General features: G+C 43.9%; 42 protein-coding genes and 1 pseudogene. 18 read left to right on the top strand and 25 right to left on the bottom strand.

Annotated elements, in window-relative coordinates:
• Window positions 1-137: 137 nt before the first annotated feature.
• From CQ839_RS22000 to CQ839_RS21970, 6 genes are all read left to right on the top strand, one after another.
• Window positions 138-1,334 (top strand): leucine-rich repeat domain-containing protein, encoded by a 1,197-nt coding sequence (locus CQ839_RS22000; protein WP_219817836.1) that lies wholly within the window; start codon window positions 138-140, stop codon window positions 1,332-1,334.
• Window positions 1,335-1,600: 266 nt separating this feature from the next.
• Complete coding sequence (locus CQ839_RS21990; RefSeq protein WP_181016293.1) at window positions 1,601-1,873, top strand: hypothetical protein; 273 nt, start codon at window positions 1,601-1,603, stop codon at window positions 1,871-1,873.
• Between the two features lie 77 nt (window positions 1,874-1,950).
• Window positions 1,951-2,097 (top strand): DUF1993 domain-containing protein, encoded by a 147-nt coding sequence (locus CQ839_RS21985; protein WP_258040836.1) that lies wholly within the window; start codon window positions 1,951-1,953, stop codon window positions 2,095-2,097.
• Window positions 2,090-2,467: a nuclear transport factor 2 family protein gene (locus CQ839_RS21980; RefSeq protein ID WP_103670442.1), complete on the top strand. Its 378-nt coding sequence runs from the start codon at window positions 2,090-2,092 to the stop codon at window positions 2,465-2,467. The genes CQ839_RS21985 and CQ839_RS21980 overlap by 8 nt, the downstream gene beginning before the upstream one ends.
• 216 nt (window positions 2,468-2,683) lie before the next feature.
• Complete coding sequence (locus CQ839_RS21975; protein ID WP_103670441.1) at window positions 2,684-3,733, top strand: hypothetical protein; 1,050 nt, start codon at window positions 2,684-2,686, stop codon at window positions 3,731-3,733.
• An 89-nt stretch (window positions 3,734-3,822) separates the two neighbouring features.
• Complete coding sequence (locus CQ839_RS21970) at window positions 3,823-4,311, top strand: hypothetical protein (protein ID WP_103670440.1); 489 nt, start codon at window positions 3,823-3,825, stop codon at window positions 4,309-4,311.
• 71 nt (window positions 4,312-4,382) lie between these two features.
• Here CQ839_RS21970 and topA read toward each other — a convergent pair whose 3' ends face one another.
• The gene (gene topA, locus CQ839_RS21965; protein ID WP_103670439.1) at window positions 4,383-6,650 is read right to left on the bottom strand and encodes a type I DNA topoisomerase; all 2,268 of its coding nucleotides are present in this window, start codon (window positions 6,648-6,650) and stop codon (window positions 4,383-4,385) included.
• A 107-nt stretch (window positions 6,651-6,757) separates the two neighbouring features.
• On the opposite strand from topA, the gene CQ839_RS21960 reads away from it, so the two are divergent.
• Window positions 6,758-7,321 (top strand): Uma2 family endonuclease, encoded by a 564-nt coding sequence (locus CQ839_RS21960; RefSeq protein ID WP_103670438.1) that lies wholly within the window; start codon window positions 6,758-6,760, stop codon window positions 7,319-7,321.
• Between the two features lie 55 nt (window positions 7,322-7,376).
• Here the strand turns inward: CQ839_RS21960 and CQ839_RS21955 are convergent, their stop codons facing one another.
• The 13 genes from CQ839_RS21955 to CQ839_RS21895 all read right to left on the bottom strand — a co-directional run bounded on the left by CQ839_RS21955 (window position 7,377) and on the right by CQ839_RS21895 (window position 21,637).
• Window positions 7,377-8,084 carry a hypothetical protein gene (locus tag CQ839_RS21955; RefSeq protein ID WP_103670437.1) on the bottom strand — a complete coding sequence of 236 codons (708 nt, stop codon included), beginning with the start codon at window positions 8,082-8,084 and terminating at the stop codon, window positions 7,377-7,379.
• Between the two features lie 9 nt (window positions 8,085-8,093).
• A complete protein-coding gene (locus CQ839_RS25285) occupies window positions 8,094-9,305 on the bottom strand; it encodes a hypothetical protein (protein WP_181016292.1) in 1,212 nt (403 codons plus the stop codon).
• A 9-nt stretch (window positions 9,306-9,314) separates the two neighbouring features.
• Window positions 9,315-11,258, bottom strand: a complete 1,944-nt coding sequence (locus CQ839_RS21945; RefSeq protein WP_103670436.1) for a type IV secretory system conjugative DNA transfer family protein — start codon at window positions 11,256-11,258, stop codon at window positions 9,315-9,317.
• A 6-nt stretch (window positions 11,259-11,264) separates the two neighbouring features.
• Complete coding sequence (locus tag CQ839_RS21940; protein WP_103670435.1) at window positions 11,265-12,539, bottom strand: hypothetical protein; 1,275 nt, start codon at window positions 12,537-12,539, stop codon at window positions 11,265-11,267.
• 2 nt (window positions 12,540-12,541) lie between these two features.
• Window positions 12,542-13,117, bottom strand: coding sequence for a hypothetical protein (locus CQ839_RS21935; protein ID WP_146048787.1), 576 nt, complete (start codon window positions 13,115-13,117; stop codon window positions 12,542-12,544).
• Between the two features lie 39 nt (window positions 13,118-13,156).
• Entirely contained in the window at window positions 13,157-14,656 is a 1,500-nt protein-coding gene (locus tag CQ839_RS21930) for a TrbI/VirB10 family protein (protein WP_103670433.1), read from the bottom strand.
• 35 nt (window positions 14,657-14,691) lie between these two features.
• Window positions 14,692-15,525: a hypothetical protein gene (locus CQ839_RS21925; protein WP_103670432.1), complete on the bottom strand. Its 834-nt coding sequence runs from the start codon at window positions 15,523-15,525 to the stop codon at window positions 14,692-14,694.
• Window positions 15,526-15,530: 5 nt separating this feature from the next.
• Entirely contained in the window at window positions 15,531-16,568 is a 1,038-nt protein-coding gene (locus tag CQ839_RS21920; protein ID WP_103670431.1) for a hypothetical protein, read from the bottom strand.
• 11 nt (window positions 16,569-16,579) lie between these two features.
• Entirely contained in the window at window positions 16,580-17,545 is a 966-nt protein-coding gene (locus tag CQ839_RS21915; protein WP_103670430.1) for a hypothetical protein, read from the bottom strand.
• A 34-nt stretch (window positions 17,546-17,579) separates the two neighbouring features.
• A complete protein-coding gene (locus CQ839_RS21910) occupies window positions 17,580-20,327 on the bottom strand; it encodes a hypothetical protein (RefSeq protein ID WP_103670429.1) in 2,748 nt (915 codons plus the stop codon).
• Window positions 20,314-20,634: a hypothetical protein gene (locus CQ839_RS21905; protein ID WP_103670428.1), complete on the bottom strand. Its 321-nt coding sequence runs from the start codon at window positions 20,632-20,634 to the stop codon at window positions 20,314-20,316. The genes CQ839_RS21910 and CQ839_RS21905 overlap by 14 nt, the downstream gene beginning before the upstream one ends.
• Window positions 20,635-20,638: 4 nt before the next feature.
• The gene (locus CQ839_RS21900) at window positions 20,639-21,220 is read right to left on the bottom strand and encodes a hypothetical protein (RefSeq protein ID WP_103670427.1); all 582 of its coding nucleotides are present in this window, start codon (window positions 21,218-21,220) and stop codon (window positions 20,639-20,641) included.
• Between the two features lie 168 nt (window positions 21,221-21,388).
• Window positions 21,389-21,637 (bottom strand): helix-turn-helix domain-containing protein, encoded by a 249-nt coding sequence (locus CQ839_RS21895; protein ID WP_103670426.1) that lies wholly within the window; start codon window positions 21,635-21,637, stop codon window positions 21,389-21,391.
• Window positions 21,638-21,997: 360 nt separating this feature from the next.
• Between CQ839_RS21895 and CQ839_RS21890 the strand changes: the two genes are divergently transcribed.
• Together CQ839_RS21890 and CQ839_RS21885 are read left to right on the top strand one after the other, a co-directional pair.
• Window positions 21,998-22,480: an SDR family NAD(P)-dependent oxidoreductase gene (locus CQ839_RS21890; RefSeq protein WP_258040835.1), complete on the top strand. Its 483-nt coding sequence runs from the start codon at window positions 21,998-22,000 to the stop codon at window positions 22,478-22,480.
• A gap of 534 nt (window positions 22,481-23,014) precedes the next feature.
• Complete coding sequence (locus CQ839_RS21885) at window positions 23,015-24,481, top strand: asparagine synthetase B (protein WP_219817833.1); 1,467 nt, start codon at window positions 23,015-23,017, stop codon at window positions 24,479-24,481.
• On the opposite strand, the gene CQ839_RS21880 is transcribed toward CQ839_RS21885, so the two are convergent.
• The 4 genes from CQ839_RS21880 to CQ839_RS21865 are packed head-to-tail and all read right to left on the bottom strand — an operon-like array spanning window position 24,482 to window position 29,271.
• A complete protein-coding gene (locus CQ839_RS21880) occupies window positions 24,482-25,822 on the bottom strand; it encodes a hypothetical protein (RefSeq protein WP_103670424.1) in 1,341 nt (446 codons plus the stop codon).
• A 4-nt stretch (window positions 25,823-25,826) separates the two neighbouring features.
• Complete coding sequence (locus CQ839_RS21875; protein ID WP_103670423.1) at window positions 25,827-26,993, bottom strand: decarboxylase; 1,167 nt, start codon at window positions 26,991-26,993, stop codon at window positions 25,827-25,829.
• Complete coding sequence (locus CQ839_RS21870) at window positions 26,990-28,654, bottom strand: asparagine synthetase B (protein WP_103670422.1); 1,665 nt, start codon at window positions 28,652-28,654, stop codon at window positions 26,990-26,992. The genes CQ839_RS21875 and CQ839_RS21870 overlap by 4 nt, the downstream gene beginning before the upstream one ends.
• Window positions 28,654-29,271 carry a DUF3859 domain-containing protein gene (locus CQ839_RS21865; protein WP_103670421.1) on the bottom strand — a complete coding sequence of 206 codons (618 nt, stop codon included), beginning with the start codon at window positions 29,269-29,271 and terminating at the stop codon, window positions 28,654-28,656. Before CQ839_RS21865 ends, CQ839_RS21870 begins: the two co-directional genes overlap by 1 nt.
• A gap of 184 nt (window positions 29,272-29,455) precedes the next feature.
• On the opposite strand from CQ839_RS21865, the gene CQ839_RS21860 reads away from it, so the two are divergent.
• On the top strand, window positions 29,456-31,006 hold the full coding sequence (locus tag CQ839_RS21860; protein WP_103670420.1) for an NAD(P)/FAD-dependent oxidoreductase: 1,551 nt from the start codon (window positions 29,456-29,458) through the stop codon (window positions 31,004-31,006).
• 159 nt (window positions 31,007-31,165) lie between these two features.
• Here CQ839_RS21860 and CQ839_RS21855 read toward each other — a convergent pair whose 3' ends face one another.
• The 3 genes from CQ839_RS21855 to CQ839_RS21845 all read right to left on the bottom strand — a co-directional run bounded on the left by CQ839_RS21855 (window position 31,166) and on the right by CQ839_RS21845 (window position 32,209).
• Window positions 31,166-31,555 carry a nuclease A inhibitor family protein gene (locus CQ839_RS21855; RefSeq protein WP_103670419.1) on the bottom strand — a complete coding sequence of 130 codons (390 nt, stop codon included), beginning with the start codon at window positions 31,553-31,555 and terminating at the stop codon, window positions 31,166-31,168.
• A gap of 138 nt (window positions 31,556-31,693) precedes the next feature.
• On the bottom strand, window positions 31,694-31,978 hold the full coding sequence (locus CQ839_RS21850; protein ID WP_146048786.1) for a hypothetical protein: 285 nt from the start codon (window positions 31,976-31,978) through the stop codon (window positions 31,694-31,696).
• A 6-nt stretch (window positions 31,979-31,984) separates the two neighbouring features.
• Entirely contained in the window at window positions 31,985-32,209 is a 225-nt protein-coding gene (locus CQ839_RS21845; RefSeq protein ID WP_103670417.1) for a hypothetical protein, read from the bottom strand.
• Window positions 32,210-32,460: 251 nt separating this feature from the next.
• Between CQ839_RS21845 and CQ839_RS21840 the strand changes: the two genes are divergently transcribed.
• On the top strand, window positions 32,461-34,077 hold the full coding sequence (locus CQ839_RS21840) for a hypothetical protein (RefSeq protein WP_103670416.1): 1,617 nt from the start codon (window positions 32,461-32,463) through the stop codon (window positions 34,075-34,077).
• On the opposite strand, the gene CQ839_RS21835 is transcribed toward CQ839_RS21840, so the two are convergent.
• Both CQ839_RS21835 and CQ839_RS21830 read right to left on the bottom strand, forming a co-directional pair.
• Window positions 34,078-34,296, bottom strand: a complete 219-nt coding sequence (locus tag CQ839_RS21835; RefSeq protein WP_103670415.1) for a hypothetical protein — start codon at window positions 34,294-34,296, stop codon at window positions 34,078-34,080.
• Between the two features lie 162 nt (window positions 34,297-34,458).
• Window positions 34,459-34,674, bottom strand: coding sequence for a Nif11-like leader peptide family natural product precursor (locus tag CQ839_RS21830; protein ID WP_103670414.1), 216 nt, complete (start codon window positions 34,672-34,674; stop codon window positions 34,459-34,461).
• A gap of 121 nt (window positions 34,675-34,795) precedes the next feature.
• Here CQ839_RS21830 and CQ839_RS21825 point away from each other — a divergent pair, with 121 nt between their 5' ends.
• Window positions 34,796-35,245, top strand: a complete 450-nt coding sequence (locus tag CQ839_RS21825; RefSeq protein WP_103670413.1) for a hypothetical protein — start codon at window positions 34,796-34,798, stop codon at window positions 35,243-35,245.
• A 275-nt stretch (window positions 35,246-35,520) separates the two neighbouring features.
• Here the strand turns inward: CQ839_RS21825 and CQ839_RS21820 are convergent, their stop codons facing one another.
• The gene (locus CQ839_RS21820; RefSeq protein WP_103670444.1) at window positions 35,521-36,024 is read right to left on the bottom strand and encodes a MarR family winged helix-turn-helix transcriptional regulator; all 504 of its coding nucleotides are present in this window, start codon (window positions 36,022-36,024) and stop codon (window positions 35,521-35,523) included.
• Window positions 36,025-36,227: 203 nt separating this feature from the next.
• Between CQ839_RS21820 and CQ839_RS21815 the strand changes: the two genes are divergently transcribed.
• The 3 genes and pseudogenes from CQ839_RS21815 to CQ839_RS21805 form a co-directional block, all read left to right on the top strand.
• Window positions 36,228-36,719, top strand: a complete 492-nt coding sequence (locus CQ839_RS21815) for a DMT family transporter (RefSeq protein WP_103670412.1) — start codon at window positions 36,228-36,230, stop codon at window positions 36,717-36,719.
• Between the two features lie 67 nt (window positions 36,720-36,786).
• The gene (locus tag CQ839_RS21810) at window positions 36,787-37,257 is read left to right on the top strand and encodes a DMT family transporter (protein ID WP_103670411.1); all 471 of its coding nucleotides are present in this window, start codon (window positions 36,787-36,789) and stop codon (window positions 37,255-37,257) included.
• Window positions 37,254-37,526, top strand: a pseudogene (locus CQ839_RS21805) (MFS transporter); the annotation flags it as partial. The gene CQ839_RS21810 and the pseudogene CQ839_RS21805, both read left to right, overlap by 4 nt.
• Before the next feature lie 606 nt (window positions 37,527-38,132).
• On the opposite strand, the gene CQ839_RS21800 reads toward CQ839_RS21805, so the two are convergent.
• Window positions 38,133-39,089, bottom strand: a complete 957-nt coding sequence (locus CQ839_RS21800) for an AraC family transcriptional regulator (RefSeq protein WP_103670410.1) — start codon at window positions 39,087-39,089, stop codon at window positions 38,133-38,135.
• A 166-nt stretch (window positions 39,090-39,255) separates the two neighbouring features.
• On the opposite strand from CQ839_RS21800, the gene CQ839_RS21795 reads away from it, so the two are divergent.
• The 3 genes from CQ839_RS21795 (at window position 39,256) to CQ839_RS21785 (ending at window position 42,094) form a co-directional block, all read left to right on the top strand.
• Window positions 39,256-40,023, top strand: a complete 768-nt coding sequence (locus tag CQ839_RS21795; RefSeq protein WP_103670409.1) for an SDR family NAD(P)-dependent oxidoreductase — start codon at window positions 39,256-39,258, stop codon at window positions 40,021-40,023.
• A gap of 196 nt (window positions 40,024-40,219) precedes the next feature.
• The gene (locus tag CQ839_RS21790) at window positions 40,220-40,957 is read left to right on the top strand and encodes an SDR family oxidoreductase (RefSeq protein WP_103670408.1); all 738 of its coding nucleotides are present in this window, start codon (window positions 40,220-40,222) and stop codon (window positions 40,955-40,957) included.
• 87 nt (window positions 40,958-41,044) lie between these two features.
• Entirely contained in the window at window positions 41,045-42,094 is a 1,050-nt protein-coding gene (locus tag CQ839_RS21785; protein ID WP_103670407.1) for an aldo/keto reductase, read from the top strand.
• The last annotated feature ends 287 nt before the right edge of the window (window positions 42,095-42,381 follow it).

Below are 42,381 nucleotides of genomic sequence, written 5' to 3'. Positions count from 1 at the left end.
GAAATTTTGGGCAAGGTTAAAACATCATGTCAGTAAGATTATAGGAAAATGTGAAAGTTTATGGGATGCCGTACAGCAAGCCTTCTGCCAATTGTCCTAACTATCCCTTTCTTTGCTATATTAAACCACTTGGGAGTTTGACCAAGTTGACTTGGCTCTATCTTGGAAGCAATCAAATCTCTGATATCAAGGTTCTGGTAAGTTTGACTAATTTAGCTACTCTCAGTATTAATGACAATCAAATTATTGATCTCAAACCACTTACGGGGCTGACTAAATTAACTAAGCTCAGTCTCAATCGCAATCAAATCGCTGATATCAAGCCACTTGTCAATCTGACTAATTTGACTTCACTCGCGCTTAACAGAAATCAAATTATTGACATCAAGCCACTTACGAATTTGACTATGCTTCCTGAAGTCGATCTCGGCGAGAATAAAATCTTTGATATCAAGCCACTTGTCAATCTGACTAATTTGACTTCACTCGCGCTTAACGGAAATCAAATTATTGATCTCAAACCACTTGCGGGGTTGACTAAATTGACTAAGCTCAGTCTCCATCGCAATCAAATCGCTGATATTAAGCCACTTGCAAACCTGACTAATTTAACTTCCCTCAGTCTTCAAAACAATCAAATAAAAGACATTGTTCCTCTCATGGGTTTGACTAATTTGACCAGCTTAGACCTAAGTAGCACTCAGTTCACATTCAAGGCTCTAGATGACTTAACCGACTGGCCCGACTACAACCAAATAAGCGATGTTGCACCTCTTGCAGGTTTAATTAAGTTGACCAGCCTCCATCTTAGTAGCAATAAAATCAGTAACATTACACCTCTGGCGAACTTGACTAATTTGACTTCTCTCGATCTTGGAGGTAATAAAATCGTTGACATTAAACCCCTAGCGAGTTTAACTAATTTGACTCGGCTCTCTCTCATGAATAATAAAATTAGTGATATCAATCCATTTGCTAAACTAACTAATCTGACCGCACTATATCTTGCTTTTAATAAAATAAGTTATGTCAAGTCACTTGCAAATCTAACTAATTTGACTGAACTCAGTCTCAGCTTCAACAAAATAAGTGATATCAAGTCACTTGCGAGTCTAACTAATTTGACTGAACTCCAGCTCAACCACAACCAAATTATTGATGTTAAGCCAATTATGGGTTTGACTAACTTGATTAATCTCACTCTCGAAAGCAATCAAATTATTGACATCAAGTCACTGGAAGGCTTGATTAAGTTGAAAGTTCTATATCTTGGTGAAAATCAAATCAGTGAAAAGTCTTGTCCAGTCAAGCCAGCATCTATCTGTCGGTTCTAGATATTCCGTAGCGCGATCGCAAGTTTATTGGTGATGATGATCACGGATGAATATGCGATCTACATAGACCGAACAGATTGGCAATTTGGCAAGACTGTATTCAATATTCTGATTAGGACTTAAGCAAGCGCCATAGGAATAGAAGGATGCTTAAGCTGAGTCCGCAAATAATCAGACAAAAGCCCAAATTTAAGTTGCTAGATAGTGTTACCAGCTTGAAAAGCTAAACGTTTAAGATGATGCCAAACTAACATGGCACAGGCGATATGATGACGCTGAATTCTAGACTTGCGGCACTAGCAAGATTGAATACCGAGAATATCCAGCTCTCGGCTATACGAAAGAGCAATTCAAAACGACCTGTACTTGGTTATGTTCAGTTTCTCCAGCACCATAAACGCAAAATAGTCGAAACCACGGGTAGTTTGATATCCCAACTTTTACCTAAATCTATTCATTCTGTTACGGCAAAAGGTTTTGAGCTTAAAGTCATGCTCTTTGTCCTTGCTCTTAGCGTTAATCTATGGGTAGCAACTTAGGTTAATTAATATTGGAATGAATTGTATGTTTGGGAAACTTGTATTGTTGGGTAGTGTGGTAGCAGACTCATTTTGGGTTGCGAGCTTACGTAAATGATCTTCTGATGCCAAACTTTTATTTTCATATCACGACGGCATACAACATCATGCGTATGTCAGGAGCACCAATAGGCAAGCAGGATTTTATGACGCACTTAGTACCTTTCGTGAAACACCATGATTGAAACAGTTGAAACTCAGATTATCAACCTCGAAGAACGGCTCAGGCAAGCAATGCTTGCTTCTGATGTCAGCATTTTAGATGAACTCCTAGCTCCTGAAATTATCATTACCAATCATCTTGGGCAATTATTGAAAAAACAAGACGATCTAGCTGCTCACGCCTCTGGTTTGATCAAGATAAGCGATTTAAAACCTTCTGAACAGCATATTCAAATCCATAGAGAGATAGCAATTGTCTCAGTCCGAATGCAAATATTAGGTAGCTATGATGGTAACCCTGCAAATGGGGACTTTCGTTTCACGCGCATTTGGACTGTCTCTTCTAGGGAAACTTGGCATATCATTGCCGCCCATATTGGTATGGTGATTTAACCAAGAGGAATGTTAAATTCACTGTGAATTAGCCGATGACTGTTAAATCAGGTAAGTAATATCAAATCACGAAAGTGTGGTAACACTTTTGTGATTTAAAAACTAAACCCAGTAAGGATTTTGGAATTAAAAAATGGCGTAGCCATTTTTAGTTTGGTATAAATTTATTTCTATTGCTTCACATGAGAGTCTAATTTACAAAAACTGAGGAATAAAATGAAGATAAATTCAAGATCTATTGCTATACAAGGTTTACTTCTTGCAGCTCTTTTAACGCTGAGTGCTTGTTTTAAAGGCGATCAGGCTAAAGATCAAGCAACGGCCCAAGCAACGGCGATCGCCAATTCCACTTTTCAGCCAAATCAAGCCCCAAAGCCATTAGACACCAGCTCAGCAGTGACTGAAAATCTTGAAGCAGCCAAGCTCAAAAATCTGAAACTACAATCAGTCTTTCCCGAAGATATTGCTCAACCTAATCAACTAGATTTAGCTTACTTTCAAGGTATGGGGCCACTAGAACATGCGGTGCGATTAACAGGTATTCCCACTACCCCAGCGTGGCGCATCAGGTTGCGACTCTATCCTGAAAACACGGGTAGACGCGATGGCTTTAGCTATCGCGTCAAGGTGGATCACTACAATTTGTCTCCAGCTTTATATCGTGATGTTGTTAGCGCCTATGGAAAAGAAAATGCTGATCCGAGTCTGAATAATACAACTCCTCACCAACATATCCAGATGATTTTTCGTCCAGTCATGAATGTAGTCGCTGATTTTGATCCGACATCTCTAAAGCGATCGCAATCTAATGCTACCCAAAATCCCCGTGATTGTAGATTAGTATCTGGTTGTGCAGACCTATTCACGGATTTAGCAGACTCCCAATGGGGCAGTGAGCAAGAACGCAACTTGGTACGCGCTCCTTGGGAGCAGAAACCGAATAGTGTCTTTGCCATGGTACGTGGGCTTTCAATGCAGGCTGGTAAACTTAAACTGAATGGGAATGAGATGGTTTGGAGAGATGGCGAAATTCCCGAAGGGGTCAGTCAAGATCGCCCTTGGATCGAAGTCCTAATCGATAATTATTCAGGTAATGCTGGTGGCTATCAAGCCTATTTTGTTATGCGAGCTGCTGATGACAGTATTATGGCTTCAGTATTCCGTATGTATACCGATGGTGGAATGGTAGGAAATGCGATCGCCTCTCGCGCCTACATTTGTGCACGCGGTAATGAGGCTGGAAAACTTCGCGCTATCTGTTCATGAACTATCCTACAGCTATTGTCGCTTTCAAAAAATCTTTAATAGGTTTGAAGTTAGTGTGAAGGGCTATAACATGCAGCGAAAATAAGAACATGGATAACAAAGCCAAAGTTTACGCCTTATATTTTGCAATTGATGATGTAATAACTTCGATTTGCAGAATCGTCAATGATCGAGAAAGTCCAAAAAAGGTTAACAGTAATGAACTTTTTAATAGATTTTGGACTAAGGCTAAAAACAAATATTCTGTTCTAAACTATGACCTTGTAGCCGAAATGGGAATGACTAATACCAAAGCAGAAGAAGAGTTCGCCAGCATTGCATCAGCAATAAAAATTTATTTAGGAGCATTAGAAACCAATAGTTATTGCTATTTGATTTATAGCTTGTGGTTTGCCTTGAATGCCGTCATAGTTGAGCATTCTCTGGCTGACCCATCCGTAAACCAACATGATTTTTATTATGAGATTCGAGATAGGTTAAATTTGGGTTCACAAAGATATCTATCATTGTCTCAAGCAAATATTGAAGAATGGCAGCATATTGATTCAATCATCAAGTCAAAATTGGGAGATTTTTAAATGAAGTGTCAGAAGATCATCTTTTCGCTAGTGAATGCTTGCAATTGAAAATTGGCAAATCAGATTGCTTATTAAGACAACTTTTTAGGACTAGGCTTAGCCACTTTACCTGCCTGTTTAGGCTTTCCCTGAGCAGCTTTCTTCTCTTTACCCGTTGAACTCTTACCCAAATTCGGCTTAGCCGCCTCATCCAGATCACCAAACTTCTTCGACCACCACCTTTCCTGAGAAGACCAGAAAAAGACCACATCCGCATGATCCTTGCGTTGACGCGCCTGAACATCCGCACACTTCAACATCACCTTATCCACACCATCCTTAGTATAGGGAAACTTAGCCAAAGGCTTACCACAGACAGGACAAGCAAAACTAGTCACCTCTGCCGTCACTGCATTCTCACCCTTCGGTTGAGGAATCTCCCACTGATTGCGGCGATCGCTCCAAAACATCACTAGATTCTCACAGCCATGCTCACACTTGAGAAAATGCCCACCACTGACTTTCTTAGAAGGAATCTTACTAAGCGGATGGTTACAAGCAGGACAACCCACATCCGAAAGCTCATTTTTGCGATCGCTTGGCTGTAAATCCGCACCGAGATTCGTATAAGCCCGCGCTAACATTGGCTGAAAATAAGACTGATGCCAACCAATCAAATAGCTTTGCCACTCTAACTTACCCACCGAGATCTCATCCAAAGTCGTCTCCATCCCTGCGGTAAAATCGGCTCTGAGCAAATCAGGGAAAGTTTTGTGCAACACATCATCCGTAGACATTCCCAAAGCCGAAGGTTCGAGAACCTTACCCTTGAGTAACACATAGTTCCGATCCTTCAGCGTCTTAACGATCGCCGCAAACGTACTCGGTCTACCCACACCCTGACGTTCCAGTACCTGCACTAACTTCGCCTCGCTATACCTAGCAGGAGGTTGAGTTTGTTTCTGCGTAAAACCTGCATTTACCAAAGCCAAAGTCTGACCGCTTGTTAAAGCAGGAATATGTTTATCCTTACTCAAATCATTCCAATAGCGCGTATAACCCGCAAAGGTGAGAATACTGCCCCTAGTCTGCCAAAGCGTGGAACCTGCCTGAATAATCACCCGACTTTTCTGAATCAAAGCATTCGCACATTGAGAGGCAACGGCTCTGCGCCAGATTAACTCATAGAGTTGATGCTGTTTGGTACTGAGATGGTCTCTCACCGTTTTCGGAGTAATACTCAAATAGGTAGGACGAATCGCTTCATGGGCGGATTGAGCAGTTGCCTGTTCGCGATAACGAGTAGTTTTTTTAGGAACATTATCAGGATCGTGCTTTGACAGCCATTCCTTCACCTCAGCGCAAAACTCAGGAGCGAGACTAGTGCTATCAGTGCGGTGATAGGTAATCAAACCCTTACGACCTTGAGGTAAATCGACACCCTCAAACAACTCTTGAGCCACCTTCATCGTCTCTTCAGGCGATAGCCCTAACCTCACTGAGGCAGCTTGCTGGAGCGAACTGGTAATAAAAGGCGGTAGAGGTGATTTTTGAGCCGTGACACCCGTAGCTTCGCGAACGACATGGGGATGATTACGCGCCACTTGAATAATTCGGGTAGCTTCCGCTTCCGACAATACCCGTTTTGACTCCACCGTAGATTCCGTATTCACTTCCGCCGCATCATCGGTGACATCCTGATCGTCAAGCACAGGCTCAATCTCACTACTACCCGCATAAAAAGCCGTGAATCCTTCAGCATATTCCGTCCATACCGACCAGTAAGTAATCGGCACAAAGGTATTAATCTCGCGTTCACGCTGGCAGACAATATGCAAAGCTACCGACTGCACCCGACCCGCCGAGCTACCGCCACTTGTAAGACGCACAAGGGGAGAAACCTTGAACCCAATCAACCTGTCCAAGCATTGTCTAGCGCGTTGTGCGGAAATCAGGTTCAAATCTAACTGATGAGCATTGGCGATCGCCACCTTAACCGCCGTAGGCGTAATCTGGTTATAGACAGCGCGTTTGGGATTACGCAGATGCAGTTGCTGTTGTAAATGCCAAGCAATCCCCTCACCCTCGCGATCGCCATCGGTAGCAAGCACCACTTCTGATGCATTCTTCACAGCAGCGCGAAGTTTAGCGACTACCTGTTGACCTTTACCTTCAGTCAATTGGTAACGACATTCAATTTTGTTGGTATCTTTGTGCATCGTAAAGCCCAAGCTATCTTCACCATCTTTGGCAAGTTCTGTAAAGTGACCAAAGGAAGCTTCCACTTGCCATTCACTACCAAGGATGGCTTGGATGGTTTTGCACTTAGATGGAGATTCAACGAGTAACAGCTTTTTCATATTTTTATACCTATATGGACTTTATCTTGAATCTGGTCTAAAAATCTATGGAGACGATAAACGACAGTGCTTGTAGTCTATAATCATCATTAAAAGTGGCGATCGCAATGGTTCAAACTCCTGTTAAACCTTTAACCCTTGAAGAGTTTCTGAAATTACCAGAGACAAAACCCGCTTGTGAATTTATTGATGGGGAGATAGTCCAAAAGCCAATGCCGCAGGGAAAACATAGTACAGTTCAGCTTGACCTTGGCTCGGCAATTAACCTAGCTCTCAAACCGAAAAAGATTGCCCGTGCTTATTCAGAGTTGCGGTGTAATTTTGGCGATCGCTCGGTTATTCCAGACATCGCCGTTTTTACTTGGGAACGAATTCCTAGGGATAACGATGGCAAAGTATCGAATCTATTTGAGACTGCGCCTAATTGGGTAATCGAGATCCTTTCGCCAGACCAAAACCAAACAAAAGTAATTCGGAATATTCTCTACTGTTTAGATCATGGGACAGAGATGGGATGGTTACTCGATCCCGATGAGGAATTGGTATTTGTATATTTTAGCGATCGCACGATTGCTGTGTTTGAAAATAAAAGCGATCGCTTGCCATTGCCATCCTTTGCAGAATCGTTTCAGCTTACGGTGGGTGAATTGTTTAGTTGGTTAGAAGATTAACTCGTATCGTTGATAGAGATAGACTCAATAAATACCTGAAAAGTGTAAAACATAGTTATTTCTGATTTTCAAGAGGTGTGGACTGCTGTGCATTTAACATCTCCACAGCCCTAGCAATATTTGCCGCATCAAGATCGGTAACATGGGACTCTAAGACCTTCCCCTGCGACTCCACAAGGATCGCATTAACAGGACGATCTTTTGCCTTTAAAGTTATTGTATCTGAGGCTTTTTCGAGATTGAACTTGTAATTCCCCTTGCCATCAGGACGCTCAAAGATAAGATTATTACCATCATCTTTGCCTTTTACTTGCAACAGTTCGCGACAATCCTGCGCCAGTTTCAGATCTCGCTCTGCATCGGTAACTTGATTAGGAGAACTGGGAATAGCAGCAGTTTCAACATCTTCAGATTTACTCTCGGAACTATCCTTACGCAGATTACTCAAACCATCAAACATTGACAGAGCCAAATTCTGAATCTGCGTTGCATAATTGATTTGGTTCTGTTCTGGAGTAACAGCATTCACCTGTTGAGTATCATTAGCACCCGAATTAGGATCGCTACCTTTGCTCAGCATCTGAGATGGTTGCCACGCTTCATCAAATACATCATCTTTATCTATCATCGTCAAATCCATCAAATTACTAGAAGACATTTCTCGTTCAGCGATCGCTAAAATTTGGACGCTATGCAGTTCAACAACTTGGTTAAACACAGTCATGAACTGAGCCATGTCAAGTTCTGGATTCGCAGTAATCATCGCCTTTACCTAACGCTCCAGATCTGGACTAGATTGTTCTAGCATCGACTGAGGCGAATTCATCCGTTGAAACGCTTGCTGAAAGTTGTTTAAATCAGTCGGAGTCATTGCAAGATGAGAGATTTGACCTTCAGTAGTTCGTAAAATATCTTTGCCAGTATGGTTATTGACAATGGCAATATCACCATCCTCATTCCTTTGAAAATTGTAATACCCACCCTTAAAAGACTCCTGCCCAATTTCCGTAAGGACACTTTCGACCACTACCACACCTCTAGCCCCAGCAGGAGCTAGATCTCCCAGCTTATCGATCGCTGCGAGATAGCCCTGATTCTGAGTCAAACTGGCAATATCCACAGTCGTTGTCCTAAAAGCAGTTTTGGTAAAGTCAATTTGCTGGTCAACAGTAGTCCTATCCCCCATAAACACAGCCCGATCGCTTTGCAGTTCAAACTTAGCGATCGCCTCACCATCAAGGTTAAAAATCTCATAGAAATTATCCTGAGATTGAATGCGATAGTTTTCTGCTTCATACTTGCCATCGATACCCAATTTTGCAACTAGGGCAACCGACACCGCCGCCATTACCTGTTGTCTGAAGTCATCAAACGTCAGAGGATTAGAACGTCCCAACTCATCGCGATCGGTGATACCATCGCCATCAGTATCAATGCTGCGAGGATTGAGTCCTATCCGCAGTTCATCGACATCAGTAATCCCATCCCCATCCAAATCGCGACGCAGTAGCTCAGACAACTCTATTTTCGGGAGTTCTCGCCAATCCACATCGATATAGTTCTGCTCAACAGGAACAGGCAATGGCGGTAGATTACTGCCAGATAGCGGTGATGGCTGAATCGGTGTATTGGGAAGCATCGCAAAATCTGGATCGCCTTTATCACGAGGACTACTCAAAGTGACAGTCAAAGCCTGTGAAGTCTCAGGAGCAGTAGAGCGATCTGGTGCAGCCTGATATCTGCGCCACCAATCATCCATGATGTCCTGATCCCATTGCTGGGATACCCGATCCCACTCCGCATCACTGAATCCCAATGATGGAACATCAGGCTGTTGCGTGTTTTCATCTTTCTCTTGCAATAGCTCGTCTTGCTTGCTTAACAATCGCTTCAGCAGTTCCGCCAGAGCTTCAATCGTAGTTTGCGCGATCGCCAATTGCTGAGTATTCGCCTGAGATGCTTCCGATGTCTGTATAAAAACCATAATTTACCTCTATAAACCTTCAGCCCAAGCAGGAACAGTGGACTTAGGAGCATTGGGAGCATCTTTCGCAGGTAAAGGAAAATGCTCTTGAAAGTAATCCTTACGCGAAGCGATCGCCGCATCCGTAATCGGTACTTGATGTCCTTGCTGCACTAATTTAAGCTTCAGTGCCTCCCATTTGGACTTGCTCCTATCAGCCCTCTCCGCATCAACTTTTGGAATTTTGATATGGCAACGCCGAGGCACATTCGCTTCTTTCTTAGAGCTATAGCCAGGAGATATGAGAATACAATTACCTTGCGGTAACTTGAGAAAATCCTCTGGGGCAAATAGTTTGCGCGTACGCTCCTGCTCCGATGTACTGGTGCTAGTCCGACCACCACCCGAACTACGGGACTTGGACTTGTACTTCAAATGCTCATCGTCAAGGTAGTCAGAGAAAATCTTCGCTGATTCAGGCTCAAGGGGATTGAAGATTGCCTTAGTCGCACAGCCACCAAAGATTGCTCTTGATACTTCCTTGCCATAGGTTTCTTCGAGTTGTACGAGATTTTGGAAACCCAACATACAGGACAAGCCATCCTCACGATGAACGTTCAGCCATTGGACAAGGCTTGGTAAATAAAGCGTTGGTAATTCGTCGATCGCTACTAGCAGGGGATCTTCTCGTTTAGTAGACACGACATTACGGGTAACAATCATGTGCAACACCGTCGCCAATAATGGTGCAACCACATCCTGCTTTTCTCGCTTCATGCCGATAATCAGCAATTGCTTGCCTTTCAACTGCAAAGGAATCGTCGTCTTGCCACAGAACACGCTGAGGATATCAGGGGACATGAAACGGCTAAAGAGAATACTCGCAGTCGAGATTACCGAAGCAACGGTTTTCTCAGAATCCGCCATCGAAATCAACTGCCCGAAGCTGGTTTCCACCCAAGTTGGTAAGTTCGCATTTTGGACTCTAGCGGGCAGATTATTCGCACCCAATGCCTTGGCACAGAAAATAATATCGGGATAGGGAGTGGTCTTTGCCAGTAACAGCACTGCTTGAATTAGTTGGTCGCCACTATTGGTAAAGAAAGGGTCTTCACTACCTTTGCCGCCAGACTTGAAGTTGCGATTAAGGACGATCGCTACCTGTCGCGCCATATCCACATCCGCAGCATCACGAATAAAATCAAGGGGATTGCAGATACCACTTTCAGGAAAACTTGGAGCAAAGATACTAACCTGATAGCCTGCCGCCGCCGCCACGCCTGCAATGCATGACGATTGTTCGGCATATTTGTAATCGTAGAGAATAATTGGAAATCCCTGATCGATCGCACTCCGAATCGCAGGGTCAATCACGCCATAGGTTTTACCCGAACCCGTACCGCCAAGTACCGCAATGCCACGATTAGCATCGGGGAGCCAGATCGTCCGATCCGCTTGCGATACCTGAATGACTTTAGGCTTTTGACCCGCAACAGGAATTTCATGGTTAGGTGTAGCCACCCCTGGGCGAGAAATCAATTCGGGCGGAAAAATTAATTTAGGCTTAACGATAAATAGAGACAGCTTATTACGTTCGCGCCGATTAATCTGTTCCTTAGCCTTTTTCCTCGCCGCCGCAATCTCCGCACCATTTGCCCAGTGAGCATTAGCTAACTTATTTTTACTATTGCCACCACCATTCATGCCCAAGAAGACCATACCGATCGCACAAGCCGCAATAATTCCACCTGTGGGTGTGAGTAGCTGATTAGCAATGGAAGCAAGTTCAGGAGGCAAACCATTGGCTGAAGACTTCTTCTCTGCTGACGGGGGAGAACTGTCCATTTCCTGAGAATACGCCATCTCTACAGGAACGAGACAAGCGATCGAAACCGCGATCGCCAGCAAAAATATTTTCTTGGGGATTTTCTTGGAGAGATTCTTTTGGCTAAACCAAAACATCAAAAAATTCATGGCAATCTATTTGCTGAAAGGTTTGCTAGTGGAAATCGGCGTGTTGACCGCCGCATTACTGGGAACGGCATAGGGAATCGCGCTTTTTTCTTGGAGAACAACCAAGGGCAAGGGAGGCGTAATGTAGGGAGTACAACCTAAATCCACAAACCATGACCGCTGACACCAACGAAACCGCAGACCGAGGGTAATTGTGCCTGAAGCCTCATCTAAAGATTCAATGGTGACGCGAAAAGCATCGCCAAAGGGATGATTGCCTGCGGGACCGCGATTGCCAAATAGACCACCTAAAAACCCGTAACCATCGGGTACTTGTTGTGATGCGGTCATCCATTGCTTGCCAGTATAGTAACCACCTGCAAAGTCCGTAACCTCTATATGCGGGCAATCATTATTACCATCGCAACCCACCGCTTGAAATCCAGACTCGGTAACGCCACCGCTAATCGGATTGATGCGATTCTTCTCCCTATTGCCAAGGGCAATATCCACCATGCCAAACCTGACATTGGGCAGTAATGCAGGTGCATTGGGAAATTGGGAAAGACTCAGTTTACCTAAACCCGTAGCATTCAAATCCGATAAAACCACGCCCGATGCACCTTGAATATTGTCTAATGGCAACTGAGCAAATCCCGCAATCGATTCAAGACTATAGATATTTAACCCATCGCCCAGACTGCCCAAGGATAAATTGCCAAGATCTGGGAAAGTATTGACTAATTGTCCCACGGTCATATCAGAGATTTCACCACGCAGACGGTTGAGATTGGCAGATCCAGATTTCTGAGTAACCAGATCGAGGATGGGTTGAACTTGGCTCAAAGGCTGATTACGCAGATCTGGCAGCGACTGCAACAAACTATTAATCGTTTGCTGTGAAGTGAGTTCGCCCAATTGACCGAGACTGACATTGACAAGGGAAACACCAGCACGACTAGAGATCGCCTGTAAGCTCATTTGCTCTAAACCCAGAGACTGAAGCGAACCCACCGTCAGATAGCGATCTGGACTGACATAACTACCGATCGCCAGATTAGTTAATGCCGATGGAGAAAGTAATTGCGATAGTTGTTGCTGCAATTGGGCGGTAACTTGGATTTTCGGTAAATTCTCGAAACTGATTTGCGTAAAATCAGGAATCATCACCGATTGAGCGTTCCCAATCGGTTGCGTGGACATGGGCAAAGACTGAGCCGTAGCAAAATCAGCATTGAAAATAGCGATCGCCCCAGAGGAGATCGCTAACGCCGTTATTTGGATGATACTTTTATACAACATGATTAGAAATCCAACGAGGTTTTATTCATTTGAGATGGAGCAGTCGGTGTAAGCGGAGCAAGGCGAGGGATTTGAGCATCGGGAACGACTTCCAAAATGCTGTAGGCAGGAGTGGGGACATTCAGGACTAATTGAAACTGATAGAGATTTCTCAGCCCCCCTGCGCCTGTAGTGATCACAGTTAGGGATGTGAGATCGCCTCTTGCCGAGGCAGGTAAATTCATATCCAAATCAATCGGTTGAGCGAGTTGCCGCAGATTAATTACCGTTGCCCCGCAATTGCTGTCTTTTACGCTGTCCTTACAGAGGGGACTGTCATAGTCCATGACCACCTTAGAAGGATTGCCCAACCGCACCTTTTTGATAATCTCGCCTGTTTTGATGAAGCTGATATTGAGAGATTGCATCGGCGATAGGCTAACTACTGAGGTTACGCCGCTTACACCCATCGCCTGACTGACACCAATCTGCCGTTTGGCAGGAAAGATCGTCTCGGCATGAGCGATCGCGGGCAGAGACAAGACTAGAATAGCGACTATCCCTGAGATGGCATATTTTCGACATGGCAAAAAGTTCATAACCATAGAACTGGATCGTTGATAGAAGGTTGGTATTAGCTAGAAAGTCACAGTTTGATTGACAAACACTTGCAGTTCCTTCCCTGCGGGGATAAAGAAGACATTAGGACGGGTTTTGATATCCTCGATCGCCTGTTGACTGCGACGATTCAGAGTTTCCGAGAGAATGCCAAACCCACCACTGATCGCCGCACCAAGATAATTGGGTGGTGGTGCAGTACTGATCGTGGCACTACCGCCAATCGATGAGATGCTGCTAGTAGTTGTGGGACTGTTGGTAAGTTTGCCAACTTCAGCTAACGCCGAAGTAATGAAGCTCGCCACATCCATCCCACTAATTTCCGAACCGCGATCGAAGTACTTGTCCGAGACTAAAGGCGAACCCTTTGCACCACGAATGGAGATGGCATTGGGTGGTGGAATCAACTCGCGCCCAGAGATCGCTATACCCACCACATCCAATTCAGCTAGCCCCGACTTGGCATCGAGGGGACGAGCAGTGACAATTAAAACCGCATCCGCAGGAATTACAGGCTTACCATCCGCTGTCGTGATTGGCTCTTGCAGAGTGACAATAAATTTGGGAACAACTCCAGGAGCGCTACCCATAATCCGACTGCCATCGGTGGAGAACACGACCGATGTTTTCAAAGCGGCTTTAGCCGTCGTCCCGACCAGCAAAGTATTCGCAGGTGTAGCGCTTGGCAAGGATTTTTCCGCTTGAGCGAGATAGCTGGTGAGTGAATTTAAGGGTGGTTTCTCAATCGGAGGACTTGCAGAATTGGGATTGTTTGCATTATTTGTAGCAACTGGACTGACCGCGATCGCTTTCGGTATTTCCGCAGGTGCAGCCAGATTGCCATAACTGCCAATACTTGCCAAGCGCTGCCATTCATCGGCGGGATTTTTAGCTTCAGGTGGACTCGCCGCAAAGTTACGAGGCGGAAGCATCACAGGAGTGGGCTGTGACATCACCTGTCGCATCGGTATTGGCTCAAGGGGTGGAGCCGATAGATTTCTCACGGGTGAGACGGTTGGGAGATCGGCAGACTGTGCGGGATTGGCTTCTAACTTGTCTTTGGAATCAGCTTTAGAAGCCAATGCATCTGACTTTGGTAGATTGCTTGGACGCAGTGTTTTTGATTTACCCGCAGAAAGCTGACTACCTAAAGCTAAATCCGTTTTGAACTTGGCAATTTCCGCATCCTTAGGATCGGTGGTCGAGGTTAGGGCAAGCTTTTCATCATTGGATTTAGCCGTTAATTGCTTGGCATTAGATGGCGACATAATGCTATTCATGAATAGCCCCATCAGCAAAAATCCTAGAGAACCAACCCCACCAACTAAAGCAATCTTAGAAAAAGGACTACTAACAATACCCCTAATTGTCCGATGTTGCTCTGGATCTGGGTCATCACTAAAATCATCGATCGCCAAGCCCGCACCATTTAGGGTATCGGGTTGAAATCCAGTTAACCGAGCAAAGTCAATTTCATCGGTTACGCTTACTGATTGTGGTTCTTGAACTTCGGTAATCATTACAACTCCTTGAAGTATCGACAAAATAAGAAAGGTTATTTCAAATCATTTCTGGTGAGATCCCGCATGGCATAGATTTCTAGCCCAGAGGATCTCACTTTGAAAATGGCTTGCTCCAGAGGTGAAGCATCGGCTTTCAGATTCGGTACATCGATCGCCTGAATAAAGATTTCCTTGTTAAAGGGAACCGATTCGCCAACTTGATTGAGGGGACTGAAAGTAACCAGATTTGCCACAAGATTGACTTTCCATTTCCCTTTCTCAATCTCTTCAGGAGCGGTAATCGTCTGCGGCACGAGGATTACCTTGCTGCTCCCTGAGAACACTTCTATCGGCGTGAGTTCCGAGATCGACGAGAGCAATCCTTTACGGAAATCTTCAGAAAAAGCAAAGCTAGCTTGCCATGCTGTAGTGGTGATTTTCTTTTTTAAACCCTTGTCCGCCTTAACTTCCACACCAGTATCCAAAAGCGGCTTGCCATTTTGACTAGCATCAGAGGGCAGTTCTCCTGTCCATGTCATTAGCGCCATCACCTGTTGCGTGACAAACTGCTTCACCACTTCAGGAGATCTGGTTTTATTCTCGCTAGCGATCGCCGTAATCGCTTTCCCGCCTGACAATTGCACGAGCGTAGGTGGTTTCTGGGAAGCAAGGGAGGCATATGCACCAATCAGAGCGATCAGCCCTAGGCTATTCAGTGCCGATAAGCCAAGTATGCCGAACAAAATCGATACCACCAGTACGTCTTTAGGAGTTTTGGCTTTACCACGGTGGGATAGACCAGCAGGAATAAAGCGATGGAAAGCATTAGTTTCATCTGTTTCTGGTTTTGGTTCAGTATTCACTTCAGTATTTGGATATGAGTTCATGGGAATTACCTAGAGATGCGTAGACCGATATTTAAACCTGCGGAAGCGGCAGCACTTGCCGCCGAGAGAATGGCGCTAAATATTGCCATGCCACCACCCGCCGATAGGGATAGCGCCAGAATTGGTGCAAGTAGTCCGAGAACAATTGCGATCGAGAGCGTATCCATCTGTGCTGAAGCCGCGATCGCAGTGGCGGCAAGTCCTGTGACGATGTTCAAGCTCAGCTTTGCCATGCCCAATGACCAGAATCCTGTCATCCATGCATAGAGAGGCTTTGCGCCAATCGGTAGTAAGGAAGCCCCAACCGCAAGAGGACCGAGTAAACCTGTCAGTAGAAACCCGACTTCAATCAAAGCCTGAAATGCCGACTGCATCGCTACCATAAAAGTCTCGATCGCCGCCAGCATGATTGACCTTGAAATCACCGTGCCAGGAAAGAGATTGGTAACGGCTTCGAGAGGGTTTTCACTTGCCTTCTGGATTTGTTTTTGCAACTTGCCCACCAGAGCCGCAGCAACTGCACCATAGTTAGATTGATAGTTACCGAGCAAAGCTTGAGCTTTGGTATTCACCTCTTGTAAGCAGACCTGCATCTCCTCATTTTTGGTGAGTCCATTGCATTGCTGACGGTAGGCAATGATTTGTTCTTGGGTAACGGAGAAATCAGCTAGAGCTGATAAGGTTTTCTCCAATTGGGCGGTGGAGGTAATTGCGCCTAAGACCGAGTTATTGGCATTGTTAATCACCGTCCGCATCCCATTGGTGAGTCCGATCAGGTTTTGACCACCATTGGTGAGCAGCACAATCACAATTACCGGCCAGATTAACTCGCCAAATTGACGATAGCTCTGGTCATCAATCAGGTTTTTAGTGAATTGGATGATCCATAGCAACAGCGAAGCCACGGCAATGATTAATCCCAGATTGGTGAGCGCTTGATAAAGAGTGCCATTAAAGGCAAGTTCCCAAGTGTTCTGCCATGAGCCTTGTACCGCTAGCGATACCTCTTCGGAATTATTGACAATCGCTTGAGCAATCAGCATCGGTTATCTCACTATCTTAGAAAGGTATAGGGCATCCGTTGTTGAACCGTAGAATTACGCTCGATCAGCCGATCTTGGCGATCGCCCTTGAGTGAAGCGTTAATCTGGTCGAGATTAAGCAAAGATGTTGCACCCTGTTGGGTTTGCTGCACTTGCAGAGCTAACTGTTGAGCATCAATCTGAGCGCGTTGGCTATTCTGTTCGGCAACCTGTGAGTTCTGGTTTGATAGTAGTTCCAGTTGATTAGCTACATTACTAACCTGATTGGCATTGTTACCAAACTGGGAAGCAATATTGGCAAGGATTGCCGAATTACCCGCATTCTGTTGTGCCACGATCTTGAGGACATCCTGTGTCGATAAGGCGGCTTGCGCCTGTTGTGACAAGCCATCTACCTGTTGGGAACGGGATAATGAGTTCTGAGCAAAGGTAACAGAGTTCGCGGCCATCTGCTGGGAGACATCAGCGATCGCCGTGCTATTTTCCGCACCTGTCGCTGTATTCAAAGATAGCTGTCCAACGTTTTGAGCATTAACGAGCATATCTTCAAGGGTTTTCTTCAGCCTTGCTTGTCCTTCTTCTCCCAATACATTTTGGATCGAGGTATTCGTAATCGCCGAGGTGACCACACCTTGATTGATCGATGTGCCATTTAGTCCTGCACTGTTAAAGGCTCCCTCGATCTGAGCAAGGACTGTGGCTTCGGCTTTGCTGGGATCTGGTAATCCCAGTTGCCCGATTGACTGAGTAATGGCAGCCTGTACCTGTGGTAAGTACTGCCCAAGTAGCTTGTCCATCTGCGCTTTTAAGAAATCGCCAGAATCGATCGAGGTAATCAGTTGATTGACCTGTTGGATTAATCCTGAGAGTTCGGGTGGTAATGGCACTTGAGCTTCCGCAGGGCGGGGACTAAATAGCAAAAGCGAACAGGTTGCGAGGCTGATGACTGCAATCTGATGAGTTTTTGGCTTGTTCATGGCAGTGGGGGAAGTAGTTTCTAGTGATTTGAAATTAAGCAGCCAATTCGGGCAGTTTCAGCTTGCGCCCATCCCTCAAGGCACTTGCCATCTCGCGTGAAAAAGCAGCCAGTCCTTTGTATGGATCTGCCATCGCCAGCATGTAAGCGGTACGTGCCTCTTGCTCATCGGGATTGTTTGCCACTACGCCCAGTTGGATATAACTAGGGAAAAAGCGCACGAACGTATAAATGCCCGCATCATCTAGCAACCATTGCGAATAAATCGCCTCACGTTTCGGGAAGAACCGCTCCTCTGCATTCTGGGCAATCACCTCTCTGGGATATTTGAGGATGCTGACAAAACTATCTACTGCCGATGGTTGGATGCGACCAATCAATCTGGTGGATAGGTTTTGCAGGATTTTTGGCGCAGAGGGCGATCTCGCGATCGTGTCGGGGTCTTGGGCGGAAATAATTACTTTGATGTCTGCCTTGGCTCCATTGGCACAGAGCCTTGCTACCATTTCCGAGATGGTGGGATATTCAAATAAAATTGGTGCTTCATCGATGAACAGGATGCTGGCAGGTGACGATAAAGCGCGTCTTAGGGCGGCGGAATATGCCGATAAAGCTAAAATTGCCGCATCCTCCGCTTCCGATAGGTTTCGCAGGGCAAACACCAACAGTCTCGCATCACTGCGAAAAGTGGATGGACGGGAAATAGCGCGACCAATTCTAGAATTAAGCCAGAACCGCAGTTGAATCACAATTTGATTGGTGGCTTGATCGATCTGTTCGCTATCGGCAACATCGGATGTAATAGCTGATTTCCCTTCATTCAAAAAGTAATCGAGAAAGTCCGACAGAGTGGGCATATTACTCCATGCCTCTGTACCGAATCCCTCTGCGATCGCCCGATCGTATCTGGCTTTGATTTGCTGATCGTCAAAGAAGCTATTGACCACAGGTACTAAAAAAGCCCTAATCAATTGCCGCAGTTGTCTTTCCGATGAGGACAGGTCATGCTGACTTGCCCCAAATACCATTGTCATGAGCGCCGATTCCACAAAGGATTTGAAATCCCGTAGCCTTTCTTCTGCTTGTTCGGGGTCAAAGGTGCGTAAATCTGGCAATTCCAGTAAATTCGATGACTCTTTACTGATATCAAAATAGGCTCCCAGTTCGCCTATGAAATGGGTATAGTCCGTAAACGTACTCGTGCCATCGGGTTTTGGGAAATCGAGAGCCACAATTTGCTGTTCTTGGCACAGGGCTTGAGACAAAACTGCCGATACCAATACCGACTTACCCGCACGGGTAGTCGCGAAAATACCGATATTGCGATGCTTTCGCACGTCGATATAAATAGGCATTCCACCTTCTTCCGTAATCAATTCAAAGCCAGTCTCATCGACCGATCTAGGCATCACACAACCCGTAAAAGCAACTGCTTCATCGGATAAATAAACATGGCGACGGGGAAAGGGTTGAGCCAGCAGATTACCCACGGTCACGGGTAGGGTTTGTTTCCACATTAGCCATGCATATTCAGTTTCGCGCTCTACCCACGCAGGACGCTGGAAGCAACTGCAAAAATAGCGGCAAGCATCATCAAGGGCGATCAGGTTAGGACGACGGATTAAGACAGCTACAGCCACGTTAATGGGCATGGCTCCCTCATAAAGCGCTTCTTGAGCCTTGACTGCTTTTTGCTGTTTCAGTGATGCATTGACGTTGATGTTATTCAAGGAAGCGGACTGTTCTTGCGAGACAATGCTTTGCTTCGTCACCCGTTGCATATTTGCTTTGACAATGGTTTCATTTGCCCTTGTGAACTGGCAGAATACTTCCGTATTTGCTACAGAGTCGCGGGCGATCGCCTCCCAGAGATAGCGCATCTGCTTACCCTTGGATACCCAGCCCCCTGGTTTATCCATGAAGGTGAGTACGCCAATATATTCACCATTGAGATGCACAAAGCCATTGTCAGCAAAAGGAATTGAATCGGGACGCTCTAGTAATAGTGTTTTTAGATGCACCTGCGTATTGATGCGCTCTTCTACACCACGCTCGGACATCACCAGTAATTGGGGAATTGCAGGTGGGTTGCTGCTATTAAATTGCCGCCAGAGGTGTTCCCATAGTTCATTCTCAGTCAAGGGTCGCAGGTCTAAACCCATACGATTCACCAGAATCTGTTCCCAGTTCAAGAACCCATCGGTAAAGGCTTTGGCAAAAGCAATCTCATGACGCTCCTGCTCAATTTGCTTTTCCTGACCCATTAGTTGCTGTGATAGTTTCTGTATCCAAGCCAGTGCTTTTTCAAGCACATCATTGCCACCAGCCGTCGCACCACGCAGGGTATAAGTGGCATAAAGTCTCAGGAATTTAGGTTTGCGTAGTCCTGACTTCGCTAATTCCTGCACCCTCTGCTTTTCACCCATTACCAGAAACTTGAGTTGCGGAGTATCCGCTTGTTCGTATAGTTCTTGGAGTTGCTGTTGGCGATCGCTGTCGGAGCTAACTGAACCAAAATGCACCGTCAGCTTTTCACCATCAGGAATATCTTTTAAACCTGATTGAATCGCCTCAAAGAGCGATTCTTCCTGCTCTGTTGAGAGGGTGGTGTGAATCCCCTTTGACTCCCAGCCAAATACAAACTGCAATGACTCCAGCGATGATTGACCTTGCTTGAGTACAAAGCAACTAACAGTGCGACCGCGTAGCTCAAACTTGAGCAGACATTCCACGGCAAGCTCTTTTTCAAAGTGGCGATATCGCTTCTGACTAACGCTCTGCATATTTCTTTACCTCCTGCTTACGCATTCCTCTGTACTGATAAACGCCTCGCGTCCATCGTGGCACAGGGATAAATTTTGATAAAAATCGATAGGGCTTTGAACCAGTTAAAATCCACCATGTCGCATTGCCCCAAGCCACGATCAGCAATACCCATAACCAAGGCAGATTTAGAACCACGTAGCAAATCATGAACAGGGTAAAGCTGATAATTGCCCAAGGAATGATTAGCTCGGTGGGAAAAGGTCCAATCTTGGGACTTGCACCCAGAATGGCATTGACCTTACGAAATTTGTAATCTTCTGCCATAGCTTTAGGTTGCACCCGTGATAATGCCTGCCAAAATGTCACCCATCGTCACCGTCACTACCAGAATCAATGGTGTCCTTGCCATTTGCTGCCAGTCATCATCATTTCTGGCTGATTGAATCACCTTTACAAGTCCAATCCCCAGATAGATTACAAACAAGGCTCGCAACACATTGAAAATCAAAGCAACAAGTCCTGTATCGATGCCAGGAATTGCACCCGTCATCCATGTCTGGGTTTTGTTAAAAAACTGGGCTTGGGCTGGCTCAACAGTAAAAATCAACAGCAAGCCGATCAGGAAGCCAATTACTATGCCCAGTAATAAAACGGGACTGTACTTGTAATGCCGAATCATTTGCTCGAATTTGCCATACAGCATCAGCAATACTTTCGGGAATGCTAAGAGTAAACCAATTAAGGCAAGTAGCGCCGTTAGATACATCCCTTTAGAGTAGGTAAAGGTGATAACGATTCCCACAATCGCAGCAGTCAATGCGGCTAACTGAGGATCTTGGATCTTGTCGAGGAATTTACGGCGATGAGGACTATAGGTTACTCTCATCGGATTAATTGAATCGGTTTTCATTGTTGCTATCTAGCTAAAATTGGAGATGTGATAACCAAAAGGCATAGGTCGCAATGCGATCTCATCACCTTTGAGCTTCAGTTCTTGGAAAGCATTTTTATCGATAGTTCAGTTCTAGTCAATAGCCAAACTCTATACGCACAGTCAATTTAGACTGTATTTGAAACATTATGATCGCCTCCGCCGATCTGCTAAAGCATCATTTAAGCCACCTTGCAGATATTGCTTCCGCAATCGCCAGAGACGGGTTCTTTTAACCCTCAAAACCTTCATTACTTCTGAGATATCCACACCGTCATGCAGGGCTAGTAATACCTGTGCGCGGTTGATCGTTGACGCATGACTATGACCTTTTAGGCATAGGGTTACACATTGACGATAATCGGCTGTGGTGAGCGTGATTTTTAGTCTTTCCATGTTTCAAATAACGTTTTGTAAAGTGACACTTTTTCCAGTTAGTCCCAAGGTGTGCAGGTCGATCTTTTAATGCTTTGTACTGCTAATCATTGATTTGTCCGACAATTATTTGTTAATTTCTTTGACTGAAATGTTTCATGTAATTATATCTTTCGAGAATGGATAAATTATTCTCAAGAATGTTTAAGAGCATTCTGTCAATCTCTAACTTCGATTACTTGACCTCTTTAGTAACTTCTATCAGCATAATCTTCTCAATTAAGTTCTGGGAATATTTCAAAGGGAAGATTCAGGATATCTTCTAGCTTTTGTTGAAGAATAAACTGATTAGCCATCGATCGGTAAGCGCTACATAGACAATTGGATCTATTGGTCAATAATGCTTATGGTGGTGTGCGATCGCTAATCTCGTCTAGTGGTAAACCCTTCTGGGAAGCAGATATAAATCTTTGGGATGCTTGCAATCAAGTCGGTTTGCGAAATCACCATGTGGCAAGTCATTTTGCAGCGAAGATGACGACCAAACGCAAGCAAGGTTTGATCGTGACGATTTCTTCTTGGGGTGGTTTAGCTCCTATCTTTGGTGTTGCCTATGGTACTAGTAAATCAGCTTGCGATCGCCTTGCGGCGGATATGGCTGTCGAACTCAAGCCATTTAATATTGCTTCGATTTCACTTTGGCCGGGGATTGTTGGCACTGAACAGTTTCATCAGTTGGCGGATGAAAACCATGAGGGTAATCTTGGTGTAGCCGCGATCTCTGACAAGTTTAATTGGGAGACTCCTTTATTTGTCGGTAGGGTAATTGCGTCACTTTGTAACGATCCAGACCTGATGATGTGAACTGGCAAGGTTCAGATTGTGGCGGAATTAGCAGCGCGTTATGGAATAGTTGATTAATATGAGTATCGTCCTGTTTCTTTACGCTCTCTTAGGTTTTTATTGGCGCAAGCTTTCTCGACTCTTAAAAGTATAGCTACGTTCGTTCCCGATCTGCGAGCGCCTTGGTGGATTCTCTTGTTAACTGTTCTCAAATCTCCCAAAATTTGATGATGGTTGTAGTTGCTACTTGATTCTTTAATCCATGATGATTTTGCTATAAATCTGCTATAAATAGAAAGATTTCTCAAAACATTTAGATAATGTTCAAGGTTTCTTTCTGTCTAATTTTTAGGCGGAAAGCAATTTTTAATAGTCAACAGAAAAAATAAATTCTATAAACTAACAATGGCTCATTTTTCCCTCACAAAAACATATTGGCTGGTTGGATTCGGTAAAATACCCACAAAAAATGCTATTTGGCACGATCAAGACTTATTTGCTACATTCGGTTCTCCATCTTCTATGGCCTTTAGTGCATCTAAAAGATTCGTAATTGTGGGAGAGATAACAAAAGGACTTAATCTCAATGATATTGTCCAAATGTGGGAGAAAGATGGTCGTGAATGTTTAAGAAACATTTACAGCTTTTTTGCTTTTGTTATTTGGGACTGTGAGAAACATCAGCTACATTTGTGCAGAGATGGAGTGGGTGGCAAGACTCTGTATTACACAACCGACCATTCATCATGGTGGATAGCCCCTTGCTTGCAGTCTTTACGCCCCTATCATCAAGCAGAAATAGACCCCATTGCTCTCAGAGATTATCTATGTTGTGCTTTTGTTCCAGGAGAACGCACAATGTGGAAAGGAGTAAAAGAATTGTCTTCTGGAAATGTTTTAACTCTGCCTCAAGAAGAAACAAACGTCTTTTGGAGAATAGAAGATAAGAGTGAGTCAGAAATAGAAGATATGGGTTACTATGCCGATCGCTTACGCAACCTATTGTTACAAGTTGTTCGAGAAAACTTGCCTGAACATGAAAAAGTAGGGGTATTTTTGTCGGGCGGGCTAGACTCCAGTGCCGTAGCCGCGTTGAGTGCCAAGATTCATCAACAGGAAGTTATTGCCTATTCTATTCACTTTGGGAAGGACTTGCCCAACGAGTTAGAGTTTTCTAGTTTGGTAGCCCAACATTGCGGTTTAGAACATCAACTTTTAGAAATTTCCTTTAGGGATATGTGGAAGTTTTTACCAGAAGCAATGGCGCTTTTAGACGATCCGATCGGCGATCCTTTAACAGTTCCTAATTTACTATTGGCAAAATTAGCAAAGCAATCAGTTTCGATCATTCTCAATGGCGAAGGCGGTGATCCTTGTTTTGGTGGTCCCAAGAATCAACCGATGCTACTTAATCAAGTGTATGGAGGAAATTTAAACACAAGTTATTTGCGTTCATTTCAAAAATGTGCAGATGATTTACCCCAACTGCTCAAACCAGAGATTTGGGAATTAGTTAAAGATCAGCCATTCTTTTTTGAATCCGATCTAAATTCAGACATGGATTTTTTGCAGAAATTATTTATGATCAATATTAAATTTAAGGGCGCAGATCATATTCTGACTAAGGTTAATAATTTATTAGGAGCAGTTGAAATAGAAGGGCGATCGCCTCTATTTGACCCGCGAATCGTAGATTTAAGTTTGAGTATGCCCATCAACTGTAAGGTGTCTGGGGCGATCGAAAAATCGGTCTTAAAACAAGCGATGATTGATTTTTTACCGACAGAAATTATTCATCGCCCCAAGAGTGGCATGATGGTTCCTGTGCAGTTAGGGTTTCAAAAGTATTGGAACAAGCAAGCTAAGGATTTATTACTATCAAAAAATGCGGCGATCGCACCCTATTTACAGACAGAAACCATTCGATCTTGGTTAAACTATCAAGGCGATCCTTGGAAGCGCTATGGGGTTAAATTATGGCTGTTAGTAAGTCTGGAACTATGGATACAACAACACCGATAGTTAGCCAAAGTTTTCAACACCATAGAAACTATCACCACCCAAAATAATTAAATCACTATCATTACCTTCGATCGCCCCTGATTGTTCTCCTAGATATAAGCAACGGCTGAGAGTTTGGAGAATGCGTTGGGGAGAGAAAAATTCTAAAAGCACATAATTTCCAGCATCAAACCATTTTAATTCTTCAGTGGTTAAATTGTCGCGAATTTCTGATTCTAACCCCAAAGACACCCTAATTGATTGCTCACTACTTTGAGTAACAACCGATCGCTTGGCAGATAAAATCTGTCGAGGGGAAATCCCCACATCCATTATTGCAGTTGTTTGTCCGCCAAACCATTGGGAGTTGTATTTGACCATATTAAGAGTCCGAATGCCATCTGGACTGCAATCATGTAACACAAAAACTTTCAAATCAGGATTACGCCTTGCCATGATCATTATTGTTTCAAAAATACTAGAAGGATAATGATTTATACTTACAATTCCACTGTTATATTCAAAGTGAAAATTATTAGACAGTAACATCTGGGCAATATTGTCGCTCTGACAGATAATCAACCGATCAAAGCTGTAATTGGTAACATCGACTCCTGGTAAATTAGGAACAGAAAAATTATTCTCATTGGTATCCAATAGTAATTTTGGAGGCGCTCCGTGGGCAGATATCCATTTTTCTAGTAATGAGTCAAACATTTGAGGTGTTATTGGTGGAGTGGCTTCCATTGTGTTAGGAATCCTGCGAGCTTGCCAAACGCCTAAACCGACTGCGCTAGCTCCTAAGATGAAGAAAATTCCAACCCCTAGCAACTGTTGCAAAAAAAGACTTACAGTGGCAGCATTAAGTAAGATAACTCCCAAAGCTTGGAGTGACCTAGCCCTTGTCAGTCGTTCGCGGCGAAAATATTTAAGATCTTGACTAATAAGCCACAATCGCACAAACCACCAGATAGAGTTCACAGTAGAAATAATTAATGCTGATTTGATAAAAGCTTCATTAAACGACAATGTAAGTCGTGAATCTGATACAAGAGCTGGAGTTATAATCACTACTAGGAAAGCCGAAAAGCCAACAGATGTAAAATAAGCACGAAGCCAGTCACGGACAGAACTGTTTTTTCGTCGTGGCAGAGCATGGAATAACTGCCCTTTTGTGAAAAACAAAGTATCGTTAGCAGATATATTATTTAAAATCTTTTGGAAACTAGGATCAGTAAATCGACAATCGCTTGGCATTGATGTTGGTTCAAAAGCAAAGCGAGTGCCACACTTTTGACATTTACCTTGATTGTTTGTCCTGTCTCTTAAATTGCTGTCTGTACCGCAGTTAATGCATTTCATAGATTTATTTCATTGATATTTGCTTTGATAGTAAAACGCTGTAGTCTTCTCTTTCTCGAATTAAGTAATGATCGCTTCCTTTAATTAATACTTCGGCGGGCTTAGGACGATGGAGAAAATGGGAAGACATGGCATATCCATAAGCACCAACATCAAGAATGGCTAAGGTATCTCCCCTTTGTAAAGGCGGTAAGTTTATATTTCTGCCTAAATAGTCGCCAGAATAAGTGGTATTGCCGCAAACATCTGTGATTACTTGTTTGTCATTTTCTTGGAGGGCAATGATTTGGCGGTAGTCACCATAAACATTGGGGGCTGTGAGATTAGCGATCGTGGTATCAACGCCGACAATTTGTTTTTCTCCTTGATATTTGACAGCTACAACCGTGGTCATCAGAATTCCACATTCGGCAATCACATTTCGACCTGGTTCTAAAATTAGGTGAATGCTAGTACCTTCAAGTTTTTGAGATATTGCCTGCCCAAACTCCGTCCATTCAAAAGCCGCCTTACCATGACGATAGGGATAACCAAAGCCACCGCCAAAATCTAAATATTGCCAATGGGGAAGAGTCTTTCCTAAAGTTAAAAGCCGATCAATCGTGACGGTAAAAGCCTTGGTAACATTAGTGCCTGTGCCGCGATAGAAATGGAGTCCCTGAATTTGGCGACCGAATCGTTCGGCGATCGCTACTGCGATCGCAAATTCCTGTGGTTGAACGCCAATGCGACTTTCTGCGGTTAAACTTGGGTCATTCAGGCGCAGTCCTAAACGCAGATCAGGAATGGTTAAACTCATTTCACAAAGCTGCTCTAGTTGACAGAGGCTGTCGAGGTTGAAGGTACTTACGCCCCAATCTAAGACTTGGGCAATGTCTTGCCGACTAAGGTTACTGCCACTATAGATAATTTGATCAGGCGAAAATCCCGCGTTTAGTCCCAAATAAATATCGCCAGGAGTGTTGGCATGTATCCCCCATCCACTCTTTTGGGCGATCTGAAGTAATGAAATATTGCCGTTGGTAACACTAGCAAAGCAGTAGGTGGTAAGGGGATAACCTACCTGCTGGGGAATCGCTTGAAGATTTTGCCAAAAGCGATCACCGTCATATACATACAATGGTGAGCCATAGGTTGCCAGCAGTTTCAGCAAAAGAGCATTTTCTATCATAGATTTTCCCGATATAAATTCATTCGTTCCCAAAACCAATAGGGCAGATGGAATGGATGCCCCCAGCTATAGTCCTTAATCGGGACACCCATTTGGCTTTGCCAGAACTGCCATTGCAGCAAAAGCCAGAGAATTTCCCCTATCCTTCGTTTCCGAAGGCTCCCGCTAAGTTGCCCAAAAACAATGCTACTAGCCAAATCAGACCGCCATATTCCCTCGGTTTCCAGTAAGCCTGGATTAAGCCACTTACCTAAGTCATGCCATAGCGGTTCTAAACACCACTGGGTTAAGGGAACTCCCATGCCCCGTTTCGGTCGCCAAACTATTTCAGCAGGGAGCCAAGGTTCGACCGCCCGTTTCATAATGTATTTCTCGCAAGCCCCTTGCAAAAAGAGGCTACTATCTACCCCAAATGTCCATTGGGCTAAATCTTCGTCACAAAACGGCGATCGCAGTCGCAATCCCAAAGCCAAAGCCATATTAGTAGCGCGGGGATGGATATTCTGCGCTCCCTTAAGCATCAGTGTTGCCCTGCGTAATCGGGAGAGGAGAGAACCTGAACCATCTAGGGCGGACTCAAGGCTATCGACTGGTTGCCAATCTTTCACCATCTGCCAAAATATAGAACTAAAAACCCGTTCTTCGTAGCCCCATAATCGATGGAATGTTTGAAGATATTGTTCAGCAAAAGTAATCGGGCTTGTTTGATAGAGACTTGCCGCAATTAGGGGTTTGTTCGTCCAGCCACCAAATAACTGATCTCCTCCTTCGCCATTGAATAATAGGTCACAGTCTTGAAGAGCAGTTTGATAAAGCAGCCAAAAAGGTACACTCACGCCATCACCAAAGGGTAAGTCTAAGGCTTTGGCAACTTCTAAAAGCGATCGTTTTACTTTTTGAGGCGAACAATCGACTTTAATCAGGGGAATTTGCAGATAATTTGCCACTTGCTCGGCGTAGGGTACTTCGGAGATGCCATATCCACCAAAATCTAGGGTGTAGGCTCTTACTTTTAAACCCGATCGGCTTAGTAATGCTGCCACGATCGCAGAGTCTAACCCTCCCGAAAGTAAAACCCCCACAGTCTCGTTAGTTAAATCAGATACTTGGTTAAATACCGCCAGTTCTAATAAAGTTCGTAACTCTTTTACTGCCGTCGCCTCATCATTTAATAGAGTTTCTTTCTCTTGCCAATGGCTGAGTGTAAGGCAAGGTCTTTTTGTAGGGACTATTTGTCCTTGTTCCCAAGTTTGTATCCCACCTGAGGCGATCGCGTGAATGGATTTGATAGGCGTTAGAGGTGTGGTTACATAGGAAAAGCAAGCGTAACTGTAAACCGCTATAGGATCAATTTCCCGCTTAACCAAGGGCAGTAACCATCTAAATCGGGTAGCAAACCATAATCCCTGCTCGGTCTGACACCAGTAAAGTGAGACTCTGCCAAAAGCCTGCCTCCCCAGAGTGATAGTTGTTGGCTCTGCATTTGCCCAAGCATCTCCGATATCAGTTCCACTATCAGTCAGAATCCCTTTACCAGCATCAATAGCAATGCGGTCTACTGTAACTTTTTGCCAAGATTCGTCAGGATTAGCATTGATCAGTATGTCTAAGTCTGCACCCCATGAGCCAACAAAGCCCAAGCCTGCAATCCCCACCTCCATTACTTCACCTCAAACGTAGCCGTAGATAAAGGACGATCATTGATCAGCATTGTGACCTGCCACTTCCCAAGCACAGCACCAGAATCAAGTTTATATTTGCATTGCGTATTCCAGATGGCGGTAGTAATTTGCTTGGTTTGGTAACGATTTTGATGCGCCGTAAGACCTTGGGGATTGATCCAATTACAGCCCATAGATAGAGTCTGCCCAATTGGAGCATTTTCTAAAATTACACTATAGGCAATTTCATTCGGAGGAGAAACCACTTGAATGCTCTTATCTTTACTTACAGCGAGGGTAATTTTTCCGCTTTGACTTTTTACTTGCTCTAAGACTTGACTTTGCTGTTGTTGCCAAAAGAAAGTTCCTATAACCGCTACAGTTAAGATTAATATGGCTCCACCGACAACTATAAAATTAAGGCGATTTTGTTCTGCTTGGACTTGTTTTCGTTTAACTTGCAGCAGAGCTTCTTCTAGTAATTCAGAGGGCAGATTCATTTCCTGCAAAATCTCTCTAGCTTGGTCAATGGTCACAGAACCACCACCCTGATCAGAAATCTTTTGTATTTCTGCAATTACCTGATTAAACTGTTCTTGAGTTATATTTTCAGGCATGATATAAACCCAAATTTTGTCTCAATCTTATCATGCAAAGTTATTCATTCATCTATGTAAATAGGTGAAGTCGGCTAACTCAAAAAACTGAGATCCTTATAGCTAGCAGGGGAAATTTCTGGGTGAAATCAAGTTTTACCTGATTCCCCACATTAGTAAAAGCGTTAATTACCCAATCGAAACCATGAATCAAGTAGCAGACATAGTAGTAATAGGCAGTGGTATTGGTGGGCTATGCTGTGCAGGGCTGCTGGCAAAATATGGACTCAAAGTCATTGTTTGTGAAAGCCATAGCATTGCAGGGGGAGCCGCCCATAGCTTTACTCGTCAAGGCTATACATTTGATTCAGGTCCATCGCTATTTTCAGGAATGTCTGCACTACCTTCCACCAATCCTTTAGCCCATGTGCTTGATGCTTTAGAAGAGAAAATTGATTGGCTAACCTACGACGGATGGGGATGTGCCATGCCCGAAGGTCAATTCTTTGCCGCCGTTGGGAACGACTCATTTAGCGAAATCTTAACCAACCTGAGAACCAAGCAGGCAGTTCAAGAATGGCAAAAATTACAAACAGTGATGTTGCCGCTAGGGAGAGCCGCTACCGCCTTACCACCGATCGCTCTACGGAATGACTGGCAGGTAGCTCTATCCGCAGGTAAGTACTTCTGGAAGATGCTGAGAGAACTACCGCAACTTCCAATGCTGACCCAGCCCTTTTCCAAGATCCTAGAAGCAGAAGTTAGCGACCCATTTGTCTTGAACTGGATGAACTTGCTCTGCTTCATGCTGTCAGGACTACCCGCCAATGGTACACTCACCGCCGAAATTGCCTTTATGTTTGCCGATTGGTATCGCCCTGATGTCCAACTTGACTATCCCAAAGGTGGAGTCGGAGTCGTTGTCGATGCGTTAGTAATGGGAATGCAAAAGCATGGAGGAGAATTACGGCTCAATACCCATGTGCAAGAAATTATCCTCAATGGGGAAAATGCTACAGGCGTGAGGTTAGCTAACGGCGAGACAATTCATGCGAAGCGAGCCGTAGTTTCAGGAACATCGATTTGGGATACCTTGAAATTATTACCGCTATCAGAGCGATCGCCTAAAAAACTGCACCAATTACATAAAGAGCGGCAAGACATCCCCGCTTGTCCTAGCTTTATGCATTTACATCTAGGCATAGAAGCATCGGATTTACCCAAAGATTTGCCCTGTCACTGGTTAGTTGTAAACGATTGGGAAGTCGGAGTGGCAGCCCCACAAAATGTTGTTGCCGTATCCATGCCTTCGGTCTTAGACCCATCCCTCTCGCCCATAGGCAAGCATACAATTCATGCTTATACGCCTGCAACGGAACCCTTTGAGTTATGGTCAGGCTTAGATCGTAAATCTGAGGCTTATGAACAATTAAAACAAGAACGGGCTGAAATTCTATGGCAAGGGATAGAGCGTTATATTCCCGATATAAGAACTCGCTGCGAAGTTACTTTGATTGGAACACCCCTAACCCATGCAAGATTCCTGAGAAGAGATCGCGGCAGTTATGGGCCAGCGATCGCGGCAGGACAGGGGATATTTCCAAATGCTAATACTCCCTTATCAAATTTGTATTGTTGTGGTGATTCCACTTTCCCTGGTATCGGCTTGCCTGCGGTTGCCGCCAGTGGCGAGATTCTGGCTAATTCTCTGGCTTCGCTGAAGCAGCAGCAAAATATGTTGAACGAAATCTTTTAAGCTCAATTCCCTCTAAGCAGTGGCTCAAAGAGAATTGAGCTTAAAAGATTTAAAAGCCACAGCTTAACTTTGCATACAGCGCTAAGCGTTGACGGGCTATGATTTCTTTTCCAACGTGCCGCCCGACATCCAAAAGCAGATTGAATCAAAGAAAGGTTGTTAGGTTTCAATTACCGTTGTTTTTAAGCCGATTAGATCTGGTCCGATCGCACCAACGATATAAACATCAATTTCGACTGCGCCAACTTTAAAAACTTGGACATTTTCTAATGTAGCGATCGCAGCTTGGAGATCGCGAAACCTTTGGGCGATCGCTCGATCTTCATCTTCAAACCAATCTTCATCGGTGACAACGGGCGCAAAGAAATCATCTAGGGCGATCGCTTCGATTGGCGTGTCTGAAGGTTTTTGCGATCGCGTGAGGATGGTTTCAGGTTTAAGGGTTGCAGATTTCCAAGTGAACGGTTCTAGGGGATATTCGGATTCGCTTGGGAATAGCAAATCTTTGGATAGGGTCGAGAGGCGATCGGTGGTTTCTTTGGTGGTCATGGGTAAAGCCTAAATTTGTTTGATATGACCATACTGCGATACAGAGAATGTAGTTCAACGCTGAAGAAAAGCCCTGATGATACAAAATACCCGAATCGTTGTTATACCCATACAAGCTTCTAGTGCTTTGCGCTGTATCTATTCGTCAGTAGGATTAATCGGAACGTTAGTTTGATTTAATTCTGCGAACTCTTGGGAGTATAGCTGCGACAGAAACTCATAATTTATATTTTTACCTACACCTGTTGCGCTAATTGCTGGTGGATACATCATTTCATAGACAACGGGTAAAATAATTCCAGCAGCTAATGCTACAGCACCTAAAATAGTGAGATTCTTAAATAGACAAATTCCCATAATCGCAACTCCAGACAGTGGCACTAAATATTGCCAAATCTGTTTCCAGAAGTGATACCTTTTCAAACCTTTCTAACATTGATGACATACTTCTGGTTTGAGGGTAATTCTTCCATTAATACCGATCCTACTGATATCGAGAATAGCATCCACAGCATCTTCGGCTAATCCTTGCGGTGGGTTAGCAATTACGATGTTCAACTCTGCGATCGCATCGGGATTAGGGGATTCACAAACAACGCAACGGTGAGGAAATTTGACACTTTGAAAAAACGGAAGAGCGATGTCGTAGGTCATGATTAGAGTTACTCATGCAAATATAACTTGATATCGGTAATCAGGTAAGACAATAGGCAAGCATTAGTATCGTAAACTATTAGACTTCAAAGTCGGGTACGACAATGATCGATTGCTGTTATAAAGTGCGATCGCCACTGGATCGGATAGCGTGAATTGGATCGACTGCTGTTACAAAATGCGATCGCATAATGGATTTTATGTGCAATAAAGCTAAGATTTTCACATCTGATATAAAACAGTGAATCACGATGAATCTACAAGAATCTAATGCCCAACTTGTGATCAAAAGATACCAAAAAAATGAAAAACCATTTGCTCATTGTTTAATCTGTAGCACCGCCCCCTTAAATGCTGAAAGTCATTACCGCAATGATCTTTCTTCAAAAGTCTCCCTAGATTCTTCATATCCGATAGCTGTTATCAAACGTGTTCTACGAGATTTTATTAAAGCAAAATGGGGAGAATCAGGTAAGGATGTCCTTAACAAAATTAGTATTGTTCTGGATATTCACGGTTTTAACGTTCCATTCAAAAGTCTTGAAGAAAATACTTTTGAGCCTTTAGCAAAGAAATTTGAGGCTGATGTAGCTAAAAAAAATATCGAAGATTTTGAAGATTTCGTACTTTTCATCAACTTTTCTTGGTCCTCAGAACCGATTATCAAATCAAAATGTATCGAGTGGCTCGAGCCAATTCAAGCAATGCCTCTGATGCTGTGGATATTTCTTATTACAGGAATATCCACAGCATTTTTTTGGTCAAATCCACTGTCATCATTAGCTTTAATCCTAGTGGGGATGGTGGTTTGTTTGATTTTTCTTCGTTTGGCTGTCTATTTTCGAGATCGAGATCGCGCTGCTAACTACGGCGTGTTTGATGCTGTTGAGCTAGTCCGATGGATTCAAGTCATATTAAAAGAAATTATTTTAGAAGAAAACATTAATAATAATGAGCATCTAGAGTTGTATGGAAGAGCTAATCTAAGCTTTATCGCTCATAGTGTTGGTTGTTTTGTGGCAACCCACACTATTCGTGTTCTCTCTGATGTTTTTGATAAATCTGCGATTGAACGTTGGAAAAAAAATTCACCTGATGGCCCTTTTGGGGAAAATCCTAAACCTACAGAAAACATAGAGAAAGACGAAGAGATTCAAAATCTTGGAGACTTCTTTAGCCTAAAAACACTGGTTATTGCCTCGCCTGATATTCCTATTTGGGCAATTACAACGGGGCGCTCCAACTTTCTTCAAAGTTGTCTACGACGTTTCAAGGAAGTTTATCTATTCACCAACGATGCAGATATGATACTTCGTCTAGCGTCTACAGCAGCAAACTTTTTCATGTTCCCTTCTAATTCTCGCGTTGGCGGCTATCGACTTGGTAATCTTACAATTACTCAAGAGCGAAAATATGGTGTATCGAATTTAAGCAATGATGCCCTTGGTGTCCGTTCATTAATCCATTTCATCTCACTTAAAGAGAAACCTTTCTATTGTGAAACAGACGTAAATAAGTCATTCACAATTTTTGACTGTACTGATTACAAAGATAAATTTGTTGATAACAAGTCCTATCCTTCTTCTAAACGGCTATTGAGTGCATTTACAGCAAACAATTCCTTCACAGCTTTTTTTAATTACATTTTAACGGCGATCAGACATTTCTCTGGCATCTGTAGAGTTGACTCTCATGGTGGCTACTTTAAAGGAAAGTTTTGCCTAGATTTGATTTATTCGCTAGCTCTGTATGGAAAGAAAGCTGATCAGAATAAATGTAACGAAAAATGGAAACAGGAACTTAAAGATCATCAGATGGCGTGGATTGAAGCCAATGATAGTAGGGATTGTAATACAACAAAGAAATAACTAACTAATCCGTAACAAAAGCAACATTTGTATTTTTGCACCCCAGTCTGTTGAAAGCGTTACGAGATGCGATCGCGTCAGGATGATTTCTGATGTAAGAGTTGCCGATTCCCAAGGAAGCAGTTCTAGGGGATATTCGGATTCACAGGGAAATAATAAATCTGGCTCTATAGGTGTTTCGGGAAGGTCAAACATCATAAATGGCTCAATGCTTTTCATGACGGGTATTTCAAATATCGAACACCTCCGACGTTAAAACCATTGTGCATCAACCATTTAAGCCACTTAAACTAAAGCACCTCCCCGAAACACCTATAGAGCCAAAATTTATAAAAGAGGGTCATTTTTATAAATCATCAATGTTGACTATCGGCATCGCATTTAGTTGTACTCTCCAGGAATATCAGTTTTTCTAACAGTAACCCTGTCAACTTTCTTCCCTGACATTCTCAATAATTCATCACCTGAAAATTCAAAACCAAGCTTTAGTGCTATTCGCGCAACATCATCTGCGGTTGATGCTGCGACCACCTCATTTTTCAGTTCAGGTTCAGACTGCATTTTCTTTAAAAATGCTTCGATTTGCTCAAAAGCCATATTTAAATTCCTATTCTCGCTAGCTACTCGTATAAAAAAACAGCAGTATATTCTCTAAGACTATCAGCACAAGGGATCGACCGAGCAGGTTGAGGCGATTTTTGACGGGGCGATTGGACTAATGTTTGCCAGAATTGAAACTCTAGAAAATACTCGCAGCGAGGCAACATCACCCGCAAATTTTACCCAAGTGCTTACTTCAGAGAGCGAAGCAAGTAGCGCCCCTGATGTCACAGAAAGCATCGTAGAAACTGAACCATTGCTAATCATCGAGGAGATCGAGGATATCGCAGCTCCTACGATTGAAAATACTTTACCTGACGAGACTTTGAGCGATGCGATCTCAGCGATTGCAAATCCAATACTTTCCCGTACCGAAGCACTAGCGATCGCTCAAAACTTTGGATTCATCGGCAAAGGACAAAATCTCTATGATTGGAGCAAAGCCTCTCTCACTTCTAAATCTGATGAGAGCAAAAAAGCCAATAGTGAGAAGTTAGCCGCCGTCGGCTTGGTAGCTGCTTTCACTCCTGAGAATAAGCCCGCATGGAAAATTAAAACCCTTTCATAACTACAACTAATCACGCGATGTGCAACTATTTTTGAGCTATTGCTCTGAGGTTGTTTGGGCTACCGAAAATTCAAACGACTCATTAGTACAGTACGAGAAATCAAGGCTTTCAAACTTTTAGTTGCACATCACGTACTAATCTTTATTTTAGATAGTATGGTTTCCTTATTTATTAAGGGTTTTAGTTTTATGTAGGATCAGATACTTCGCGTCAACTACACGACATTATTCTGTCGCGACACGACAAAACCATTGACATTTAATACCATACTCTTCTACTCCAGATTGTTGTCGAGGGATACTAGCAATTGTCGTAGTATCGCTATGAAAGATTCCCTTTCATCAGCATTAGCAAACTGACTGAGTAAATCCTGTTCACTTTTCAATAATTTCGGAATTACTACATCAGCCAATTGAACTCCTTTAGAGGTCAATTGTACGATTACACTGCGGCGATCGCTAGGATCTCGCAGGCGCATGACAATGCCATCCTGTTCTAAGCGATCGATGCGGTTAGTCGTTGCCCCTGACGAGAGCATGAGCAAACTATACAAGTCGGTAGGCTTGAGTTGATAGGGCTTTCCCTGCCGCCTTAGAGTTGTGACCACATCAAACGACCAAACACTCAACCCATATTCCGCCAGAACCATTTCGCGATGTTTTTCGAGCAGACGGGCTATCCTTAGCACTCGCCCAACTATGCCCAGTGGAGAAGTGTCTAATTGAGGCAATTCCCATCGCCATTGCTCACAAATAAGATCAATTTTATCTTGTTCCATAGCGGGCATTATATCTTGATGTCGAGATAGTTGACAATTATCTCTACATCATTTATCTTGATGTAGAGATAAATGATGTCAAGATAATTTTAGTTGTTAGCGATCGCAAGTCGATCCGCAGTGCATCGATCCTTAATCCATCACTCAGTTTTCAGAACAAGGCTTCTATCTATTGCCAATCCCATATTCACCCTTGTTTTGCCATGACATCTCTTCCTTTGAAACACCTACAGTCGATCGCATCGCGATATCAAATCTATTTGTATTTACTACTCGCGCTCTTGAGTGGTGCACTGCTGCCCATTCAAGCCAGTTTCAATGCCCAATTAGCCCGATCGCTAAATTCTGTTCCCTTAGCCGCAGACATCTCCTATATCGTCGGCACATTGGTTTTAGTGGTACTAATTGCGACGCAAAAGTTCGGGCATCCTGATTGGTCGGCGATCGCCAAAGCCCCGAAATGGAGTCTGATCGGTGGAATACTGGGGACTTGGTATATCTGTTCGAGTACTTACTTCACTTCAGTTTTAGGTACTACTCTGACCTTGGGATTGGTGGTCGGAGGACAGTCCCTCGCAGGTATTATCGTCGATCATTACGGTTGGTTGGACTTGCCCAAACATCGACTCACGCGCAATCGTCGCTTTGCGATCGGTTTATTAATCGTCGCTATCTTCTTTCTCGCGCAATCTTAATAGATAGAAATAACAGCGCAAAACGTTGTCATTTCTATCTTCAAAAAAAATGATTTAGATAAAAATTATGAATATGCTCATTGCTTTGATTGGTGCGGGTTCAGGTGGTAGTTTTTTAGCGATCGGTGCAGCTGCAAATACGCGATTGCGAAAGACTTTGCAATCTTCGATTGGAGCAGCAGCAATTAATTTTGTAGTGGGTTCGCTGACTCTGACTCTCCTAATTCTATTGGGAATCTTTGGTTCTCAAAATCTGGATCGACTGCCTCAAGTTCCTTGGTGGGCTTTTTTAAGCGGCTTACTCGGGGCTATCTATGTGACTTTAAACACGATCATCATTCCCAAATTAGGACTAACGACAACGGCTTTAGCTGTGGTGTGTAGCCAGATGACTGGTTCTCTGTTGATCGATCAATGGGGCTGGTTTGGAGTGACACCGCATCCCATTAGCCCTGCGAGAATTGTGGCGATCGCGTTGTTATTAATTGCCGTGACACTGACTCAATTTGATCGAGATGATCGTAGACATACCCTATGATTTCTCCTAAAATCTCACCACCCCTTTGGATAGGAATAGCAATTTCCTTTTATGCTTTCATTGCTATTGCCATTGCAGAAGCAGGTTTAGGAGTTTTACTTCCTTCCATTTTACGGGAATATAATCTTAATCCAGCGACAATCACACTTCTATTTGTCAGTCAGATTAGCGGCTATATTCTTGCCGCCTTGACCAGTAGCGTTGTCAGTAGCCGCCTGGGATTAGGAAAGATGCTTTTCTTCGCAGCTAGTATGCTGACAATGGCGCTAGGCATCAAGGTATGTAATCAGGATAAGTGTTTTTCAGTGCCCCCGACTCCTGAAACCTTTACCTAGCAAAAGTTCTAGAAGTAGCCATTTTCTACGCAAATTACACTTAAGGAAGCACGTAGAATCAGGCATTTCCAGCTTTTGCGGCACTAAATTACAACTATCCTGATTGCGCCTCTAGATCATCTAATTTGGCAGCGCATGACGAGATGGGATAGATACAGGGTACGTGTAAAAACCTGCAAGATCGGTCTTAAACGCGCATTCTATCGTTTGTTTTTTTGGGCGAAAAAACAGAAAATCATATTTTTGGAATGTACTCCTTGTATAGCTTTAAAGGTCATCTTGCAGGTTTTTACACGTATCCTGTATCTACCCCAATAAGCATTGACTTAGAAGAATGGGGAAATTGTTTTACAAATATCAGCAGGAATATATAAGTACAAGTCTCCTAATTCCCAAAAATATAAAGATGTTAGGATTCGAGGGTTCCTATTGTCTTAAAGTTGGTTTCTGTCTATTTATTACTTGATCCCCAAACTCCACTTGTCACAGACTGTATCTTTTCGGCTCGATCGCAAATAACTTCACAGCAAGAAAATTCGCTCAAACAGTTCGCAAACGTTCAATGTCCTTTATTGGTGGCGCACCGAACATACGAGAATACTCGCGGTTAAATTGTGATGGACTCTCGTAACCTACTTGATAAGCAGCATTTGCCGCATCGGAGTTTTCGGCAAGCATGAGGCGACGTGCTTCCAATAGTCTTAGTTGCTTTTGATATTGAAGGGGACTCATGGATGTAACTTCTTTGAAATGATAATGGAAAGATGAAGGAGACATACTGACCCGATCAGCAAGATTCTCAACTCGCATCGGTTGAGCAAAATCAGTCTTAAGCAATTGAATAACTTCAGCGATGCGCTGCATATTGCTACCCGACGTAGCAATCTGGCGCACAGACTCGCCTTGTTCGCCCATCAAAAGCCGATAATAGATTTCGCGGATAATCATCGGAGCCAAAATGGGAATATCTTGGGGCGTATCCAAAAGCTTTGTCAATCGCAGCGCGCAGTCGAGTAGTGGAGCATCAGCATTACTCACAAACAAGCCTCTCACCGATTTTACTTTTTTGCTTATATTTAGACTGGTTTGGGAAGTAATAATATCGCAAAGCTGGAGTGGATCTAAATTTAGCTTAAATCCTAAATAGGGCTTTTCTGGAGTCGCCTCTACCACAAATCCACTTATTGGCAAATCAACCGAAACCACAAGGTATTGACCCGCACCATAACGATAGGTTTCTTCCCCCAGCAAAGCTTCTTTTTTGCCCTGAAGCAGGATAGCAAAAATTGGATTGGAAACTCCACGGAGCGCGGAGGGAGCGGAAGATTGTCGCTGAAATTCTAGTAAATCGATCGCTGTTCTATGAAAACCGTTTCCTATTCCTTCGGTGTGACGTGCTACTAAGGTCGCTAGTTCTTGGCATTGATTTGCAATCTTCTGTGGGATCTGTGCCGTCGCATTTAAATTTATTTTGTGGTTAATGATTTCAATCACCATATTGTTTGCTCGACTAACATAATCATCTCCTTTTAAGCATTATAGAGTATGCATATAATCTTGACTTAGAGGATTAGGCAATAAAGCGCGAGGTCTATGTATTTTGGATTTTTGCATTTACCCATACAGTCAATGCATCCAAATAAATTAGATAGAGAATGAAGCGATGACACAGCACAGACCAAAAATCGCATTGGTAACTGGAGCAAGCCGAGGGCTGGGCAAAAATACCGCTTTAAACCTTGCTAAAAAAGGTGTAGATGTAATTGTGACTTATCACAATGGCAAAGAAGAAGCCAATAGAGTTGTTGCGGAGATCGAATTGATTGGTGCAAAAGCCATCGTCCTGCAATTGGATACTTCCAATATTAAATCCTTTAATGGATTTGCTGAAGAAGTGAAGCGATCTCTCCAAGAAAACTGGCAGACCGAGCATTTCGATTTTCTTGTCAACAATGCTGGTGTTGGAGTTTATGCCTCTTTTTCAGATACGACCGAAGATGATTTTGATCGCTTGATGAATATTCACTTCAAGGGTGTTTTCTTCCTCACCCAAAAACTACTTCCGCTGATCGAGGATGGCGGGCGGATCGTGAATATTTCGTCTGGGCTTGCCCGTTTTACCTACCCAGGTTATGCCGCCTATGCCAGCATGAAGGGTGCGATCGAGGTTTTGACTCGCTATATGGCTAAAGAATTAGGCTCCAGACAAATTACCGTAAATGTGGTGGCTCCAGGTGCGATCGAAACTGATTTTGGTGGTGGTACGGTACGGGACAATCTAGATCTGAACAATTTGATTGCTTCCCAAACTGCCTTGGGTCGTGTTGGTCTTCCTGATGATATTGGTGGTGCGATCGCAGCTTTACTGTCCGAAGAAAGTAGATGGATTAATGGGCAGAGAATCGAAGTCTCTGGCGGTCAGTCTCTGTAATCTCTGTAAGTGATGTTACGTGGAAAGAAAAATGCACCACATCCCCCAACCCCTTCTCCTTGCAAGGAGAAGGGGAGCCAGAGCTTTTTCTTGTTCCCCTCTCCTTTGCAAGGAGAGGGGCTAGGGGTGAGGTTTTAGAAACTTCCACGTAACATCAGTCTGTAATTCAAATTAATCTCAACAGTAGGGAAAAAACATGCTAAACGTAAAAGACAAAGTTGTAATTATCACTGGAGCCAGTAGCGGAATTGGTGAAGCGACTGCTAGATTGCTTGCTAAAAATGGTGCGAAAGTCATTCTAGGTGCGCGTCGAATTGATCGCCTAGAAGCGATTGTTAAGGACATTCACGCGGAAGGTGGAATTGCTGAATGCCAAACGCTAGATGTAACACAACGAAAGCAACTAGAAGCGATCGCAAAATTTGCAAAAGACAAGTTTGGTCACGTTGATGTCCTGATTAACAATGCAGGAGTCATGCCACTATCCACCCTCGATCAACTCAATGTGGAAGAATGGGATCGGATGATTGATGTCAATATCAAGGGTGTTTTGTATGGGATCGCTGCAATACTTCCTGTTATGAAAGAGCAAAAGTTTGGACAGATTATTAATCTCTCTTCCATTGCTGGACACACTGTCTACCCCACGTCAGCAGTTTATTGTGCAACCAAATTTGCCGTTGGTGCAATCTCTGAAGGTTTGAGACAAGAAGTTGGCGGCGATATTCGGGTGACGGTGATTTCACCTGGTGTCACTAAGTCTGAGTTAGCCGACACAATCAGCGATGAAGCTGCTAGAAAGGGAATCCAAGAATTCCGCAAACTCTGCATTCCATCTGAGGCGATCGCACGCTCGATTCAGTTTGCTATCTCCCAACCTGATGATGTGGATGTGAGCGAAATGATCGTTAGACCAACCGCAAGTCCTTACTAAGACGAACACGATGTTCTATCTCAAGATTGTCCAAGAGACGAGTTATGCCACTTCCATCGTTCTTATTTTAGTCAGGAAAGAACCTAAATGAGCATCAATACCTACCGCACCCTCGGTCGATCTGGACTAATTGTGAGTCCACTTGCCCTCGGCACTATGACCTTCGGCACTCAGCGATGGGGTTCGCCCGATGAGGTTTCTGAATCCATCTTCCACACCTACGTCGAGGCGGGTGGGAACTTCATCGATACCGCCGATGTGTATGCAAATGGTCGTAGTGAAGAACTAATCGGTGGCTATATTGCTGATCGCGATTTGCGCGATCGCCTTGTGCTTGCAACCAAGTGCGGTTTTCACAGCGGCGAGCTAGGCAACCCAAATGCTGGTGGTAATGGTCGTAAGAACATTCACCGTGCGCTGGAGCAATCGCTGCGTCGTCTCAATACCGACTATATCGACCTCTACTGGATGCACGTCTGGGATATGGTCACACCAGTCGAAGAGGTATTGCAGTCACTTGGAGACCTAGTAAGCGCTGGCAAGATTCGTTACTTCGGTTTCTCGGACATTCCTGCTTGGTATGCCGCCAAAGCCGCTACCCTAGCGGCAGTGAACAATCTTTCCCATCCGATCGCCATGCAACTGGCATATTCCCTAGTCGAGCGTAATATCGAGCGCGAACATCTACCCGCCGCTCGTGAATGCGGTCTTGGTATCTGCGCTTGGAGTCCGATTGCCGCTGGTTTCCTCACGGGTAAGTATCAGCGCGAAGGCGCAGTGGCAAGCGGTGAAGGTCGGCTGATTGGCTCCAATCCTTTTGGGAATATGATGTTTACCGATCGCAACTGGCGCATTCTCGATACTCTGAGAACGGTAGCGGTGCAGATTGAGCGTCCCTTAGCGCAGGTCGCCCTCGCTTGGGTTTCGGCAAAAGCGGAGATTACCTCACCGATATTGGGAGTCAGCAAGCTGGAGCAGTTGCACGATAACTTGTCTTCCCTAGAAATCCGCCTCACTGGAGAACAACTTCAAACATTGAATGAAAGTACTGCGATCGATCTAGGATTCCCTTACAGCATTTTTACTCAGGAGATAAACCGCAATATCTTCGGCGGCACGAACGTTCAAGGCTGGTAATAGCGACTTAATAAAAAAGGAGGTTTGTTCTTAATTTGCATAACTAGAAAAGGATTTCAGACCATCACTTTTAAGCGATATGGTCCAGAGCAAGATACGTGTAATTCCGTGGCACTAAATTACACGTATCCTGATTACATCCCTTATTGACTACTCAGGTAAAACGTTTCGACTTTCTGATGTTGAGACCTATGCACTACTTAGGAATGAAAAATAAATAACTTATGCATTTCAGTTATTTTGAGGAATGGCTCTATAATTCCATTTAGGAAGATATTCATCAAAAA

This window comes from Pseudanabaena sp. BC1403 (assembly GCF_002914585.1).
Classification (GTDB): Bacteria; Cyanobacteriota; Cyanobacteriia; order Pseudanabaenales; family Pseudanabaenaceae; genus Pseudanabaena.
This window is presented reverse-complemented; position numbering and strand designations above follow the sequence as displayed.

Bases quoted from the DNA above. Each gene is read 5' to 3' on its own strand.
- CQ839_RS21840 (WP_103670416.1), top strand. From the start codon at position 32,461: ATGAATCTACAAGAATCTAATGCCCAACTTGTGATCAAAAGATACCAA.
- CQ839_RS21905 (WP_103670428.1), bottom strand. From the start codon at position 20,634: ATGGCAGAAGATTACAAATTTCGTAAGGTCAATGCCATTCTGGGTGCA.
- CQ839_RS21800 (WP_103670410.1), bottom strand. From the start codon at position 39,089: ATGGTGATTGAAATCATTAACCACAAAATAAATTTAAATGCGACGGCA.
- CQ839_RS21935 (WP_146048787.1), bottom strand. From the start codon at position 13,117: ATGAACTTTTTGCCATGTCGAAAATATGCCATCTCAGGGATAGTCGCT.
- CQ839_RS21870 (WP_103670422.1), bottom strand. From the start codon at position 28,654: ATGGAGGTGGGGATTGCAGGCTTGGGCTTTGTTGGCTCATGGGGTGCA.
- CQ839_RS21880 (WP_103670424.1), bottom strand. From the start codon at position 25,822: ATGAAATGCATTAACTGCGGTACAGACAGCAATTTAAGAGACAGGACA.
- CQ839_RS21945 (WP_103670436.1), bottom strand. From the start codon at position 11,258: ATGAATTTTTTGATGTTTTGGTTTAGCCAAAAGAATCTCTCCAAGAAA.
- CQ839_RS21960 (WP_103670438.1), top strand. From the start codon at position 6,758: ATGGTTCAAACTCCTGTTAAACCTTTAACCCTTGAAGAGTTTCTGAAA.
- CQ839_RS21955 (WP_103670437.1), bottom strand. From the start codon at position 8,084: ATGATTACTGCGAATCCAGAACTTGACATGGCTCAGTTCATGACTGTG.
- CQ839_RS21915 (WP_103670430.1), bottom strand. From the start codon at position 17,545: ATGAACAAGCCAAAAACTCATCAGATTGCAGTCATCAGCCTCGCAACC.
- CQ839_RS21910 (WP_103670429.1), bottom strand. From the start codon at position 20,327: ATGCAGAGCGTTAGTCAGAAGCGATATCGCCACTTTGAAAAAGAGCTT.
- CQ839_RS21990 (WP_181016293.1), top strand. From the start codon at position 1,601: ATGATGACGCTGAATTCTAGACTTGCGGCACTAGCAAGATTGAATACC.
- CQ839_RS21930 (WP_103670433.1), bottom strand. From the start codon at position 14,656: ATGATTACCGAAGTTCAAGAACCACAATCAGTAAGCGTAACCGATGAA.
- topA (WP_103670439.1), bottom strand. From the start codon at position 6,650: ATGAAAAAGCTGTTACTCGTTGAATCTCCATCTAAGTGCAAAACCATC.
- CQ839_RS21920 (WP_103670431.1), bottom strand. From the start codon at position 16,568: ATGCTGATTGCTCAAGCGATTGTCAATAATTCCGAAGAGGTATCGCTA.
- CQ839_RS21835 (WP_103670415.1), bottom strand. From the start codon at position 34,296: ATGAAAAGCATTGAGCCATTTATGATGTTTGACCTTCCCGAAACACCT.
- CQ839_RS21925 (WP_103670432.1), bottom strand. From the start codon at position 15,525: ATGAACTCATATCCAAATACTGAAGTGAATACTGAACCAAAACCAGAA.
- CQ839_RS21830 (WP_103670414.1), bottom strand. From the start codon at position 34,674: ATGGCTTTTGAGCAAATCGAAGCATTTTTAAAGAAAATGCAGTCTGAA.
- CQ839_RS21975 (WP_103670441.1), top strand. From the start codon at position 2,684: ATGAAGATAAATTCAAGATCTATTGCTATACAAGGTTTACTTCTTGCA.
- CQ839_RS21970 (WP_103670440.1), top strand. From the start codon at position 3,823: ATGGATAACAAAGCCAAAGTTTACGCCTTATATTTTGCAATTGATGAT.
- CQ839_RS21795 (WP_103670409.1), top strand. From the start codon at position 39,256: ATGACACAGCACAGACCAAAAATCGCATTGGTAACTGGAGCAAGCCGA.
- CQ839_RS21980 (WP_103670442.1), top strand. From the start codon at position 2,090: ATGATTGAAACAGTTGAAACTCAGATTATCAACCTCGAAGAACGGCTC.
- CQ839_RS21900 (WP_103670427.1), bottom strand. From the start codon at position 21,220: ATGAAAACCGATTCAATTAATCCGATGAGAGTAACCTATAGTCCTCAT.
- CQ839_RS21875 (WP_103670423.1), bottom strand. From the start codon at position 26,993: ATGATAGAAAATGCTCTTTTGCTGAAACTGCTGGCAACCTATGGCTCA.
- CQ839_RS21845 (WP_103670417.1), bottom strand. From the start codon at position 32,209: ATGACCTACGACATCGCTCTTCCGTTTTTTCAAAGTGTCAAATTTCCT.
- CQ839_RS21855 (WP_103670419.1), bottom strand. From the start codon at position 31,555: ATGACCACCAAAGAAACCACCGATCGCCTCTCGACCCTATCCAAAGAT.
- CQ839_RS21785 (WP_103670407.1), top strand. From the start codon at position 41,045: ATGAGCATCAATACCTACCGCACCCTCGGTCGATCTGGACTAATTGTG.
- CQ839_RS21895 (WP_103670426.1), bottom strand. From the start codon at position 21,637: ATGGAAAGACTAAAAATCACGCTCACCACAGCCGATTATCGTCAATGT.
- CQ839_RS21940 (WP_103670435.1), bottom strand. From the start codon at position 12,539: ATGTTGTATAAAAGTATCATCCAAATAACGGCGTTAGCGATCTCCTCT.
- CQ839_RS21825 (WP_103670413.1), top strand. From the start codon at position 34,796: ATGTTTGCCAGAATTGAAACTCTAGAAAATACTCGCAGCGAGGCAACA.
- CQ839_RS21865 (WP_103670421.1), bottom strand. From the start codon at position 29,271: ATGCCTGAAAATATAACTCAAGAACAGTTTAATCAGGTAATTGCAGAA.
- CQ839_RS21820 (WP_103670444.1), bottom strand. From the start codon at position 36,024: ATGGAACAAGATAAAATTGATCTTATTTGTGAGCAATGGCGATGGGAA.
- CQ839_RS21860 (WP_103670420.1), top strand. From the start codon at position 29,456: ATGAATCAAGTAGCAGACATAGTAGTAATAGGCAGTGGTATTGGTGGG.
- CQ839_RS25285 (WP_181016292.1), bottom strand. From the start codon at position 9,305: ATGGTTTTTATACAGACATCGGAAGCATCTCAGGCGAATACTCAGCAA.
- CQ839_RS21810 (WP_103670411.1), top strand. From the start codon at position 36,787: ATGAATATGCTCATTGCTTTGATTGGTGCGGGTTCAGGTGGTAGTTTT.
- CQ839_RS21790 (WP_103670408.1), top strand. From the start codon at position 40,220: ATGCTAAACGTAAAAGACAAAGTTGTAATTATCACTGGAGCCAGTAGC.
- CQ839_RS21815 (WP_103670412.1), top strand. From the start codon at position 36,228: ATGACATCTCTTCCTTTGAAACACCTACAGTCGATCGCATCGCGATAT.